This is a genomic window from Selenomonas sp. oral taxon 478 (genome assembly GCF_001189555.1).
GTDB lineage: Bacteria > Bacillota > Negativicutes > Selenomonadales > Selenomonadaceae > Centipeda > Centipeda felix.
Genome location: NZ_CP012071.1, coordinates 921,511 through 979,181 on the forward strand (window position 1 = coordinate 921,511; position 57,671 = coordinate 979,181).

Annotated in this window: 53 protein-coding genes, 1 tRNA gene and 1 riboswitch (2 of these 55 only partly in view); of the genes, 35 read left to right on the top strand and 19 right to left on the bottom strand. The window is 59.7% G+C overall.

Going from position 1 to position 57,671, the window contains the following annotated elements; translation table 11 throughout:
• From ADJ74_RS04325 to ADJ74_RS04340, 4 genes are all read left to right on the top strand, one after another.
• Nucleotides 1-116: the final stretch of an FAD-binding protein gene (locus ADJ74_RS04325; RefSeq protein ID WP_050342195.1), read on the top strand. It extends 1,522 nt beyond the left edge of the window; 116 of the gene's 1,638 nt are visible here — the last part of the coding sequence; the start codon falls outside the window, past its left edge; it ends in the stop codon at nt 114-116.
• A 238-nt stretch (nt 117-354) separates the two neighbouring features.
• Nucleotides 355-1,485, top strand: a complete 1,131-nt coding sequence (locus ADJ74_RS04330) for a cyclically-permuted mutarotase family protein (protein WP_050342197.1) — start codon at nt 355-357, stop codon at nt 1,483-1,485.
• Between the two features lie 146 nt (nt 1,486-1,631).
• Nucleotides 1,632-2,474: a MurR/RpiR family transcriptional regulator gene (locus ADJ74_RS04335; RefSeq protein WP_050342199.1), complete on the top strand. Its 843-nt coding sequence runs from the start codon at nt 1,632-1,634 to the stop codon at nt 2,472-2,474.
• 197 nt (nt 2,475-2,671) lie between these two features.
• Nucleotides 2,672-4,000, top strand: a complete 1,329-nt coding sequence (locus ADJ74_RS04340; RefSeq protein WP_050342201.1) for a D-serine ammonia-lyase — start codon at nt 2,672-2,674, stop codon at nt 3,998-4,000.
• A 63-nt stretch (nt 4,001-4,063) separates the two neighbouring features.
• Here the strand turns inward: ADJ74_RS04340 and gyrA are convergent, their stop codons facing one another.
• A complete protein-coding gene (gene gyrA, locus ADJ74_RS04345; RefSeq protein WP_050342203.1) occupies nt 4,064-6,511 on the bottom strand; it encodes a DNA gyrase subunit A in 2,448 nt (815 codons plus the stop codon).
• A gap of 202 nt (nt 6,512-6,713) precedes the next feature.
• Here gyrA and ADJ74_RS04350 point away from each other — a divergent pair, with 202 nt between their 5' ends.
• Both ADJ74_RS04350 and ADJ74_RS04355 read left to right on the top strand, forming a co-directional pair.
• Nucleotides 6,714-8,438: a tetratricopeptide repeat protein gene (locus tag ADJ74_RS04350; RefSeq protein WP_050342206.1), complete on the top strand. Its 1,725-nt coding sequence runs from the start codon at nt 6,714-6,716 to the stop codon at nt 8,436-8,438.
• Nucleotides 8,439-8,448: 10 nt separating this feature from the next.
• A complete protein-coding gene (locus tag ADJ74_RS04355; RefSeq protein WP_050342209.1) occupies nt 8,449-9,255 on the top strand; it encodes a hypothetical protein in 807 nt (268 codons plus the stop codon).
• Between the two features lie 46 nt (nt 9,256-9,301).
• Here the strand turns inward: ADJ74_RS04355 and ADJ74_RS04360 are convergent, their stop codons facing one another.
• The 3 genes from ADJ74_RS04360 to ADJ74_RS04370 form a co-directional block, all read right to left on the bottom strand.
• A complete protein-coding gene (locus ADJ74_RS04360; RefSeq protein ID WP_084708958.1) occupies nt 9,302-10,960 on the bottom strand; it encodes an RNA-binding domain-containing protein in 1,659 nt (552 codons plus the stop codon).
• 224 nt (nt 10,961-11,184) lie between these two features.
• On the bottom strand, nt 11,185-12,429 hold the full coding sequence (locus tag ADJ74_RS04365) for an NADP-dependent malic enzyme (protein ID WP_050342212.1): 1,245 nt from the start codon (nt 12,427-12,429) through the stop codon (nt 11,185-11,187).
• Between the two features lie 127 nt (nt 12,430-12,556).
• Nucleotides 12,557-13,867: an LCP family protein gene (locus tag ADJ74_RS04370; protein WP_050342214.1), complete on the bottom strand. Its 1,311-nt coding sequence runs from the start codon at nt 13,865-13,867 to the stop codon at nt 12,557-12,559.
• A 376-nt stretch (nt 13,868-14,243) separates the two neighbouring features.
• Between ADJ74_RS04370 and ADJ74_RS04375 the strand changes: the two genes are divergently transcribed.
• The 3 genes from ADJ74_RS04375 to ADJ74_RS04385 all read left to right on the top strand — a co-directional run bounded on the left by ADJ74_RS04375 (nt 14,244) and on the right by ADJ74_RS04385 (nt 16,468).
• Entirely contained in the window at nt 14,244-14,747 is a 504-nt protein-coding gene (locus ADJ74_RS04375) for a CYTH domain-containing protein (protein WP_009753435.1), read from the top strand.
• 255 nt (nt 14,748-15,002) lie between these two features.
• Nucleotides 15,003-15,686, top strand: a complete 684-nt coding sequence (locus ADJ74_RS04380) for an MgtC/SapB family protein (protein WP_050342216.1) — start codon at nt 15,003-15,005, stop codon at nt 15,684-15,686.
• Nucleotides 15,687-15,991: 305 nt separating this feature from the next.
• A complete protein-coding gene (locus tag ADJ74_RS04385; protein WP_050342218.1) occupies nt 15,992-16,468 on the top strand; it encodes a dCMP deaminase family protein in 477 nt (158 codons plus the stop codon).
• Nucleotides 16,469-16,529: 61 nt separating this feature from the next.
• Here the strand turns inward: ADJ74_RS04385 and ADJ74_RS04390 are convergent, their stop codons facing one another.
• Both ADJ74_RS04390 and ADJ74_RS04395 read right to left on the bottom strand, forming a co-directional pair.
• The gene (locus tag ADJ74_RS04390; RefSeq protein ID WP_050342220.1) at nt 16,530-17,039 is read right to left on the bottom strand and encodes a DUF3601 domain-containing protein; all 510 of its coding nucleotides are present in this window, start codon (nt 17,037-17,039) and stop codon (nt 16,530-16,532) included.
• 64 nt (nt 17,040-17,103) lie between these two features.
• A complete protein-coding gene (locus ADJ74_RS04395) occupies nt 17,104-18,651 on the bottom strand; it encodes a DASS family sodium-coupled anion symporter (protein ID WP_050342222.1) in 1,548 nt (515 codons plus the stop codon).
• A gap of 173 nt (nt 18,652-18,824) precedes the next feature.
• Here ADJ74_RS04395 and ADJ74_RS04400 point away from each other — a divergent pair, with 173 nt between their 5' ends.
• Nucleotides 18,825-20,009: an iron-containing alcohol dehydrogenase gene (locus tag ADJ74_RS04400; protein ID WP_050342224.1), complete on the top strand. Its 1,185-nt coding sequence runs from the start codon at nt 18,825-18,827 to the stop codon at nt 20,007-20,009.
• A gap of 371 nt (nt 20,010-20,380) precedes the next feature.
• Here ADJ74_RS04400 and ADJ74_RS04405 read toward each other — a convergent pair whose 3' ends face one another.
• The 3 genes from ADJ74_RS04405 to ADJ74_RS04415 all read right to left on the bottom strand — a co-directional run bounded on the left by ADJ74_RS04405 (nt 20,381) and on the right by ADJ74_RS04415 (nt 22,091).
• Nucleotides 20,381-20,827 carry a metal-dependent hydrolase gene (locus ADJ74_RS04405; protein ID WP_050342225.1) on the bottom strand — a complete coding sequence of 149 codons (447 nt, stop codon included), beginning with the start codon at nt 20,825-20,827 and terminating at the stop codon, nt 20,381-20,383.
• A gap of 84 nt (nt 20,828-20,911) precedes the next feature.
• Nucleotides 20,912-21,349, bottom strand: coding sequence for an Rrf2 family transcriptional regulator (locus ADJ74_RS04410; protein WP_172664508.1), 438 nt, complete (start codon nt 21,347-21,349; stop codon nt 20,912-20,914).
• A gap of 229 nt (nt 21,350-21,578) precedes the next feature.
• Complete coding sequence (locus ADJ74_RS04415) at nt 21,579-22,091, bottom strand: hypothetical protein (protein WP_050342228.1); 513 nt, start codon at nt 22,089-22,091, stop codon at nt 21,579-21,581.
• A 252-nt stretch (nt 22,092-22,343) separates the two neighbouring features.
• Here ADJ74_RS04415 and ADJ74_RS04420 point away from each other — a divergent pair, with 252 nt between their 5' ends.
• From ADJ74_RS04420 to ADJ74_RS04435, 4 genes are all read left to right on the top strand, one after another.
• Entirely contained in the window at nt 22,344-22,559 is a 216-nt protein-coding gene (locus ADJ74_RS04420; RefSeq protein WP_009753423.1) for a DUF1659 domain-containing protein, read from the top strand.
• 47 nt (nt 22,560-22,606) lie between these two features.
• The gene (locus ADJ74_RS04425; protein WP_009753422.1) at nt 22,607-22,825 is read left to right on the top strand and encodes a DUF2922 domain-containing protein; all 219 of its coding nucleotides are present in this window, start codon (nt 22,607-22,609) and stop codon (nt 22,823-22,825) included.
• A gap of 387 nt (nt 22,826-23,212) precedes the next feature.
• Nucleotides 23,213-23,289 (top strand) — tRNA-Arg (locus tag ADJ74_RS04430).
• Nucleotides 23,290-23,350: 61 nt separating this feature from the next.
• Nucleotides 23,351-24,163 carry an RsiV family protein gene (locus ADJ74_RS04435; RefSeq protein ID WP_050342230.1) on the top strand — a complete coding sequence of 271 codons (813 nt, stop codon included), beginning with the start codon at nt 23,351-23,353 and terminating at the stop codon, nt 24,161-24,163.
• 66 nt (nt 24,164-24,229) lie between these two features.
• Here ADJ74_RS04435 and ADJ74_RS04440 read toward each other — a convergent pair whose 3' ends face one another.
• The 6 genes from ADJ74_RS04440 to ADJ74_RS04465 form a co-directional block, all read right to left on the bottom strand.
• The gene (locus tag ADJ74_RS04440) at nt 24,230-24,493 is read right to left on the bottom strand and encodes a zinc ribbon domain-containing protein (RefSeq protein WP_170950741.1); all 264 of its coding nucleotides are present in this window, start codon (nt 24,491-24,493) and stop codon (nt 24,230-24,232) included.
• Nucleotides 24,474-25,628, bottom strand: coding sequence for a DUF805 domain-containing protein (locus tag ADJ74_RS04445; RefSeq protein ID WP_050342232.1), 1,155 nt, complete (start codon nt 25,626-25,628; stop codon nt 24,474-24,476). Before ADJ74_RS04445 ends, ADJ74_RS04440 begins: the two co-directional genes overlap by 20 nt.
• A 9-nt stretch (nt 25,629-25,637) precedes the next feature.
• Complete coding sequence (locus ADJ74_RS04450) at nt 25,638-26,144, bottom strand: DUF805 domain-containing protein (RefSeq protein WP_050342234.1); 507 nt, start codon at nt 26,142-26,144, stop codon at nt 25,638-25,640.
• A 432-nt stretch (nt 26,145-26,576) separates the two neighbouring features.
• Entirely contained in the window at nt 26,577-28,295 is a 1,719-nt protein-coding gene (locus tag ADJ74_RS04455; RefSeq protein ID WP_050342235.1) for a diguanylate cyclase, read from the bottom strand.
• Between the two features lie 287 nt (nt 28,296-28,582).
• Nucleotides 28,583-30,337 (bottom strand): GGDEF domain-containing protein, encoded by a 1,755-nt coding sequence (locus ADJ74_RS04460; protein ID WP_050342237.1) that lies wholly within the window; start codon nt 30,335-30,337, stop codon nt 28,583-28,585.
• Nucleotides 30,338-30,560: 223 nt separating this feature from the next.
• A complete protein-coding gene (locus ADJ74_RS04465) occupies nt 30,561-32,069 on the bottom strand; it encodes a phosphoglucomutase (RefSeq protein WP_050342239.1) in 1,509 nt (502 codons plus the stop codon).
• A 185-nt stretch (nt 32,070-32,254) separates the two neighbouring features.
• Here ADJ74_RS04465 and ADJ74_RS11525 point away from each other — a divergent pair, with 185 nt between their 5' ends.
• Complete coding sequence (locus tag ADJ74_RS11525) at nt 32,255-32,380, top strand: secretion protein HlyD (protein ID WP_071844294.1); 126 nt, start codon at nt 32,255-32,257, stop codon at nt 32,378-32,380.
• A 358-nt stretch (nt 32,381-32,738) separates the two neighbouring features.
• Here ADJ74_RS11525 and ADJ74_RS04470 read toward each other — a convergent pair whose 3' ends face one another.
• The 4 genes from ADJ74_RS04470 to ADJ74_RS04485 all read right to left on the bottom strand — a co-directional run bounded on the left by ADJ74_RS04470 (nt 32,739) and on the right by ADJ74_RS04485 (nt 35,472).
• Nucleotides 32,739-33,404, bottom strand: coding sequence for an SIS domain-containing protein (locus ADJ74_RS04470; RefSeq protein WP_050342240.1), 666 nt, complete (start codon nt 33,402-33,404; stop codon nt 32,739-32,741).
• Nucleotides 33,405-34,109: 705 nt separating this feature from the next.
• Nucleotides 34,110-34,814, bottom strand: coding sequence for a hypothetical protein (locus tag ADJ74_RS04475; protein ID WP_050342242.1), 705 nt, complete (start codon nt 34,812-34,814; stop codon nt 34,110-34,112).
• Between the two features lie 133 nt (nt 34,815-34,947).
• The gene (locus ADJ74_RS04480) at nt 34,948-35,223 is read right to left on the bottom strand and encodes a hypothetical protein (RefSeq protein WP_050342244.1); all 276 of its coding nucleotides are present in this window, start codon (nt 35,221-35,223) and stop codon (nt 34,948-34,950) included.
• A gap of 24 nt (nt 35,224-35,247) precedes the next feature.
• Entirely contained in the window at nt 35,248-35,472 is a 225-nt protein-coding gene (locus ADJ74_RS04485; RefSeq protein WP_050342246.1) for a hypothetical protein, read from the bottom strand.
• Nucleotides 35,473-35,766: 294 nt separating this feature from the next.
• Here ADJ74_RS04485 and ADJ74_RS04490 point away from each other — a divergent pair, with 294 nt between their 5' ends.
• The 20 genes from ADJ74_RS04490 to hypF all read left to right on the top strand — a co-directional run.
• Entirely contained in the window at nt 35,767-37,548 is a 1,782-nt protein-coding gene (locus ADJ74_RS04490) for a DNA mismatch repair protein MutS (protein WP_050342248.1), read from the top strand.
• Nucleotides 37,549-37,734: 186 nt separating this feature from the next.
• Nucleotides 37,735-38,691, top strand: a complete 957-nt coding sequence (locus ADJ74_RS04495; RefSeq protein ID WP_172664509.1) for a DUF2232 domain-containing protein — start codon at nt 37,735-37,737, stop codon at nt 38,689-38,691.
• 80 nt (nt 38,692-38,771) lie between these two features.
• Nucleotides 38,772-40,775 (top strand): DHH family phosphoesterase, encoded by a 2,004-nt coding sequence (locus ADJ74_RS04500; RefSeq protein WP_050342252.1) that lies wholly within the window; start codon nt 38,772-38,774, stop codon nt 40,773-40,775.
• On the top strand, nt 40,753-41,196 hold the full coding sequence (rplI, locus tag ADJ74_RS04505) for a 50S ribosomal protein L9 (RefSeq protein ID WP_009753407.1): 444 nt from the start codon (nt 40,753-40,755) through the stop codon (nt 41,194-41,196). Before ADJ74_RS04500 ends, rplI begins: the two co-directional genes overlap by 23 nt.
• Before the next feature lie 423 nt (nt 41,197-41,619).
• Nucleotides 41,620-43,776, top strand: coding sequence for a S16 family serine protease (locus tag ADJ74_RS04510; protein ID WP_050342254.1), 2,157 nt, complete (start codon nt 41,620-41,622; stop codon nt 43,774-43,776).
• A 42-nt stretch (nt 43,777-43,818) separates the two neighbouring features.
• Entirely contained in the window at nt 43,819-45,138 is a 1,320-nt protein-coding gene (gene dnaB / locus ADJ74_RS04515; RefSeq protein WP_009753405.1) for a replicative DNA helicase, read from the top strand.
• Nucleotides 45,139-45,280: 142 nt separating this feature from the next.
• Nucleotides 45,281-46,243: a 6-phosphofructokinase gene (gene pfkA / locus ADJ74_RS04520; protein ID WP_050342255.1), complete on the top strand. Its 963-nt coding sequence runs from the start codon at nt 45,281-45,283 to the stop codon at nt 46,241-46,243.
• 36 nt (nt 46,244-46,279) lie between these two features.
• Nucleotides 46,280-47,044, top strand: a complete 765-nt coding sequence (locus ADJ74_RS04525) for a ParA family protein (RefSeq protein WP_050342257.1) — start codon at nt 46,280-46,282, stop codon at nt 47,042-47,044.
• Entirely contained in the window at nt 47,031-48,029 is a 999-nt protein-coding gene (locus ADJ74_RS04530) for a ParB/RepB/Spo0J family partition protein (RefSeq protein WP_050342259.1), read from the top strand. The genes ADJ74_RS04525 and ADJ74_RS04530 overlap by 14 nt, the downstream gene beginning before the upstream one ends.
• A gap of 84 nt (nt 48,030-48,113) precedes the next feature.
• Nucleotides 48,114-48,635, top strand: coding sequence for a DUF4446 family protein (locus ADJ74_RS04535; RefSeq protein ID WP_039981205.1), 522 nt, complete (start codon nt 48,114-48,116; stop codon nt 48,633-48,635).
• A 121-nt stretch (nt 48,636-48,756) separates the two neighbouring features.
• Nucleotides 48,757-49,677, top strand: coding sequence for a M23 family metallopeptidase (locus tag ADJ74_RS04540; RefSeq protein ID WP_050342261.1), 921 nt, complete (start codon nt 48,757-48,759; stop codon nt 49,675-49,677).
• Nucleotides 49,678-49,691: 14 nt separating this feature from the next.
• A complete protein-coding gene (locus tag ADJ74_RS04545) occupies nt 49,692-50,687 on the top strand; it encodes a hypothetical protein (protein WP_050342262.1) in 996 nt (331 codons plus the stop codon).
• Between the two features lie 229 nt (nt 50,688-50,916).
• Nucleotides 50,917-51,059: riboswitch (molybdenum cofactor riboswitch) on the top strand.
• Nucleotides 51,060-51,388: 329 nt separating this feature from the next.
• Nucleotides 51,389-52,477, top strand: coding sequence for a hydrogenase small subunit (locus ADJ74_RS04550; RefSeq protein WP_050342263.1), 1,089 nt, complete (start codon nt 51,389-51,391; stop codon nt 52,475-52,477).
• Nucleotides 52,474-54,387, top strand: coding sequence for a nickel-dependent hydrogenase large subunit (locus ADJ74_RS04555; RefSeq protein WP_050342265.1), 1,914 nt, complete (start codon nt 52,474-52,476; stop codon nt 54,385-54,387). Before ADJ74_RS04550 ends, ADJ74_RS04555 begins: the two co-directional genes overlap by 4 nt.
• A 13-nt stretch (nt 54,388-54,400) precedes the next feature.
• Nucleotides 54,401-55,084: a Ni/Fe-hydrogenase, b-type cytochrome subunit gene (gene cybH / locus ADJ74_RS04560; RefSeq protein ID WP_050342267.1), complete on the top strand. Its 684-nt coding sequence runs from the start codon at nt 54,401-54,403 to the stop codon at nt 55,082-55,084.
• A 72-nt stretch (nt 55,085-55,156) separates the two neighbouring features.
• Nucleotides 55,157-55,399, top strand: a complete 243-nt coding sequence (locus ADJ74_RS04565; protein WP_050342269.1) for a heavy metal-associated domain-containing protein — start codon at nt 55,157-55,159, stop codon at nt 55,397-55,399.
• 1 nt (nt 55,400) lies between these two features.
• Nucleotides 55,401-55,739 carry a hydrogenase maturation nickel metallochaperone HypA gene (locus ADJ74_RS04570; RefSeq protein WP_050342273.1) on the top strand — a complete coding sequence of 113 codons (339 nt, stop codon included), beginning with the start codon at nt 55,401-55,403 and terminating at the stop codon, nt 55,737-55,739.
• A 4-nt stretch (nt 55,740-55,743) separates the two neighbouring features.
• On the top strand, nt 55,744-56,415 hold the full coding sequence (hypB, locus tag ADJ74_RS04575; RefSeq protein WP_050342275.1) for a hydrogenase nickel incorporation protein HypB: 672 nt from the start codon (nt 55,744-55,746) through the stop codon (nt 56,413-56,415).
• Entirely contained in the window at nt 56,415-56,933 is a 519-nt protein-coding gene (locus ADJ74_RS04580; RefSeq protein WP_050342276.1) for a HyaD/HybD family hydrogenase maturation endopeptidase, read from the top strand. Before hypB ends, ADJ74_RS04580 begins: the two co-directional genes overlap by 1 nt.
• A gap of 1 nt (nt 56,934) precedes the next feature.
• On the top strand, nt 56,935-57,671 hold the 5' end (the start) of the coding sequence (gene hypF / locus ADJ74_RS04585) for a carbamoyltransferase HypF (RefSeq protein WP_050344205.1). 1,591 nt of this gene lie beyond the right edge of the window; 737 of the gene's 2,328 nt are visible here — the first part of the coding sequence; its start codon is at nt 56,935-56,937; its stop codon lies beyond the right edge, outside the window.

Here is a 57,671-nt window from a genome sequence, read left to right on the forward strand (position 1 = left end):
ACCCTGACACACTGAAATCGGAGGAAAAGAGGATCATCGTTACCGAAACGAACGGCGCGATCACGGCGCGGTACGAAAGTTCCGAAGAACGCATGAACGATATGAAAAATATTTGAATTTTATCATCAAATATGCTATCACTTCCTTATGAAAATAGAAAATATTTTTAGGAATCACTGATAAAATGAAGTCCGTCAGATTGGCGTTGATCTTCCTGTCAGAGAGATCGGTCGGGCGCATCGTCGAAGCTATGGGGAGGATCGAGAGCACAGTGCGGGTGAAAATATGCGCCAAGATGATGGGGACTGCGTGTATCCGCGCTTCCTATGCCCCGATACAAAAGGAGGAAATGATATGACACACTCATTCCGTCATACCGCACTCGCGGCACTCATCGCCCTTGCCCCGCTCACGGCTGCAGCCGCGCCCGCCGAGGTCGGCACACCGGCGATCGCGTGGCAGTCGGTCGGCACACTCTCACCCGCCGCAGGATACGCGGAGAACATCGGCGTCGCAGGTCTCGTACAAGGGACGTTCGGCGACTACATCATCGTTGGTGGCGGCGCGAATTTTCCCGCGGGCGGACCGCTCACGGGCGGGGCAAAGGTGACCTATCCCGACGTCTACGTCCTGCGCGCCACGCCAGCAGGGCTCACCGAGACAGATCACGCGCAGATGCCGTACCCTGTCGGATACGGCGTATCCGTGACGACACCGGACGGCGTGCTCTACTTCGGCGGCAGTACCGACGAGACGGGGGCGCGTGCAGTGACACGCCTCACCGCGCCGAACGGGAAACTCCATACAGAGACACTGCCCGCCCTGCCCTTTGCCCTCCAGAACGGTGTCGCCGCCTATGACAAGGATACTGTGTACCTCGGCGGAGGCAAGCAGGACGGCGTGCTCAGCAAGAAGTTCTACACCTACGATATCAAGACAGGAACGCTTACCTCACTGCCTGATTTCCCCGGCGAGGCACGCGAGCAGTCCGTTGCGGAGTTCCTCGGCGGGCGGTTCTGCGTATTCAGCGGCGGTGCAAACGTGGCGTACACGGATGGCTATGCCTACGATCCAAAGGCGCAGACATGGACGAGTGTCGCCGCGCCGAACGTGAACGGTACGCCCGTATCGCTTCTCGGTGCGCGTGCCGTGCGTCTCAATGCGGACGAGATGCTCGTTGTCGGCGGCTTCAACCGCGAGATCTACGACTGGGCAGTATCGAATCTGAACACCCTGCAAGGGGAGGAAAAGGACGCATTCCGCGCACATTACTTCACCATGTCGCCCGAGGACTACCACTGGAACCGGGAAATCCTCGTCTACAATGCAAAGGCCGACGCATGGCGCAGTGTCGGACAGCTGCCGTTCCCTGCCCCATGCGGCGAGGCACTCGTCATCGCACGCGGCGCACTCTTTTCCATCAGCGGTGAGGTGAAGCCCGGCGTACGCAGCCCGCGCCTCTATCGCGGACTGTTTGTGAAGTGACGAACGCCGCTCTTTGCCCTGCCGCATCCTTCGGACAGCCCGACGAAGGGACTGCCCACAGGAAAAACGCCGCTCTGCGTGGACGGCGTTTTCTTTTTCAAAAAAATCTGCTATGATGAAAGACAAGAATTGCATGAGGTGATCCAATGAAGATACTCAGCCGGCTTGATGATCTGCCGTTTCGCGTCTCGAAGGGCGACCGCAAGATTATCGCCTGCATCCGTGCTCATCTCACGGAAATCCCGCGCATGACCATCCGTGAGATCGCCCATGCGAGCGGCACGGCAGAGGCGACCTGCACACGCTTCGTGCGGAAGATGGGCTTTGCGGGACTCAGCGATTTCAAGGCGGCACTTGCCGCGGAGGGAGCAGAGCTGGGACGCTATCTCGACCGCGGGAATATCCAAAATGGGGAGACACCGCGTGAGACGGCGCGCAAGCTGCTCTCCGCGAACGTGATCGCCCTCGAAAAGACGCAGGACATCATCGCGGATGAAACGATTGACCGCTGTGCCCGTCTTCTCATCGGCGCACAGCGGATCGCGTTCATCGGACTGGGCTATTCGGGGATCATTGCGCAGGACTCCTGTTTCAAGTTTCTGCGCATTGGCATGAACTGCCTCGCGCCGCGCGATAATCACACGATGCGGATGATCGCCGCCATCATGGAGCCGGACGATGTCATTGTCGCCATTTCGCACTCGGGTGAGACGGCGGACATCCTTGCAACGGTCGATATCGCCCGCACACGCGGCCTGCGAATCATCTCCCTGACGGAGCATCATCCCTCGCGGCTCCGCAGCGCCTCCGATGTGAGTCTTACCTACATCGCGGCGGAAACCCCTCTCGAGACGGGCTCCATCGCCTCCAAGACGGCGCAGTTCTTCCTCGTTGACCTCGTCTACACCGAGGTGATGAAGATCCTCCCGCCAAGTGCCATGGAAAAGCGCATCCGAACAACGGCGGCCGTGCGGGAGACAAAGGAGTAGAAACGGTCAATTTGGGTATAGAAAAGCTCCTCCTCCCCTGCGTATCCTTTGCCGCGGCGGAACCCGCACCGATCATGACGCCGCTGCCAATCCATCGTTTAGGCAGGGTAAAAGGGGATTGTTATTTCTTTTCGCGGTCATTCGTTCATGATATAATCACCATAAGATAAGCCTTTCATTTATCATAGGAGAATGATATGAATACAGATGCTTTTATCGCAGGGGATCATGGACTTGCTGCTGTCCGCAGCGCAGAGGAGACGGTATGGATCAATCCGCGTCTCTTGCCCTTTGATGTGGTGGACGGATTGTCGCAGCTCGTCGTCTCGGATGACGATATTGCGGATGCGGCGGCGCGGCTCCGTCGGTTTGCGCCCTTGGTCCGCCGTGTCTTTCCGGAGACGGAGGAGACGGATGGTCTCATCGAGTCGCCGCTCCGTGCCGTCCCTGCGATGCAGAAACGGCTTTCCGATGGATACGGGGCACAGATCCCGGGGCGTCTTTTGCTGAAGATGGACAGCCATCTCGCGATTGCGGGCTCGGTGAAGGCGCGCGGCGGGATCTATGAGGTGCTGAAGCATGCGGAGCGGCTGGCGATGGATGCGGGTCTGCTGGCGCATGATGATGACTATGCGAAGATCGCCGATCTGCGTGACTTCTTTGCGCGCTATACCGTGCAGGTCGGCTCGACGGGCAATCTCGGCATGTCCATCGGCATCATGAGTGCGGCGATCGGGTTTCATGTGCGTGTCCACATGTCGGCCGACGCGAAGCAGTGGAAGAAGGATCTCCTGCGCGCTCATGGGGCAGAGGTGATTGAGTATGCGGATGACTACTCGCGGGCGGTGGCGGAGGGACGGCGTGCCTCGGATGCGGATCCCATGAGTCACTTTGTCGATGATGAGAAGTCCGTCGATCTCTTCCTCGGCTATGCTGTCGCGGCAGAGCGTCTTGCGGCGCAGCTGACGGCGCAGGAGATCACGGTGGACCGCGAGCATCCGCTGATCGTCTATATCCCTGCCGGGGTCGGCGGAGCGCCGGGCGGTGTGTCCTATGGCCTGCGGCGTCTCTATCATGATGATGTGCACTGTTTTTTCGTGGAGCCGGCACAGTGTCCCTCGGTTCTCCTCGGGGTCGCGACGCAGCGATTTGAGCGTGCCAATGTTCATGATTTCGGCATCACGGGAAAGACGGATGCGGACGGGCTTGCCTGTGCCAGTCCGTCGAGTCTCGTGACGCGCATCATGACAAATCACATGGCAGGGGTCTTTACCGTCTCCGAGGCACATCTCTATGACTATCTGCGCGATCTCGATGCGAGCGAGGGCATCCGCATCGAGCCGTCGAGCTGTGCGGCATTCGCGGGTCCTGTGGGGCTTCTGCGCTGCCCTGCGGCGCGTGACTACTGTGCGGCGCACGGTCTGACGGAGGAACGTCTCCATCGTGCGGCGCATATCGCATGGGCGACGGGCGGGCGGCTCGTGCCGGCAGAGGTTTGGGAGGAGTATTTAGGGACATATCGGTGATTCTGCAAAAAAAGCATCGCTTTCTGTGAAAAGAAGCGATGCTTTTTGATATGTAGTTTTTACTCACTCACCTGCGCTGTCGACGATGCGGTTCATGGTTGCCATGGAGGCGACGCGGTCGCTTTCGGCGATGGTCATGAGTTTGACGCCCTGGGTGTTGCGGCTGATGAGGGAGATCTCGTCGACGCTGGTGCGGATGACGATTCCCTCGGTGGTGATGAGCATGAGTTCTTGGTTCTCACGCACGACGCGGATGCCGACGACGGGGCCGGTTTTTTCGGTGACCTTCATGTTGATGAGTCCCTTGCCGCCGCGCGTCTGGGTGCGGTACTCGGAGGCGGTAGTGCGCTTGCCGTAGCCGCCCTCGGTGACGGTGAGCACCTCGGAGTCGCTGCGCAGGACGTCCATTGCGACGACTTCATCGCCGTCGGCGAGGGTGATGCCGCGCACGCCGCGCGCAACGCGCCCCATGGAGCGTACGCCGTCCTCGGGGAAGGTGATCGCCTTGCCGCCGCGCGTGCCGAGCATGATGCGGTTCTCTCCGTCGGTGAATTTGACGCCGATGAGCTCGTCGTCTTCGTCGAGGTTGACCGCCCGCAGGCCGTTCTTGCGGATGTTGCCGAACTCGGAGAGCGGTGTTTTCTTGACGACGCCGTGCTTGGTGCCGAGGAAGAGGTAGCGGTCGGCGCGGAATTCCTTGACCTGGATGACGGCGGTGATGCGCTCGTCGGTTTCGACGGCGAGGAGGTTGATGATCGCCGTGCCCTTCGCCTGCCGTCCGCTTTCGGGGATTTCGTAGGATTTCAGGACGAAGGCGCGCCCGCGGTTCGTAAAGAAGAGGATGTCGTGGTGCGTGGTGGTGATGAGGAGGTCGCTGACGATGTCGGTTTCCTTGGTCCCCATGCCGCGCACGCCGACGCCGCCGCGCCGCTGGCGGCGATAGGTGTCGAGCGGGATGCGCTTGATGTAGTTGTTCAGGGTGAGGGTGACGACGACGTCTTCTTCGGCGATGAGGTCTTTGACGTCCATTTCGCTCGCGTCGAAGGTGATCTCCGTACGGCGTTCGTCGCCGTATTTGTCGCGCACTTCGATGAGCTCGTTTTTGATGATGGCGAGGACTTTCGTGCGGTCGGCGAGGATGCCCTTGAGCTCCTCGATCAGTTTCAGTACCTCTTGGTACTCCTCTTCGATTTTCTCGCGCTCGAGGCCGGTGAGGCGCTGGAGGCGGAGGTCGAGGATGGCCTGTGCCTGTTTCTCGGTGAGTTTGAAGCCGTCCATGAGTGCCGTGCGTGCGATGTCTGCCGTGCGGCTTTCGCGTATCGTTGTAATGACAGCGTCCAGATGGTCGAGTGCTATTGTCAGTCCTTCGAGGATGTGGGCGCGAGCCTCTGCCTTCGTCAGTTCGTACTGTGTGCGCCGCGTGATGACCATTTCCTGATGGTCGATGTAGTGCTCAAGGACGTGCTTGAGGTTCATGATGACGGGCTGTCCGTCGACGAGCGCGAGCATGATGACGCCGAAGCTGTCCTGCAGCTGGGTGTGTTTGTAGAGCTGGTTGAGGATGACGTTCGGCGCGCTGTCACGGCGCAGTTCGATGACGATGCGCATGCCGCTGCGGTCGGATTCGTCACGCAGGTCGGTGATGCCGTCGATCTGCTTGTCGCGGACGAGCTCGGCGATCTTCTCGATGAGGCGTGCCTTGTTGACCTGATACGGGAGTTCGGTGACGATGATGCGCGGTTTGCCATTGCTCATCGTTTCGATGTGGGCGCGTGCGCGCATTTTGATGACGCCGCGTCCGGTGGTGTATGCCTTGCGGATTTCCTCGGTACCGAGGATGAGCCCCGCGGTCGGGAAGTCGGGTCCCTTGATGACGCCCATGAGTTCGTCGATGGTGGTGTCGGGGTTGTCGATGAGCATGAGGGTGCCGCCTATGACCTCGACCATGTTGTGCGGCGGGATGTTGGTCGCCATGCCGACGGCGATGCCCGCGGTGCCGTTGACGAGGAGCTGCGGGAATTTCGCGGGGAGGACGGTCGGTTCTTTCTCCGAGCCGTCGTAGTTGTCCGTAAAGTCAACGGTTTCCTTGTCGATGTCGCGCAGCATGAGCTCGGCGATTTTCGACATGCGCACTTCGGTGTAGCGCATGGCGGCGGCAGAGTCGCCGTCGACGGAGCCGAAGTTGCCGTGGCCGTCCGCGAGCATGTAGCGCATGGAGAAGTCCTGCGCCATGCGGACGATGGCGTCGTAGACGGAGCTGTCGCCGTGCGGGTGATATTTACCGAGCACTTCACCGACGATGCGCGCCGATTTTTTGTACGGCTTGCTGCTGGTCATGCCCGAGCCCTGCATCGCATAGAGGATGCGGCGGTGTACGGGTTTTAGGCCGTCGCGTACGTCAGGAAGGGCGCGCGCGACGATGACGCTCATCGCATAGTCGATGTAGGAGTTTTTCATCTCGTGTTCGAGGTTGACGGGGACGATGCGCCCCTGTCCAAAGTCCAGATCCAAAATGTCACCTCTCCGTGTTCGTTCCATAAAAATACATACTAAGTATAGCATTTTCGCGGGGAAAAGTCTATGTTTGGGGCTGCGCACCGCATCGTCTCACGATATTTTGTCAAAAGTCAGGGGCTCTTTGCTGAGAGCGGGGAGAAAAGGGATTCTTCTTCTTCCCGTCGAATAGAGGTTATATTGCGAAAGGCGGGATGGTATGGACGATGTGCAGGCACTGCGGCAGGAGATTCTCCTGCGTGCCAATGATCTCTATGAAAAGAGGGAGTATGCGCGTGCGGCGGAGGTCGCGCAGGAGCTGCTGACGGTTCTGCCCGAGGATGCGGAGATGCGCTATATTCTCGCCGCCGCGCTGACGCAGACGGGGGCGTACGATGCGGCGCGGGCGGAGGTCGCACGCATCCGCGCCGTGTGTCCCGACCATGCGGGCGCCGCGCGGCAGGAGGTCTATATCGACCGCGCGGAGGGGAGGCTCGCGACGGAGATCGCACATCTGCGCGCGCTGATCGATATGCTGAAACGGCGCATGGCAGAGGAGGAGGAGCGCCGTGCGCACGATGCGGTATTTCTTGCGAGTGCGTACAGTCTCCTCGGTTCGGCATTGACGGAGGCGGGGGAGGCGCAGGAGGCGGTCGCGGCGTTCCTCGCGTCCGCACAGTTGGAGACGGGGCGCGCCCAGCGGGCGGTGGAGTACAGCAACGCGCTCTTTGCCGTGAACTATCTGCCGACGTATCTGCGCCCGCTCTATGCGGGGCTCGCGTACGGCTACGATGCGCTCTTTGCCGATGTCCTGCCGTGGGCGGAGGCGGCGGACGCCGTGCGTGGGCATGCACGCATCCACATTGGCTATATCTCGCCCGATCTCTGTGTGCATCCCGTCGGGCGGCTCGTGCGCCCGCTCCTCACGCAGTATGACCGCACCCAATTTGCCGTCCATTGCTACGCGCGCTGCGCAGAGGATGTGCTCTCGGCGGAGATGCGCGCCGCGGTGGATGTGTGGCATAATGTCCGCGGCTGCTCTGCGGCGGAGACGGCGGCGCTCATCCGCCGTGACGAGGTGGATATTCTCGTCGATCTCGCGGGGCATACGAAGGGGAACGTCCTGCCCGTTCTCGCGCTCCGCCCAGCGCCCGTGCAGATGACGGGGATCGGCTATTTTAATACGACGGGGTTGTCTGCGGTGGACTATGTGCTCTCGGATGTGTATGTCGATCCGCCGGGGGCGGGAGACGATGCGATGACGGAGGAGATCCTCCGCCTGCCGCACAGTCATTTCTGCTATTCACTGCCCGATGATCTGCCCCCTGTCATGCCGCCGCCGATGGAGCAGCGGGGATATGTGACGTTCGGCTCATTCAATAATTTCAATAAGGTGACGGATGAGGTGCTGTGCCTCTGGCGGCAGGTGCTGGATGCGGTGCCGGGGGCGCGTCTCCTCGTCAAGAGCAGGATCTTTGACCATGCGGAGAGTCGAACGATGGTCGCGGAGCGTCTCGTGCGCTGTGGGATTCCCGCCGCGCGTGTCGAGATGCGCGGGTTCAGCCGTGACTATCTGGCGGAGTACGGGGATGTGGATATCGCGCTCGATCCCTTTCCCTATACGGGCGGCATAACGACCTGTGAGGCACTCTCGATGGGCGTACCCGTGGTGACGCTTGCAGGGACGAGCCACGGTGCACGGTTCGGTGCGAGCCTCCTCACGAATGCACATCTCCCCGAGCTCGTTGCGCAGACGCCTCTGGACTATGTGCGGATCGCGGCGGGGCTTGCCTCCGATCCTGCGACCCTGCGTGCTCTGCGGATGAATCTGCGCACGATGCTGCGGCACGCACCGCTGACGGATGCCGCAGGCTATGTGCATGATGTGGAGGACGCGTATCGGTCGATCTGGGCGAGATTTGTGCGCGCGGCGGGCACTACGTGAGAGGTGTGATATGAAGCGTCGTTTCTGTCTTTCGGTGCTCGCTCTGTTCTGCTCCGTGCTGTCGGGCTGCGATTTTTTCGTCACGGAAAACAGCGATCCCGCTACGGCGGATGAGGTCGCTGCGATGGTGAATGGAAAATTTCATGCCTATGGGGCGCAGGTCGTGCCGGAGGGTGAGGAGACGCTGCGGGAAAAGCCGTTCCAGAGGAATCGTTATGCGCTCTATGATGCGGGGAACGGGATCCACTTTACCGCTGTGGCGGAGATTCGGCGCGCACAGTTCCCCTATCCCTTCCTTTACCGCGATACGGATGCCGCTGTGGCGTACGCGGAAGGCTATTTCGCTCATCTCTATCCTGCGGTGCATGCTGTCGCGGCTGATGTTCATCTCAGGGCGGCGTCCCCCGAGGAGGCGGCAGCGCTGCGCGAGAGTCATGTGATGCACGAGGGAGCGCCGCTTTTTGATCAGGGCGATTTTATCTTTCTTCATGAGGCACGCGGAGCGGATGCTATGGATCTGTGCCGTGCGCTGCACGCGCTCTATCGCCCGCAGGGCGACGATACACTCCTCACGGAGGCACATGGGCGCAGGATAACATTCTGCTGTTTGCCGGAGGGCACGGAGGAGCAGGCGCGCGCGGTGCCGATCATGACGTTCTATCTGCGGGCGGGAGAGGACTGGGCGCGGACGCTATACGAGAATCCGGGGCACGCGTCGGGGGAGAAGGATGCCGTACTCCTGGAGGAGCGGCTGGCAGAGTATTTTGAGGTGCGGCTGAAGGCGGCGAAGGCACACGTGAGAGAACATCAGAAATAAAATAAGGGACTGCTGTACGAAATTTTCAGCTTCGTGCAGCAGTCCCTTAAAGTATGGGCGGAGTGCGTACCCATTCGCCCTTTTGCGTGGAACCGATATGAATGAGAAGGCCTTTTTCTTTGAGCCGTCGTATGCGGTATTTGATCGTATTGGTATTCTGATTGAGGCGATTGGCGATCTCTCTCTGCGATAGGGACGGTTCGCTCGCGACGAGTTCCAAGATACTGCGCTCGATGGGATGCGGAATCTCTTGGGTGGGATTTTCCTGATCTTGGGTGGGATTTTCCTGATCTTGGGTGGGATTTTCCCGACCTTGGGTGGGATTTTCCCGACCTTGGGTGGGATTTTCCCGACCTTGGGTGGGATTTTCCTGATCTTGGGTGGGATTTTCCTGATCTTGGGTGGGATTTTCCCGACCTTGGGTGGGATTTTCCCGACCTTGGGTGGGATTTTCCCGACCTTGGGTGGGATTTTCCCGACCTTGGGTGGGATTTCCCTGATCTTTGGTGGGATGTTCCATGGCGTCAACCAGTGCTACATCTAAAGGAACCGTAATCCGAAAGATGTCATCCTCTCTCAGTTCCGGTGTCTCCCCGCTGTAGAACTTTGAGTAGTGATAGAGATTGCGCACACCCGAGCCGAGCTGATCGGCATAGCCGATGTTGCGGAAAAACGCTGCGATGATAGGATTCTTTGGATTCGGCTCCAAATTCATGGGGGTGAGAACACCGAGCTGCGCACAACGGTTTGCATTTTCGACATACATACGGCTGCGTTCAATGACGAATTTTGCCTGATAGCTGCTCGTATACTCGCGGTGAATGAGCGTATTTGCGATGATCTCCCGGGTGATGATGGTGCGCAGGCTTTTCCTCTGGTCATCTTCAAGATAGAATTTATCGGGCAGATATTTCTGAGCAAATGCCATGAGGCGCTCGTAGCTCTCGATCAGGTTGGTGCGGATGATCTCGCGGTCATCGTAGCGTTTCGTGTCAATGCGGCGCAGCAATGCGTCCGTGAGATATGCAGGCACCACGTCCGGTATCACATCATCCCGTCCGAGCAGCATAACAGCGGCGAGATTGTAGCCCTCCGCGCCGGTCACACGATCCTTTCCATAGAGACGGGCGCTCTTTAGAAGTTCCTCGTCGGTCATCGCCGTCCACGGGTGCTGACCGCCGCCGCTGTTGACCGCCATCGTCCGTAGTTTCGGCAGGAGGTCAAGGCGCAGATCCTCGATACTGACATAGGGATAGATTTTGCGCTCGGTAAAGATTTCCTGTTTTCGTATATACATCTGCGCGATTTGTGCCGTCGCTGTTACCTTGACATCGGCATCCTGTATGCGGTCGTAGATCACGCGCTTGTAGCTGTGTACCTCGGCGCTGGGCAGAATATGGATGTGGATGAGGGTCTTTCCCTCATGCATGATGATCTTCGGCATGAGGCATACCGTCGGAGAGAGAATGTCCGGATTGCTGATTTGGCTGATGAAATTCCGCACCATATCTGGGGCAGCTTTTTCCGCAACGCCCGCCACTGTACCATCGTCCAGAACGCCGAGGAAAATATCGCCGCCATAGCGGTTTAGAAAGGAGCAGACGGTTTCATAGACATCGCTCTCAATGCCGTTGCCGCAGCGTTTGAACTCCACGGCGATAGTTTCGCCGATCCGAAACACGGAGGTCAGTTCATTTGCATCCATTGATTGCTATACCCCTTTCCTTCCTATACTGATACTAGGTGAAATGGAAAAACTTGTCAAGTATACGAAAACCGCCGTCGAAGGATGAATGTCCTTCGATGGCGGTTTGTTATTGCAATCAGCAGCTGAATCGTACACCCTCATCCGCGCGTCAATCGTTTTTGACTGTTGCACCGATATCCTTTGTGTGAGTGCAGCAGTCCCTTATTTTTTCTATATATCGCTCAGCCGAGGGTGTGTCCGAGCAGCTCACGCGTGTGGGCGGCGACGGCGGACGGGGTGATGTCGGTGCGGCGTGCGACGCCCGTGTTGAGTGCCGCCTCGGCGACAGCAGCAGCGACGGTCGGTGCGACGCGCGGGTCGAGCGGGCTGGCGATGATGTTGGTCTCGTTCAGCTCGGACTCGTGGATGAGGGAGGCAATCGCGCCAGCGGCGGCGATTTTCATCTCCTCGTTGATTTCCTTTGCACGGACGTCCAGTGCACCGCGGAAGATGCCCGGGAAGGCGAGGAGGTTGTTGACCTGATTCGGGAAGTCAGAGCGTCCCGTGCAGACGATGCGTGCGCCTGCCGCCTTTGCCTCGTCGGGCAGGATCTCGGGGACGGGGTTCGCCATCGCCATGACGACGGGGTCCTTGCTCATGCTCTTGATCATCTCGGGGGTGAGGCTGCCGGGGGCGGAGACGCCGATGAAGATGTCCTTGCCCTTGATGACCTCGGCGAGCGTGCCCTGCTCTTTCTGATGGTTGGAGACTTTGGCGAGGCTCTCCTTGTACGGGTTCATGTTCTTTTCGCGGCCCTCGTAGATCGCGCCCGTCGTGTCGCAGAGGACGACGGTCTTGATGCCGTAGGCAAAGAGGAGGCGCGCGATCGCCTGTCCTGCCGCACCTGCACCGTTGATGACGATGTTCGCCGCCTTGAGGTCGCGCCCGAGGTACTTGTACGCGTTGAGGAGGGCGGAGACGACGACGATCGCCGTGCCGTGCTGGTCATCGTGGAAAACGGGGATGTCAAGGGTCTTTTTGAGCTCGTTCTCGATGTCAAAGCACTGCGGTGCCTTGATGTCCTCGAGGTTGATGCCGCCGTAGGTGGGGGCGATGAGCTGGCAGACTTTGACGACGTCCTCGACTTTTTCGCTGTTCACGCATACGGGAACGGAGTCGACACCCGCAAAGCCCTTGAAGAGAATCGCCTTGCCCTCCATGACGGGGAGGCCTGCGCCTGCGCCGATGTTGCCGAGACCGAGGACGGCGGTGCCGTTCGTGACGACGGCGACCATGTTGCCCTTGCTCGTGTAGTCGTAGATCTTCTCGGGTTCTGCCTTGATCGCGAGGCACGGTGCGGCGACGCCGGGCGTGTAGGCGCGGCTGAGGTCGTCGCGGGTCTTCAGCGGGACGGTCGGCGTGACGCCGAGCTTGCCGTGATGGCTCTTATGAAGGTCGAGTGATTCTGCATCAAATTTACTTCCCATAGTGCATTTTCCTTTCCTTGGGGATGTCCTCTCTATATGTCCTCTGCCGCCGTTTCTAGGGTGCCCCTTCCCCATCGGGGAGGCAAGAGGGCGTTATGCTTTGTGATTGGATCGGTGCAGCGATTTCTTAGTTTTCCTTGCCGGGGCTGCCGCCGCTGCGCTGCGGTACTGCGGTGTCGCCGCCGCTGTCGGCACTGCTGCTCTGGCGCGTGCTCGCGTGGCGGCTGTTGCTCCCGTTTCCACTTCCAGTGTCGGTGTCGGCCGATTTTTTCGGCGGGGATGTGTCGGTGCTCTGGGTTTTGCCGCTCTTGTCGCTGCTCTTCTGGTCGGTGGATTTACGCTCGGTCTTGCTGCTGTCCTCGGAGGAGGAGTGTTTGCGGCTCCGTGTGTCGAGTGCCTCGTCTCCGCTGACGCGGCGGCCGATGCTGTTGTCGCCCTCAGGCACCTCGGTGGCGCCGGCGGGGATGGAGTTCTCGTAGTCGCGGATGGCGCGCTGCATGCGGCTGCGCTCGTCCGCGTTCAGGCTGAGGCCGAGGGTGTTGACCATGTTGCGGCGCAGCTGCTCCATGTCGGGGATCCAGTAGCTGATGCCCTCGATGTAGAGCGGGCGTCCCGGCACCATGTCGGTGCGCAGGCCCTTTGCCTGTGCCTGTTTCAGTGTGCCGATGAACTCCAGCATCTGGCGGACGCTGAGGTCGGTCTTGACGCTGTCGATGACGCTCGAGATGATGCCCGGCAGGCGCGGCAGGATGGCGGGGGTGGTTACAGCGTCAACGCACGCGCGCATGAATTTCTGCTGGCGTTTGACGCGGCCGATGTCGCCCTCCTCGTCGCGGTAGCGGACGTAGGTGACGGCGGTCTTGCCGTCCATGTGCTGGCGTCCCGGGCGCAGGTCGATGACGAGGCCGCCGTCGTCGTCCCACGGATCCTCGTAGTACATGCGCTTTTCGACATCGATGTCGATGCCGCCGATGGCGTCGATGATCTTTTGGAAGGCGTGGGTGTTGATGATGACGTAGTGATCCATGCGGATGCCGAGGAAGTCCTCGACGGTGCGCTGGGTGAGTTTTTCGCCGCCGTAGGCGTATGCCGCGTTGATTTTGTCGTAGCCGTTTTTCGGGATGGCGACGCGCGTGTCACGCGGGATGGAGAGGAGCGAGGCCTCGTTCTTCTGCGGGTCGATGGTCGCGACCATGAGGGTGTCGCTGCGTCCGACGTCGTCGGAGCGCTCATCGATGCCCATGATCATGATGGTTGCCTTGTCCTTGGCGGTGAGCAGCTCGTCCTTCGGCGTCTCCTTGGCGCGGTCGAGCAGGCTGCTCTGGGCAAAGAAGACGCCTGCGAGCGCCGCAAGGACGAAGATGAGGATCGTGCCGAGCACGATGTAGGGCCATCGTTTCTTTTTCGCCGTTGGTCTCTTCGGTGGTAGTGTCGTCAATGCAGAATCTGTCCTTTCCTCCCCCATCGCAGGAGGGCGCGTGTATTCCGCGCCGTGCGGTTGCGCTTCGCGTGCGTGTGGATTATACTGTAGAAATCACAGGGATGGTACATATCTACTCAGTATCACATAATATATAGCAAACGCGGCGAATATGCAAGGGATTGTTCCTTGGAAAATGGCGGAAATCTGCTGTTTTTGCCGGCGCTAGGCGGCAGGATGGGGCTGTATTCATTGTTCCATTCGGTTTAATCGCAAAAAACATGCAGCCTGCGCTACTTTTTCCATGGTCGGATGAAATGCCGATTCGTGCCGAGAAAATTATTTTGCCGCATCATTTTTGAAAGAAAATCTACTATAATGTAGGAGGGAAAATATGGGCGTTGAGATCGAGCGCAAGTTTACGGTGCGGGTGGACTTCTGCCCACAGGGTGCGGGGACGGAGATGGCGCAGGGCTATCTCTCGCGCGATCCGCAGCGGACGGTGCGCGTGCGTCTTGCCGGCGGGCGCGGCTATCTGACGGTCAAGGGGGAGACGCGCGGGATGGTGCGCGCGGAGTATGAGTATGAGATCCCCCCGACGGATGCGCGGGCGATGCTCGCGCTCTGCGATCCGCCGCTCGTGGAGAAGACGCGCTATGTCGTGGATGTCGCAGGGCGCCGATGGGAGGTCGATGTCTTTCATGGGGCGAACGATGGTCTCGTCGTCGCCGAGGTGGAGCTGCCGTCGGAGACGGCGGAGGTCACGCTGCCTGCGTGGGTGAAACGCGAGGTGACGGGGGAAAAACGCTACTACAATTCGTCACTGATTGTGCACCCTTATCACTCTTGGACGGCGGAGGAGAAGTCCGGATATCCACGTGTCCCTGTGGAAAAGTAGCTCCGATTCTGCTACAAAATATGGAAAATGTCAGCCGATCAACTCCCATATATGGGGTTATCCACTGATTTATCCACGTTATCCACAGAAATCGGAGGATCGTTCGTAAAAATTATGCACATTGTGTAAAGATGTGTGGATAAAGGCAGTTGGGGGCTTTTGAACAATTTTATCCACAGAGTTTTACACAGTTGGGGATAACTTATGGAAAAGGTCGTATACGATATATTCTGTTTATTTTAGGAGGAAGATTTGATGGCGGAGTGGGAGGTATGTCTGCGGCTCGTGCTTTCGTGTGTGATGGGCGGGATCATCGGCTATGAGCGGCAGATGCGGAACAAGTCGGCGGGGCTGCGGACGAATATGCTCGTTGCGCTCGGCTCATGCCTCATCATGATTATGTCGCAGGCGCTCTATGACAATGTGGAGGGCAAGACGAATGCCGACCCCGCGCGTCTCGCGGCGCAGGTGGTCTCAGGTATCGGTTTTCTCGGTGCGGGCGCGATCATGAAGGAGGGGCTGACGGTCACAGGACTGACGACGGCGGCGACGCTCTGGGTGGTCGCGGGGGTCGGGCTTGCGGTCGGCGCGGGGTTTTACCTCGGCGCGAGCGTGACGACCGCGATTGTGTTCCTCATCCTCGGGAATCTCTCACGGCTCGATGCATGGGTCGATCATGAACGTCTGCTCTCTCTCTCCATCCACACGATTGATCGTCCCGGGCAGATCATGCGCGTCAGTGCCTGCATTGAGGATCTCCATCTGCGCTCACGCGGGATGAAGGTCAGGACGGACGAGGACGAGGCGGAGACAGAGACGGGCGGAGAGCGGCGCATCTACCTGACCTTTGAGGTCTACAACCGTGAGAACATCAAGCCGTCCTTCATCGCCGATGCCCTGCGGCAGGTGGACGGCGTGCTGCGCGTCGACGTCGTGTGAGCCTCGTGCTTGACGAAATTGGCGAATTGAAGTAGAATAGACATAGAAAAGGGCACTGCCGCTCAGCGGTTGCCCCCTTATACATGCGAGATACCCCGCCTGTTGTTTGGAGACGCAAGGCGGGGCTTTCTCATTTATCGTTTAACGGATAAAACTAATACGGTGAACACAACGAGAAACGTTAAGAACTCGTAGGTCTCCATATCAATCCCCCCTTTCGGGGGCTGAGTTACCACTGCGCCTATCAGTGCCTGCTGTGATTATAGCAAACAAATGTATGCCATGCAATACAGGGAGGAATCGTCATGATCATCTCGTGGGATGAGTATTTTATGGGCGTGGCGCTCTTTTCCGCCTATCGCAGCAAGGACCCGCATACGCAGGTCGGCGCCTGCATCGTCAACGAGGACAAGCATATCGTCGGCGTCGGCTACAACGGGATGCCGAACGGCTGCGACGACCATGAGTATCCATGGGGACGGACGGGGGAGTTCGCCGAGCAAAAGTACCCCTATGTCGTGCACGCAGAGCTGAATGCCATTCTCAACGCAAGCACGTCATTGAAAGGCTGTCGTATCTACACATCACTGTTCCCGTGCAACGAATGCTGCAAGGCGATCATCCAGAGCGGTATCCGTGAGGTCATCTACCTCTCGGACAAGTACGCCGGGACGGACAGCACGAAGGCCTCAAAGCGGATGCTCGCCTCGGCGAACGTCACCTGCCGCCGCATGGAGACGGAGCTGACGGAGGTGCCGGTTCGCTTTACGCCGGAGGAGTAAGTCGTTCCCTTGTACAAAAAGAGCCGCATGGCGGCTCTTTTTGTATGCGGCGCTGCGGCGGTCATTCTCTCGGGAGAAGCAGCTCAAAATATTCCTCCGTATGACAGCAGATGTCCTCTTCGGCAGGGAGCTCTTCATGTGTGAGTTCTCCTTTGCGGTCAGAGACGGAGATTTTGATGCTCGCGTAGGGGATATGGAGATACATGCGGGTGATCTCTTTGCCGTCACTTGTGAGAAAGAGGGTATAGACGCCTTCATAGGGGAGGAAGAAGGCTGATGCGAAATCATACGTCTCTCCCGCATGAAACGTCTGCCCGCCGTGGTCGACGAAGTCCCGTCGGATACGAAAACGGTCTCCTGCCTGTATGTGTCCGAAGGAAAATATCTGATTGTCGGCACTCTGCACCGTACGGTAGAACGCATAGGGGGACAGTTCTTCCTTCTTCTGCCGGAGATATGCAGCATGCGCCTCCTGTTTGTGCCGTTGTCTTACACTGTAGAGATAGGCGGCAAGAAAGAACGAGCCGAAGAGGATGGCGGCGATGATGGAAAAGAAGAGAAAGGGGGTCATGTTTCCTCACATGCATGGAAAAGGAGCTGCACAGCAGCTCCTTTTTTGTTCCGTTGTATCGATGTTACCCGACGAGCCATACCACGAAGTAGAGCACGAGCGGGATGGTCACGCAGAAGATGCCGATAAAGTCGATGTAGACACCGGTCTTGATCATCTTTGTGATGGGGATATAGCCCGACGCATAGACAATCGCGTTCGGCGGTGTGGACACCGGCAGCATGAAGCCGAGTGACGAGGAGAGGGCGATACCGATCGCAACGTGGATCGGGCTGAACCCTGCCGACATCGCCGCCGTAATGGCGAGCGGGCCGATCATGTTCGTCGCTGCCGTGTGGCTGGTGAGCTCGGAGAGGAGCAGTGCCATCACACAGAAGATCGCGACGAGGGCGAACTCGGACGGCTCGCCGCCGAGCATCCCGACAATGCGGTCGCCGACCCACTGAGAGAGGCCCGTCTTATACATCATGCCGCCCATCGCGAGGCCGCCGCCGAAGAGGATGAGCGTGCCCCACTCGATGCCCTGCACGGCCGATTTCCACTCGAGTGTGAACTTGCGCTCCTTGAAGTTGATCGGCAGGAGGAAGAGGAGCAGCGCGCCTGCCATTGCCGCGACCGCCTCAGGGAAGAGGTGGTTGTACATCTTGAGGAGGGGGGAGGTGCTGCCGAGCGTCATCGAGAGAATACCCGGGAACACCCAGAGGAAGACGGCGACGAGGAAGCAGAAGAGCGTGTTCTTCTGGGCGCGCGTCCAGCTGCCGAGCTCCGCGACACGCGCGCGGATGAACTCCTCTGCGCCGTCGATGCGCTCGACATCGGGCGGGAACATACGGATGAGAACCACATAAGCGATGATGAAGTACGCCACCATCGCAATGACGCCCCATGTCATCCATTCAAAGAAGGAGATGTGGATATTTGCCATCTGATCGAGGAAGCCGAGCATGATGATGTTCGGCGGGGTGCCGATCGGTGTCAGAACGCCGCCGATCGAGCAGGCATACGCGGTCATGAGCATCAGCCCGGTCGCGTACTTGTAGTCATGCAGGTCGATTACCTTGCCGTTCGCGGCCATCATCTCCTTGACGGCGGCGAGCAGGCCGAGGGCGATCGGGAACATCATCGCGGCCGTCGCCGTGTTGCTCACCCAGCCGGAGCAGAGCGCTGCGGCAAGACCGATCGCGAGAAAGATGCGGCGTGGATTCGAGCCGACCCACGAGCGCGAGAGCAGCCAGTAGGCAAATCGCTTGTCGAGCCCGTGATCCATCATCGCCTTTGCGAGGATGAATCCACCCATGAAGAGGAAGATCATCGGATTGGCGAACGCCGCATAGGCATCCTTTGCCGGGACCACACCTGTCACGACGGCGAGCGTCGGTCCGATGAGGGACGTGACGGGGATGGGCACGGGCTCCGTGATCCACCAGAGTGCCACCAGAACCATGATGGCGAGCAGCTTGTGGGATGCGAGCGTGAGTCCGTCGATCGGCGTCAGGAGCACCAGAATCGCGAGGATTGGCGCGCCAAACAAGCCGACGAGACGACGCGTGCGATCAAATTTCTGCTCAGCCTCATGTATCTGTTGGGCTTCTTTGCTTTGATCTCCACTCATTTTTTCAGCCTCCTTACCGGAAGTAATGATAATTTCTATGTGTATTTTATTATACGAAATTTTGAAGTCTTTTTGCAACACTTTTCTTCACACCTATATGATTTTTTCCTGATTATTCTGCTATAATAAAGAAGGATACGGTATGTTTCGTTCCAAATTAAAGGAGGAGTTTCATGCAGAGCTTTACCTATCATTGTCCGACGGAGATCATCTTCGGGCGGGGGGCGGAGGATGCCGTTCCCGCAAAATTGCGTGCGGCGGGGGCGCGCCGCGTGCTCATTCTCCACGGCGGCGGCAGTGCGGAGCGCTCGGGGCTGCTCTCGCGCATCGAGATGAATCTGACCTCGGCGGGGCTGGCGTTCCTCGTTATGGGCGGCGTACAGCCGAACCCGCGTGTTTCGTTCGTTCGTGAGGCGATCCGCGAGGGGCTCACAGCGGATGTGAACTTCATCCTTGCCATCGGCGGCGGGAGCGTGATCGACTCGGCGAAGGCAGTCGCCCACGGCATCGCAAATCCTGATGTGGACATCTGGGATATCTGGACGAAAAAGGCAGAGCTGACGCGCACGATGCCCGTCGCGTCTGTGCTCACCATCCCAGCTGCGGGCAGTGAGACGAGTGACTCCGCCGTGCTGACGAATGAGGATACGGGGCAGAAAGTAGGGCTGAATTCGCCGCTCAACCGCCCCGTCTTTGCCTTCATGAACCCGACGCTCGCCTTTACCCTGCCGCGTGAGCAGATCGCCGCGGGGGCATCGGATATCATGATGCACACGATGGAGCGGTTCTTTACGGATGTCAAGGAGCCGAACGTCTTCACCGACCGCGTGGCGATTGATCTCCTGCGCACCGTGATGGAGTCCGTGCGCCGCCTCCTCGTCTCGCGCAAAGACTATGATGCGATGAGTGAGCTCATGTACTGCGGCAGCGTATCGCACAGTGACCTGACAGGGCTTGGACGTGGTAAGGATTTCTCCGTACACAAGCTGAGCCATCCGCTTTCTGCACACTACGATGCAACGCATGGCCGTGCGCTCACCGCGCTCTGGGGATCGTGGGCGCGGTTTGCCTATCCCTACGACCCGGCGCGCTTTGCCCAGTTCGCCGCCGATCTCTTTGGTATTGATGCGGGCACGGATGAGGAGCGGGCGCGCGCGGGCATCCGTCACATGGAGGAGTTCTTCACCTCCATCGGGATGCCGACGAGCATCGGCGGGCTGGGGATAGGCACCCTCTCGGCGGGGACGATCGAGCAGCTCGCAGACGATGCAACGCAGGAGGACCACATCCGCATCGGCGTATTCCATCCGCTCACACGCGCCGACGCCATCGCCATCTACACGGCGGCGAATCACTAAGCCATCAGCAAAAGACCTGTCCGACGAAGCGATTCGGCTTCATCGGACAGGTATTTTTGGAAGATATGTTTGCTATCTTTGCTTATATATGTTATATTGAGAATGAAACGTCCTTGGGCGGGAGAAATCCCGTGGCGGTGTCTTTCCCCCCGAAAGGGGGTGAGTGAGATGTCTGAGATCGGTGCGATTCTTTTCTTAGTCGTTGCCACAGGCTACATACTCGCGATAACCCAAAAGAAATAACCGCCCATTCTGACCAGTGAACGGTTATTTGAAAAATAATTAGTGAACTTGGAAAGATGCCGTCAAAGGACGTTTCTTTCTATGGTCATTATAGCAAATCCATCCATGTTTTGCAACACCTCGTTTTATCAGCGATTCCCTAGAAAACAACTTCCTGCATAGACAATGGCAATACATAGAGCTGTGAATAGATATTCCCGCAGCGAGCCGACGGTAAAGAGGCGTATCCCGATTTTCTGCGTCGGGAGGACGGCGGGCACCTTGCCGCAGACCGCGTCCTCCGCGATGTGGAGGAGTGCACCGAGGAATACCCATAGGAGTACTGTGAGGAACATCCTGCTCCCGATGTACGTCTCGCTGTGGAGGAGCGCACCGATGAGGGCGAGATAGAGCATCGGCCAATGCGACCAGCCGCGGTGACGGCTGCGCCATGTACGCCATCCGACACTGCCGGGGGTGCCCTCCACCTTGTCCGGCAGGACGGCGCCGACGCATGCCGCCGCCGCCGCGAGCGGATCGGCACTCACCGCGTAGGCAATCGTGCCCGTGAGTGCAACATGCGATACCCATGTCATGTGGCGTACTTCCTCCTCTGAAGATGGGGACGGCCATCCATATTTATAATAGCGGATATTATATATACAATGACCAATAAATAACTATATATTTGCCTTTTCCCGTGCCTCTTTGACAACGTCGGCGAGGGTAATCTCCTCCATTTCCTTCTCCATGGCGTCTTGGATGTCCATGAGACGGTGGTCGAGTACATCGTGGATGTGGCTGCCGACGGGGCAGGCGGGGTTTGGGTTCTCATGGAAGCTGAAGAGGGACTGACCGCTGATGCTCTCTACGGCACGGAAGATGTCGGCGAGCGTGATGTCCGTGAGTTCCTTGGCGATGTGTGCGCCGCCCTCGCGTCCGCGTGCGACGGTGATGAGCCCCGCGCGGCGGAGCTGACCGAGGATGCGACGGATGACGACGGGATGTACGCCGATGCTCCCCGCGAGCGATTCGCTCGTCGCGGGCTCGTGTTTGCCGAAGAGATCGACACAGATGAGGATGTGGACGGCGATGGTGAAGCGGCTTGAAATCTGCATATTGTACCCTCCGTTGTTCGATATTCGTATCATACAATGGATGGAGGGGAAATGCAAGGAGCTTTCTAGGGAATCACTGATGAAATGAAGCCCGTCAGATTGGCGTAGTTTTTTCGTCCGAACAAGGTGGAAAACCGGACGCAGAGTGGTGCTCTGTGGAGGATTTTCCGCCGAAGTACGGGCAAAAAAGATGCGTCAAGATGATGGTGCTGAATTTATCAGTGATTCCCTAAGCCAAGTCCTCGGCAAAGCGGAGCTGGCGCCGCACGTCGTTGAGCAGTTTGAAGTGGACGGCACGCCCCTCGTGTACGAGCCGCTCGACGGTGGGCGAGGTCCACAGGCTGTGGATGATGTCGCCGTTCTGCAGGGCGATGTCGCTCCCCATGCCGCGCCGCCGCAGGACGAGGGCGGCGTATGCCGTGTTGACGTAGCCGATGCCGCCGCGCCGCATGTTGTACATCTTGACGGGGGTGAGGACGCAGCCATGCAGGATGGGGAGGATGATGTTGCGCCGCCGTGCCATGAGACGGGCGGCGTTGCGTCGGATGAGGCGGAGTGCCTTGTCCTCGCGCTCGGCGAGACAGGCGAGCACGTGCTCCGGTGTGGCGCCGAGCATCAGGCTGCTCCCGTGCGCGCAGATCACGGCAGTGCGCGTCGCGTCCTCCTGTGCCGGAATGAGGGCGAGGATGTCCGCCGGAGCGGGCAGGCGCTGCATCAGGCATTCTCTTTTCGTACGATTCATAGTGGATCTCCTTTGTTTGGGGGAATCACGGCAAAATGCTGTGACTCCATGACTCCTGCCTGCCGCTGGCGGGGCGCACAGGCACGGGACACGATTCTGGATCTCCTGTTCCTTTCTGAATGCTATTATAGAGAAAATATGTTCGTATGTAAAGAAAATTTTGCGTGGAGGCTCTTCTTTTTTTTCGCCGCAGCAGGTATTTGGGTGTAAGCAGCTTACAGCGGACGAACAAAACGGAAAGGAGTGACATCTATGGCACGCAAAGAAGCAGCGAGCAAGCTCACGCTGAAGGTGATTACGGGGGTCGGCGCAGACGGCAAGAACCTCTATAAGAACCGCACGATCGCAGGGCTTGCGCCTGTGCTCACGGATGCGGATGCGCTCGCGGTCGGACGCGGGTTCGCGAATCTGCAGAAGCACGGGCTCGATCAGGTGATGCGCACGGATACGGCTGTCCTGACGGACTGAGCCCCCGCGCGGCAGATGATGTGAGGACATAGAAAGGAGGTACGACCATGTCGACGAAGAAACAGCTTCGCATGACGCTGGCACTCTCGACGGGCAAGAACCACACGGTCAGTCTGATGGATCCGAAGGATGATCTGACGAAGGCGGCGGTGGAGACCTGCCTGCAGGATGTCATCGCAAAGAAGGCGATCATGCTCGGTGAGGCATACCCTGTCTCCATTAAGGACATCAGTGTACAGACGGTAGACAGCGCTCAGCTTGCCTGAGTACTGCATCTGCAGGACATGATGAGGGACACTGGACGAAGCGAAATGTTTCGTCCAGTGTCCCTTTTTGTGCTCTGTCGCCACTTCCCCCGCACGGCGGGGGAAGCTAATGTACTGTAGTCACAAGTCTCCCCCGTGCGGCACGGGGAGCGGTCAACGTCAGCCAATCACACATCGCTGTCGCTCGTGTTCTTGGGACGTTTTCCCATACGACCTGTTACCCAATCAGCTTCGTCCTGTGGACTTGCTTCTTGGACAGGTCAGCAAGGGGGGCCGCGAAGCGGGGGTGGGGGCTCCTGCTGCGAGATATGTGACGCTTTGGTAAAGAACTGAGACGTGGAACGGCTTGCACTTTTCGCGTGTTTTTGGTAAACTCTAGTAGTTCCTGCGGTTGTAGCTCAGATGGATAGAGCATCTGCCTCCTAAGCAGAGGGTCGCGCGTTCGACTCGCGCCAATCGCACCATGAAAGCAGACAAGACTTCTCATCGTGAGGAGTCTTTTCTATACATAAGGAGTGATATGCGATGAAAAAGACTATGATGGCGGCACTGGCGGCGATGTTCGTACTCGGCGGTGTCTCGGCTGTTCAGGCAGCGGATACGGAGACGGTGACGGAGGCAGAGCTGCAGGAGATTGCCAAGATGGATGTGGAGAGCGCGGAGCCGAAACTTTTTCCATGGCTGCGTGTGGAGGATCATCGCAGAGCACTGCGTATGAATGGCCGCGTCATTGCGTGGACGAGCTATCCTGAGATCGTCGTTATTGGAGATGACTATCCCGTGCTGCAGCACGCGCTGCGGGACTGGAGTGATGAGCAGAAGCGCCGCAGTGAGGATGAAACTGAAAATATGGAGAATGCAGTGCGCGCATTTGTACCCTCCGAACCGTTCTATGATTCGGTTGTGGTGGATCACTGGGGGCGGGTTGATGAGCAGGTCGTCAGCTTTGCGCTCTCCAGCGGCACCTATGACGGCGGTGCCCACCCTCAGCATGGGATCACGGGAGTGACGCTGAGTACGGAGACGGGGGAGCCGGTTTCCATTGATGCGGTGATTACGAGCCGTGATGTGCTTCTGCTTGCATTGGCGGATGCCTTCTGCAAGCAGTATCCGGGACGTGAGCAGGATCTCTTTTCACATGATATTGACGAGACACTGAATGACTATCATGATGGCGGTGACTGGCAGAAGTATATCGACTGGATGCTCGATGCGAACAATGATCTCCATGTGTTCTACAATCCGTATGATATTGCCCCGTACTCTGCGGGCGGGTTTGAGCTGACGCTGCGGCATGATGTGTATCCTGAGGTGTATCGCCGTGATCTGACAGAGTAGAGCCCGTATCATCCAATAGACAAGCCCCTCGGCTGCATGCCGAGGGGCTTTCTGTATGTGGCCTTGTTACTTCTTCCCGAATCCGAAGAGCGACTTTAGCTTGCTGCCGATGCCCTCTGTGGGCGGTGCATCCGTGTCGGGCACGTCGTCGTAGAGGTCGGAGTTCACGACCTTCGCCGGGGGCGCGTCGTTGCGGCTCTCTGTGTCATCGTCGCCGAGGGAGAAGCCCGCGCCGTAGTTCGGCGAGAATCCCGAGATGATGGGGATGCCGCAGTGCGGGCAGGCAGTGGCGGTGGAGGGGACGAATTTTTCACATTTTGGGCAGTACATCATGGACCTCGCTTTCGTCGGATGATTCCCTTCTATAGGATATATCGTCATTTGCGAGCAGTCGGATAATACCGATGAACGAGAGGATGCCGCAGAGTGTCCAGAGGAGGATGCTCGGCACGCCGATCATGCTGTCCACTGCCGACTGGAGCGCGCCGTCCGTGACAGTGCTGCCCTCCATCAGAACCTCGTAGGAGAAAAGTCGGGCAAACGGCAGCGGTGTGATGAGGGGTGGGAGCAGTACGGCGAAGGGGAGGAACGCCTCATAGGGGGAATGTCCCAGCGTGCGCAGGCGCTGCCGTACGAGCGGCAGGAGGGGGAGCGGAAAGAGTACGAAGGGGAGGACAAAGAGAATGATGATGACCGTGGCAAGGATCCGCGCTGCCTCCGGAATCGCCGCGACAAGGATCATGAACACGCCGGCCATGGACTGCAGGATGAGCTGTGCCGCCGGCGGGAGGACAAGCCCCAGCACGAGGAGGAGGAGGAGGCTGCGGCGGATGAACGCCGTGCGCGTCACCGTCCCCGCACAGGAGAAATACGCTGCGCGCGTGGGCGGCAGTACCTCCTCGACGGGTGGATCGCCCCAGCGGTTCGCCTCGGGTTTTCCCTTTTTGAGGAAGAGCCAGCCGAGCCAGCAGGCGAGCGGGAGAAAGAGGAGGAAGAAGAGGAGCAGAGCGATGCCCATGCTCGCGGCGACGGCGGAGGCGAATGCCTCCGTTGTTCCGTTCCAGAGGGGAAAAGACGGCCCTATCATCTCGTTGAGGATGCCGATGAAGATGCATACGGGCAGGAGCATGAGGAGGAGGACGGGGACGCAGAGGAGGAGCATGGGCGCCGCCCAGCCGCCGCCGTGTCCCAGATCGTGCAGACGCCGTACGACGGCGGGGATGGCGAGCGGCGGGATGAGTGCGTAGAGGAGGAGGTTGAGCCCGAGAAACGCCGCGATGTAGACGGTGAAGAAGACCTCTGTCGAATCACGGAAAAAGCCCACCGCAGCGGATGCGGTGAGCGGGAAGAGGAGATAGCAGAGCGCGAGCATGGCAAAGAAGACGCCGCCGCTGATGACGCCGAGCGTCAGAGCGAAGTCGCGCCGCGTGAGCCTGCCCGTGCGAGAAAAGAGTGCGTGATTCATACGCAGTCCTCAGCTGCGCGATACGCCGCTGTCATGCGATGTATCACTGCCTGTCTGTGCAGTATCTATTCCTGTGCTGTTCGTCGTATGGGCGACAGGCGCCGTGAATACGGGGATCTCATCCCCCGTGCCGAGCGGATCCGGGCCGTAGGCGTTCGGTCCCTCTGTGCCCTTCTTGAAGATGAGGTAGAGCGCGAAGAAGAAGCTGACGACGGGGACAAAGCTCAGCAGGATGAAGAATGCCGAGAGGTCGAGGTCGTGCAGACGGCGGATCGCGAGGAGGTAGCCCGAGATGATGAAGGGCAGGTAGAGGATATAGGTCGCACTGAATGCGCCCATCGTGGGGATGCCATTCCCGACCTGTGCCGCCGCCGTGGTAAAGGCGATCACCATCAGCAGGATGTAGACCGCCGTCAGGATGAGACCGAGGGCGAGGCAGCGCAGGATGTAGGGCTTGCGGTTGAGACGCCCCTCCCACGAGAAGAACATTTCCCGAATGTTGTCGATTTGGAACATGATGATTCTCCTTTTCGTTGATGAGGGAATCACTGTCTAAGGAAGCACTGATAAATTCGGTACAACCATCTTGACGCATCTTTTTTGCCCGCACTTCGGCGGAAAATCCTCCACAGAGCACCACTCTGCGTCCGGTTTTCCACCTCGTTCGGACGAAAAAATCTACGCCAATCTGGCAGACCTCATTTTATCAGTGATTCCCTAATGGAAAACGATTCCCAAGTATATGGAAATTGTAGCATAGTTGCCTGTGATTCACAAGAAAAATATATGACCTAGTATTAAAAGAGAAAGAGAGAGAAAAAAAGGAGGGGAAGGGGGACCGCGCAAGCGGTGGAAGGGGCACAAAGAAGGGGCTGTTGCACGAAGTTTGCAGCTTCGTGCAACAGCCCCCTTGTCGGCAGCATTTGACTTGGCGGCGAACGCATACCCCTAAGCCGCATCGATCTCGCTCTCGTCGGAGACGGCGTTGCGCCCCTTTTCCTTGGAGCGGTAGAGGGCGCGGTCGGCGCGCGCGATGAGCCCGGGGAGGGAGTCGCATCCCCCGTGCCATGTGGAGATGCCAAAGCTGAGCGTGACGCCGCCCATGCGCTCCTCAAGGATGGCGCGCAGTCTCTCGCAGAACGCGGTCATCGCCTCGAGGTCGTAGTGCAGGCCGAGGAGGATGAACTCGTCGCCGCCGTAGCGGATGAAGATGTGGCGGCGGTCGATCTCATCGTGGATGATGGCGGCGATGTCTCTGAGCACCTGATCGCCTGCGAGGTGCCCGTGCGTGTCGTTGACCTGTTTGAAATGGTCAATGTCAAAGAGGGCAAGGGAGAACCTAAACCCGCGCTCGTGCGCGAGGGTAGAGAATTGCGCAAAGCCCACGTCAAGCTGATGGCGGTTGTAGCAGCCCGTAAGGAAGTCGCGCTTGGCGGCGTCTTGCGAGGCGGCGAGCTCCTGTGAGAGGCGCTCGTTCTGGCGCTCGAGTGTCGCCTCCTCCATCATCTGGATGCGGATGAGGTGGAGGATGAGCGGAACCATGGCGTAGACAGAGAACACGGCCATGGAGAGAATCCCCGTGAAGAGATGGTGCTCCCAGTGCAGTACGTCAAAGATGGAGAGCGCGACGAAGGCGATCAGCCCAAAGGCGGCGTAGCGGCACGCGGGGTGGTATGCCCAGTGGGAGCGGACGAGTGCATGGATGAGGATGAGGTCTGACGAAAAGATCAGGACATTGTAGAACGGAAGCATGCTGCTGTATGCGTTTCGTCCGATGAGTTCGGCGAGGGTGGCCGCTGCGAAGATGCCGACGAAGATGTGCAGGATGTTCTTTACGCGCGCGTGGTACTGCGGAGCGACGATCTCGCGCACGACGAGTGCCCAGCAGACCGGCAGCGCATAGATCATCGCGAGATGGAGCTCCCACCAGAGTGCGGGCATCCCGAAGAGACGCGGGAAGAGAGAGGTGTTGCCCGTCGTCCACAGGGCGAATGCAGCGAGGAAGGCGATGAGGTAGATGAGTGCGCGGCGATGGATGTCCTGCAGGGCGCGCCACGAGAGGTTGAGGCTAAGGAACGCGATCATCGCGAGGGCGATGGAGAGCGCCGAGATGTAGATCGCGTCGGCAAAGGAGATGTTCTTCATGAACTGCGGTGTCGTGTCGATCTCAAAGTCGTCGATGCTCCCACGCCGCTCCATATCCGTCGTGTGCAGGAGGATCGTGAGCCGCCGTCCTGCCGCATTGTTGTCGAGTGGTACATAGTGGATCGTGCGGCCGCGCGTCTCCGTGCGCCCCGACCAGTCACCGTAGCGGTAGAGGAGGTCGTCGTCGAGGTAGACAGCGATATCCTGATTCGTCGTGGTAAAGAGCAGGTTGCAGTTCATGAATCGCGAGGAATACGGGATCTCCCACGAAAGATAGACCGCCGATGCATCCGTTGGCAGCGGCGGCGGGACGGGGTAGTCATAGGACTGCCAGTCGAGCGCGTCAGCGCGAAAGTCGCGGAGCACCGGAGAGGTCGTGTCCGCGAGGGCGTACGTGGGAGAGAGCTGACGGTCGGGGTGCGCTGCGAGGAGACGCCATGAAAATATGCAAATGGCGGCGAGCGCTACCGTGCAGAGGAGAGCAGCGGCATTGTCCTGCAGGAATGTGCGGAGTTTCATCATGGGGAGCACCTTCCTTCTGGGGGAGAGAAGGACTTTCGTAGGAATTTGTGTGGATTTTCTAACATTATAGCATATTTAGGTGCGATAAAACAATAGAAAAGACGATTCCCGCAGCATCAGTGATCTAAGTATACAGTGGAAGGGATACAAAAAAGGCGCTGCGCGAAGTTTTGCGCTTCGCACAGCAGTCCTCTGATGCGCTGGTATCATCGGCGTTCGCCGCGTTCGGACAAATCTGCGTCAATCCGGCAGACCTTATTTTATCAGCGCTGCCTTTATATTACTCGTCAGCGATGGTGCTCCGTATTCGCGTTCGCACAGATATCGGAGCACGCTGCCTCGCTCTCGGTGGAGACGCTGTTGCGTCCCTTTTCCTTGGAGCAGTAGAGCGCACGGTCGGCACGCTCCATGAGGCTGTGCATCGAGTCATCTGCACCGTGCCATGTGGAGACGCCGAAGCTCATCGTGATGCCGTCCATGGTCTCTGCGATGGCACAGCGCAGGGATTCGCAGAACTCTGCCATCTGTGTGAGGTCGTGATGGAGGGCGAGGAGGATGAACTCGTCGCCGCCGTAGCGGATGAAAATGTGGCGGCGGTCGATCTTCTCCTGTACGATCTCGGCGACGCCGCGCAGCGCATGGTCGCCGCCGAGGTGGCCGCGCGTGTCGTTGACCTCCTTGAAGTGGTCGATGTCGAAGATGGCGTAGGAGAAGGAGAAGCCCCTCTCGTGTGCGAGTGAGGCGAACTGCTCATAACTTGGCTCGAGTTGGAAGCGGTTGTAGCAGCCCGTGAGAAAGTCGTGCTTTGCCTCGTCCTGTGTCTCCTGCAGCTCCTGCACGAGGGCGTTGTTTTCTCGGACGAGCTCCGCTTCCTGCATCATCTGCTCGCGGATGAGGTAGAAGACGAATGGGATGATGGCATAGATCGAGAAAACGGTTGCTGAGAGTGTCGAGGTGAAGAGATGATACTCGAAATGGAGGGCATCGATCGCGACAAAGATCATCAGCGAGACCGCTGCGATCACTCCGTAGCGGCAGGCGGGATGCTTTGCCCATGAGGTGCCCAGGAGAACGAAGATGGGGTAGAGGAAGGTGACGGCGAGGATGGGGTAGAAGGCAAAGAGCATATTCATATAGCCGTTCAGCCCGAGTGCCTCCGCCGCCGTTGCGACGGCGAAGAGTGCGCCGTAGAGACCAAAGATGCCGGTCAGAGAATGCTTGTAGTTCGGCGGACTGATGTGTTTGATGATCTTGACGAAAAGCATCGGCATGAGGTAGAGCATGATGAAGTGGAGCTCCGCCCAGACCTGCGTCGTGCCGAAGAGTCGGGGGAAGAGTGAGGAGGTGCCCGTCGCCCAAAAGATGATGCTCAGGAGGAAGGCAATGAGGTAAAGCTGCAGATGCCGTCGTCGGATATAACCGCGCCAGATGATATCCATGACGAGGAAGGCGATGAGTGCAGCGGCGATGGCAAGGCTCGCCGTGTAGATGGCATCGCTGATGCTGATTTTCTGGAAGAGGGTCAGCTCGCTGCCAATGAAGAAATAGTCTACGCTGCCAAGCCACCGGGCATAGTCCGTATGCAGGAGGAAAGTGATGCGTTTCCCCGCGAGGGACTGCTTCGCGTCGATGAAGTGCAGGGTGCGCCCATAGGGGTTGTGGAAACCGTCCCATTGACCGGTGGTGTAGATCAGACGGTCATCGAGGTAGACGCAGAGGTTCTGATTCGTCGTCGCCGCGAGGATGTGATCAATGGAGAGAGGTATATCCTGCGGGATCTCCCACGAGAGATAGACCGCCTTCACATCGTCGGCAAGGGGTGGCACGGGAGACGTATAGGACTGCCAGTCATGCTCCGCCGCGTGGAAACCAAGGATGTCGTTATGTGTGAGATCCTTGCCGACGAGGGCGTACGAGCGAGCCAGATCAGTATACGGCATGGTATTGAGCAGCTGCCAGGCAAAGGCCATGGACCCGATGATTGCGGCGAACGCAGCCAGTCCAATGGCATTCTTCAGCGCGTGCTGTACGGCTTCCTTCATAGGGGTTCATTTCTCCTGCGTTGTTCTCCAATAAGGGATAAATGAAATAAATATCAATATACCACTGCATTATATCATAAAATACGGGTGCGTGTGGGAAAAAATGAGAAAAGAGCAGGTCGTACGTTTACCAAGAGAAAAGAGACTGCGATATGAAGGGGTCCACCTCGTACGACAGTCTCTTGTGCCTTTCCCTCACGTGGGCGGCTGACATGGATGTGTTCTATGCGTGAAAGCCGGAGAGGTTGAGCGCGTCGAATCCCGCGAGGAGCTCCCTGACCTCGTGCTCGATCCTGTCCGCGCCGCCCGCTGCGTCCGCCTCGATGTTGAGCGGCATGTTCGGATCGTGCAGCGACATGCGCAGCAGCGCCCAGCCGCTCGGGAAGATGAGGCGCACGCCCTCATAGGAGGGAGCGGCGATCCTGAGCCCCTTGTCTTTGGCGCGCTGCTCGAATGCGGCGAGGACGTCCTTTCCGTATGCCTTGACGTCGCCCATGCCCGTGATCTTGATGCGGATCTCGCGTGCCTCGGCGGGATGGCGCAGATCCTTGATGAGGTCGCTGAGGGTTTTGCCCTCGGCGTGTGCCTTTGCCGCTGCGATGAGAAGCTTTACCGCGAGGTAGGCACCGTCGTCGAGGTAGTAGTTCTCGCTGAGCGCGCCATGCCCTGAGGTCTCGATGGCGAGCGGGGAGATTTCGCCTGCCTCGTTGCGGCGGATGCACTCGTTGATGACGTTCTTGTAGCCGCGCATGTAGCGCAGGTGCTTCAGATGGAGGTGATCCTCGAGGAAGTCGTGCAGCCCGTCGGAGGTGACGGAGTCGGTGATGATGGTGGAGCCGGGGTAGTCGGGCGCGAGGATGGCGGCCATCATGGCAATGAGGGCGTTGCGGCTCACGTCCGTGCCGTCGGCGAGGACGGCGCTCATGCGGTCTACGTCGGTGTCGAAGATGAGTCCAAGGTCGGCATGGTTCTTCACCACGGCGTCCTTGATGGCGCACATAGCGTCAGCATTCTCGGGGTTCGGAATGTGGTTCGGGAAGTGCCCGTCCGGGTCGAGAAACTGGCTGCCCGTCGTGTCCGCGCCGAGCGGGGTGAGAATGCGTCCCGCGAAGAAGCCGCCCGCGCCGTTGCCCGCATCGACGACGATGTGCATCCCCTCGAGCGGACGTTCTGCGCCGCCGAACGCGTCGCGGATTTTCTTCGTGAGGTGTTCGCTGTAGCGCCCGATGAGGTCGAACTTCAGGACGTGCTCGAGGGTACCGTGCGCCTCGGGTGCCTCGGCGGCATAGGTGAGGATCTTCTCTATGTCCGCCTTGTCTGCGCCGCCCGCGGCGGTGAAGAATTTCAGTCCGTTGCGGTTGTATGGGAGGTGGCTCGCGGTAATCATGATCGAGCCGTCCGCCGCCGTGTCCTCGAAGATGGTCGCCATGAACATGGCGGGGGTGGAGGCGAGGACGCAGTCGATGCCGTGCGCGCCCGTGTAGGTGAGTCCCGTGAGGACGCTGTCCTTGATGGCGAGCGCGGAGATGCGCGAGTCGTGACCGACGGCGATCTGCAGCTCTGCGGGGCTCTTGCCCGTCTTTTCGCTGAGGAAACGGACGAAGCCGGCAGCGATGCGGTTTGCTGCCTCGGGGGTGAGGGTGACAGGTTCATCGGGCACGCCGGGGACGGCGACGCCGCGGATGTCGCTGCCGTTCGCGAGTTTTTTGAAGTCGTCCTGGGTCAGGGGCATGGGGATTCCTCCTTTGTGTATGATTGTGTGTTTGCGGTGATGTGTTTATGTGTGTATGCGTTATGCGTGTAATGGTTTAAATGCAGGATTCTTGTATGCCGCCTCCCAAACACCTCGCTTGCAAGCGTTCGTGTGCTTGTACGCTTAAGGAATCGCTGATAAAACAGTCTCTCAGATTGGCGTAGATTTTTTGTCCGAACAAGGTGGAAAACCGGACGCATAGCAAAGGCTATGTGGGGGATTTTCCGCCGAAGTGCGGGCGAAAAAGATGCGTCAAGATGGTAGTGCTGAATTTATCAGTGCTTCCTTAAATACCGACGAATTCCGAAACGCGCTGCGCTTGAACGACGAAATTCGTCGGGGCGTACCGCACACTTTCCACGCTTGCGCCGCTAAGGTTTGGTTCGGCGGCGCATATCATCCTATGGCGGAGGATACAGGTCATCCGAAACGCGCTGCGCTTGAACGACGAAATTCGCAGGGGGCAGAACGTGCGCTTATCTTCACTTGTTCCACTAAGGTTTGCTTTGGGGATACTACTACGCCACGAGTGCCCCGAGCCTTCCCCGCCGGTGCGGGGGAGGTGCTGCGACAGCGGCGGTGGGGGCGCCATGAGCGGCTACACCTTTTTATCCATAGACATCAGCCTGCACCGCGAGCGACACATCCTCACTCCGCGCCAAAGAATTCCTCCTCGACGGCGATGCAGAGGGTGTGGTAGATGGGGAGGTGGTACTCTTGGATCTTGTGCGTTTCCTCCTCGGGGGCTTTGATGACGATGTCGGCGAAGCCCGACGCGCATTTGCCGCCCGATGCGCCCGTGAGGGCGATGGAGGTCATGCCGAGTGCCTTTGCCATGCGGAAGGCGTAGAGGACGTTCTTCGAGTTGCCCGAGGTGGTGATGCCGAGGAGGACGTCGCCCGCGCGCCCGAGTCCGAGTACCTGCTGGGCAAAGGTGAGATCGGGTGCCTGATCGTTCGCGAACGCTGTGCTGATCGCGAGCTGGGACGGGAGGGAGATGGCGGGGAGTGCACCCTGCAGGTGCCGCATGAAATAGTCGACGGTCAAGGGGTCAGCGGCGTCGCACGCTTCGTGGAGTTTTGCGAGGATGTCCTCGTCGAGGTGACGCGGCAGGAGAAAGCCCTTCATCAGCTCACCGACGATGTGCTCGGCATCTGCCGCAGAGCCGCCGTTGCCGCAGACAATGAGCTTGCCGCCTGCGTGGTAGGATGTGCAGAGTGCCTTGATGGCGGCGCGGATGTCTGTACCGCAGGCCTCGAGTGCGGGATAGCGTGCGATGAGCGTGTCAACGGCGGCAAGGGTAGATGATTTCATAGTTGTTGCTCCTTTGTGATTTCGTTACGGTTGATGCAGGGCTCACGCGAACAGTTAGGGAAGCACTGATAAATTCGGCACAACCAGCTTAACGCATCTTTTTTGCCCGCACTTCGGCGGAAAATCCTCCACAGAGCACCACTCTGCGTCCGGTTTTCCACCTCGTTCGGACGAAAAAATCTACGCCAATCTGGCAGACCTCATTTTATCAGTGATTCCCTAGCTGCGCGCGAGGGGTGAAGAAATGTACCGTGTACATTGTATTCGCAGGGCAGATAAAGAAAACGCTGCTTCCTTTATGCTCCGTTCCCTTCTATTATGGACGAAAATGCTGCCTTTTTCAAGGGAAAGGGGAGGGAAATGCGGCAGGTTGTCCGATGCGGGAGGCTTTGTCGTCGTGCTGGGGCGTTCAGCGTATAAAAATCGCTGTGAGGAAGGAATGACGCGGGGTTAGAGGGATTTTCCCATACGCATTCCTGCCTTTTGAGGTGTAAAATACTCCATTTTGAAGTTATTGATCTTAATTTATAGTTATTTATCGATATTTTATGGAATTTATCTATATTGTTTTACTGATTTGCTTTTGTGTTTTTACAGGGTGGGAAATCTCTCTGATGGGATTCTTCAGTAAGTGTATGGGCATAAGAAAAGGGACACTGTACGAAGCCGGAGCTTCGTGCAGTGTCCCACGTTTCTCTGTGTATCTCAGCGGCTGCGATAGCGGTCGGCGATGGCACGCGGGCTGTCGCCGGCATCGAGTGCCGAGGTCGGCGGCGTGACGTCCATCGGCGCGGCGTTTTGCGGTGCGCTGCCCTGCGGACGGATGTCCGTGATGGGCGGCTGCGGTGCGGCCGCGCGCGGCTGCTCTGCACGCTGGTAGACGTTCTCCTCCTCCTTGCGGGAGCGGAAGCGGTTCCAGAGCCAGCGCAGCACCATGAAGGCGACGACGGCGATGGCGACGTTCACAAGGACGCCGAGGATGTCGGCGAGGAGGCCGCTGCCCATGCCGCCGAGGAGGCTCGCGAGGAGCCCGCCGAGCATCATGCCGCCCGCGAGGAGGCCGATGTTGCGCAGGGTATTCCCCCAGCCTGTGCTGCTCTTAGCGGGGGTCGCGGCGTTTGCTGCATTCGCCTTGCTGTTTGCCGTGGGGGCATTCTTTTCCAGCTGGTTCGCGTTCTTCGAGGGGGCGTAGCTGTTGCCGTTCCCCGAGACGGATTTGCCGCTGCTGCTCTGTCCCTCGGATGCCTTCGGTGCGGCCTTGGGCGTCGCCTTCGGTGAGATGCGCGCGCCGCCCTTGGCGGCCTCTGCCTGTGCACCGAGCGTACTCTGCACGGCGTTCGGGACGATGATGGGTGCGGTAAAGGCCAGCGAGCCGACCATTGCCGCAGCGATGAGTTTCTTTAGTTTCATTCCATATTCTCCTTCATATATCATTCGATACGGGGATAGCCCCGGTATTCGTAACCGGATTGAAGAACGCAGATTTATACCTTGACGACCGCTTGCGTAACGAGGTGTTCTGCGAGGAGCACACGAAGATGCCTTACTCCTGATAGGACTTGATGTCCTCGGGGAAGGCGTAGATCTCGCCGACGGTGTCGAGCTCGCCTGAGAGGTAGCGGTCGATGTCGTCCACGTCGATGTAGAGCTTGCAGTCGATGTCGAGGTAGCCCTGCTCGCGCCCGTCGGAGAGGTCGCGGATCGCCATGAGCTTTTCGCGGAGCTTCAGGAGGTCGCTGCGCGTCGCGTGTACGTCGAGACGCAGCTGGGGGACGCCGTATTCTTTGAGGACTTCGTCCATGGTCATACGCTGTGACATAGTATTTTCCTTTCTCTGCTTTGACTATTTGCCTTTTATCCTATCCGATGATGCTGAATTTTGGCTGAATGCTGCATCTGCACCGCTTTCCCTCTGTTTGCGCAGGGCATGGAGGGCAGTTTCGAGGGCGCGTTTTTCGCAGCGGCAGGTTTCGTAGTCGAGGTCACCCGATGCGCGGAGCATCCGTGCGTCGAGGGTGCGGATGTCCGCCTCGATGCGCCGTATGGCGTCCGATGGGTCCTGTACCATGCACATCCCTCCTTTGATAAGTATTCTAACAGTTTTGGCAGAAACTGTCTACATTCCTATTATCGTTATGATATAATATGACTGTTAAGGAAGCACTGATAAATTCGGTACAACCATCTTGACGCATCTTTTTTGCCCGCACTTCGGCGGAAAATCCTCCACAGAGCACCACTCTGCGTCCGGTTTTCCACCTCGTTCGGACGAAAAAATCTACGCCAATCTGGCAGACCTCATTTTATCAGTGTTTCCTTATGAATGTTGCCCAGAATTGTGGATTCCCTTAAGGAGTTCCTTATGAAGAAGGACTTTTATGAAAATGTACGCGAGCATGCTCTCGCCCATGCGCATACGCAGGATACGTGGCGGACGCGGTTCATTCTCGCGCGCACGGCGGTGTTTCCGCTGATGCTTGTCGCCCTCGTTCACGGCTATGACCGCGGCTCGGTGGAGGAGCTGATGCTCGGCGGGTTTTTCCTGCTGCTCTTTGCGGTGCTCGTGCTGCGGCATCGGCGGCTTGAGCGGCGCCGCATCTTTACGCAGGCGTATCTCGGCGTGGTGGGGGAGTATCTCGCGCGCTTTGATGGGAGCTGGAAGAAGTCGCCCGTGGACGGCGCTGCCTATCTGCGCGAGAAATGTCCGCCCGATCGGGATCTGCACATTTTCGGCGCGGCGTCGCTCTATCAGTATCTCTGCGCAGCGCATACGCGCATGGGGCGTGACCGTCTCGCCGCTGCGCTCTCGGCGACGCCGCAGGATCTCACGCGGACGCGGCGGCGGCAGGCGGCGGTGACGGAGCTGCTCGCCCATCCGCTCCTCGCTCTGGAGCTGGAGGCGCGCGGTGCACTCCTGCCCGATGCGCATGATACGCGTGTGCTTGCCAAGGAGCTCGCGCAGCCGCTCAAGGGGTCGCTGAAGCTCATTTCCTGCATCGGCATCGTTCTTGCCAATGCCTGCGTCTGGTCGCTGTTTTGGGCGATTTTCTTTGGCGGCAGCTGGGCGATTCCGATTGCGCTCTTTACGTTCAATCTCACGATGGCGATGGCGTTTTTCTCGCGGACGCAGCGCGAGCTCGCACCGCTCGGCCACATGGCGAGTGCGCTGCGGCTCTATGGGCGGATCTTTCGTGCGCTCGAGCGCGCCCCGCTGCGCAGTGCTGCGTTCCACGCGATTCTGTCGCCGCTCTTTGCGCCCGTGCGCGCGACCATCGGGCTGAGCCGCCTGACGATTCTCGCCGACTGCGCGGCGATGCGGCGCAATTTCTTTTTCTTTATTCTGGCAAATGGGATTCTGCTCTGGGATTTTCACTGCATGGCGTATTTTTCCCACTGGCGCAAGGGCTACGGTGCGGCGGCTGCCGACTGGCTGAAGGTGTGGGCGGAGACGGAGGTGCTGCTCTCGCTCGCACGCGTCGGGCATACGCGCGAGGTGCACGCGTTTCCGCGCTTTGCGGAGGAGGGCGCGCCGCAGCTCATGGCGGAGGACGCGACGCTGCTGCTCCTGACGGAGGAGACGGCGACGCCGAACGACGCGCAGCTCACGGCGGGGACGCTCGTCATCACGGGGTCGAATATGTCCGGCAAGACGACCTATATGCGCTGCCTCGGCGCGAATGCTGTCCTCGCGTATGCGGGTGCGCCGGTATGTGCGCGCTCCTTTACGCTCACGCCGATGGCGGTCTATACGTCGATTCAGATCAGCGACGATCTCGCGGGCGGGATTTCGACGTTCTATGCGGAGCTGCTGCGCATCAAGAAGATGATGGTCTACAGCAAGCGCGGCAAGCCGATGCTGATCTTGATTGATGAGATTTTCCGCGGGACGAACTCTGCCGACCGCATTGTCGGTGCGCGCGAGGCGATCCGTCGCCTGACGCTGCCGCACGCGATTACGGTGGTGACGACGCACGACTTTGAGCTCTGCGATCTCGGGCGCGAGGGCATCCCCGTGACGAATGCGCATTTTGAGGAGCACTACGAGGGGGATAAGATCCTCTTTGACTTCAAAATGCGCGCGGGGCGCTGCCACACGACGAACGCGCAGTATCTCCTGCGCATGGCGGGCATTATGGGGGAGTGAGGCGAAGATTTCCCTTGGCTTTGCGGACACGGTGACAGCGCGGCGGAAATCTGTTATAATGGGGAATACTTTCCTGCGATAAGAGAATAAAGGAATCGCTGATAAAACAGCCCTCGGATTGGCGCTGCATTTATCCGTGCTTCCTGAATGGCAGTGCGGGGGATCCCTCCGCTGAAAGGATACAGAATGAACGAGCATGCTGCACGCCCCACTGCCACGGCAGGGGTCATGACTGCCGCCGCCGTGGTCTATGCGCTCGCGGCGATCTATCTGCCCATGTTGACCATGATGATGGGAATGCTCTGGCCCGTGTTTATCGCGCTCGTGACGGTGCGCGCGGGGGGGCGGTTCGGCGCGCTCGCGGCCGTGGCGGCACTCCTCCTCACGATGCTCTTTGCCACCCCCGTGGCGGGGGCGACGTTTGTCCTCTCCTTTGCGCCGACGGGGCTTGCCCTCGGGCTGCTCCTGCGCCGTCAGGGCGGCACCCTGCGTGCACTCGTGGGCGGCACGCTCGCCTCGCTCCTCGGAAAGGCGGCGGCAGGCCTGCTCATCCTCCTGCTCTTCGGCATCAATCCGTTTGCGATGGATCCTGCCGTCATGCAGCAGGCGATGGATGAGACGCTCGGGATCTACCGCTCGCTCGGCATGACCGAGGTACAGATCGAGGAGACGCGCGCGGCGGCGAGCGAGGTGCTGGAGCTCTTTCTCCTGATGCTGCCTGCGCTCTTCGTGGGCAGTGCGCTGATCGAGGTGGGCGTCTGCTATTCTGTCATGCGCAAGGTGCTGCGCCGCATGGGTGTCGCCGTCACGGCGCTTCCGCCGTTTGCCGCGTGGCATCTGCCCGTCGTTTTCCCCTATCTCTTTGCCTTCTCTCTGATCGGTATCTACTGGGGCTCGACGCGCGAGAACGTGCTGCTCTATCAGGTGGCGCTCAACGGCTATGTGATTGCGTTTCTCGCAGGGCTCGTGCAGGGCCTTGCACTCCTGCATTTCTTGCTCCTGCGCTTCCGCGTCTCGCCCTTTGTGCGCGCTCTCATCTACGTGTTCATTCTCGTCAACGGCGTGATGACACAGATCATCTCGTGGACGGGGCTTTTCGATATGGTCTACGACTATCGCCGACGCATTTGTGAACGGCAATAATGCTAATGGCTTATATATACTGTATATGCGATGAAAATACATATTCGATATAGATAAAATAACGTAAAGAAGGTGATACTATGCCGCGGAACTTATCCGCGTGGGTCGATCTGACGATCCATCTGATCGTCATGCTTGCGCTTGCGCTCGTGACGTTCTGCTACAGCACGTTTGTCGGTGCGGCGGCCCTCCTCCTATGGGCGGTGCTGGCTGCGTTTGCGTGGGAACGGTGTCGTGACAGGGAGCGGCGATTTGAACGCTACTGTATGGGCATCATCCGTAATGTGAACGACGTTATGAACTACGCCGTGGATCGTCTCCCGCAGGCGATCCTCCTCGTCAATCAGGAGGGGCATCTGGAGTGGTGCAATCACCAGCTCGGCGATGCGCTTGGCGAGATGCCCGAGCCCGGTACGGCGGTCGCGGATTTCTGGCCGCATTTTAACCTTGAGTCCATCTGGGGGACGGAGGGAGAGCACCGCTTCTCCCACGCGGGACACTCCTATCGCGTCTATCACCGCATGGTCGCGGAATCGTACCATAGTGAGCCGCTGATTGCGCTCTACGTCGAGGACGAGACGGAGTATGCGGCGCTCGAGAAGCGCTACTACGGGAGCCGTACCGCCCTCCTCTACATCCAGATCGACAACTATGATGAGATCATGCAGGGACAGAGCGAGACGGAAAAGTCCATGCTCCTCCTCGCCGTCCGCGAAAAGATCGATGGCTGGGTCGGCGGGCTCGGTGGCTTCCTGCGCAGCATCTCCGACGGTGAGTACGTGGCGCTGCTGGACCGCAGGTCACTCGACCACGCCATCGCGGAGAAGTTCGACATCCTCGATCAGGTACGCAAGATCATCAACACGAAGGGCATGCCTGTGACGCTCTCCATCGGCCTTTCCCTCGCCGCCGAGCAGACCCTGCGCGAGCTCGGTGAGGAAGCGGAGGCAAAGCTCGACCTTGCCCTCGGGCGTGGCGGCGATCAGGTGGCGCTCGACATCAGCGGCAAGACGCAGTTCTTCGGCGGCAAGGCAAAGGCAGTCGAGAAGCACACGCGCGTCAAGGCACGCGTCGTGGCGCACGCACTGCGCGATATTATGGAGAACTCGGACGAGGTGTACGTCATGGGACACCACAACGAGGACTACGATGCGTTCGGTGCGGCGATGGGCGTCGCGTGCATGGCACGCTCTCTCGGGAAGAAGGTACACATCGTCCTCAGCGAGATGAATGAGGGCATTGACCGCATCGTGGATCTCGTGCGCAAGGATGAGGCCTACGAGGGACTCTTCCTCCGTCCCGGCGATATCACGGAGACGCCGTCACTGTCCTCCCTGCTCGTCGTGGTGGACGCGCATATCCCGCACATCCTCGCCGACCCTGCCCTGCTCGAACGCATTCCGAAGGTCGTCGTCATCGACCATCACCGCCGCAGCGAGCATTTCGTCAAGAACCCGCTGCTCGTCTACATCGAGACGGCGTCCAGCTCGGCGAGCGAGCTCGTGACGGAGCTGCTCATGTACTTCGGCGACAACGTCCGCCCGACGCGCCTCGATGCAACGGCGCTCTACTCGGGTGTCGTGGTGGATACGAAGAATTTCAACGTCGGTGCGGGCGTGCGCACCTTTGATGCGGCGGCATACCTGCGCCGCGCCGGCGCGGATCCCGTACTCGTCCGCACGCTCTTCCAGAGCGACTACGAGACGACGGTATCGCTCGCACGGGCGAAGGCAAACGCCGTCTACTACCCGGGCGGGCTGATCGTGGGGAGCCTCCCCGATCTCCTGCCAAACGGGCAGATCATCGCCGCACAGGCGGCGGACGGCATGCTCCGCGTCGATGGCGTGCGCATGAGCATCTATGTGTTTCCGCTCGCGAGCGACGTGGTGGGCATCAGTGCACGCTCGTCGGGAGAGATGAATGTGCAGGTCATCATGGAGGCGTTCGGCGGCGGCGGACACGCCAATGTCGCAGGCGCACAGGTCAAGGGCGTCCCGCTGGATGAGGTGCGCGCACAGGTGGTAGAAAAAGCAAAGGCATATATAGAGGAGAGTGACCAACGTGAAAGTCATACTGCAGGCTGATGTAAAGAATATCGGAAAAAAGGGCGAGATCGTGGAGGTGGCGGACGGCTACGGCCGTAATTTCCTCCTGCCGAGGAAGCTCGCGCTGCCCGCAAACACGTCGAACGTGAACGTGGCAAAGGCACAGGCGGGTGCAAAGGCACGCAAGAACGCAATGGAGGTCGATGAGGCAAAGCTCATGGCCGCACAGCTCGAAAAGGTTACGGTGGAGATCCCCGTACGCATCGGCGAGAACGGACGGCTCTTTGGTGCGGTGACGGGCAAGGATGTCGCGGAGGCGCTGAAGAAGCAGAACATCGACGTGGATCGCCGCAAGATCTCGATCAATGGAGAGGTGACGGGCGAGGGCATCTATGAGGCCGTCGTCAAGGTGCATCCGAACATTGCCACCACGATCAAAATTCACGTGCGCAAAGAGTAATCGCTGCGTGCTCTGCGCAAACACCTCGCTTTGCAAATGATCGTGTGCTCGTTCGCCTAAATACCGACACACTTCTGAAACGCGCTTCGCTTGAACGGCAGAAGTGTGTCGGGGGCGAGTCGCACGCTTTACTCACTTGCTCCGCTAAGGTTTGCTTAGATGCACGCAAGCCTCCTATGGTGTAGATTTGCATGATTTTAGCTATGCTCGAATCCTTTTCTACAGGATGGGCAGCGATGGATAGCGCAGATGTCCGGCTTGCCGCCCACAAAGCCTCCCCTGCCGCGGCGGGGGAGGTGCCGCGCAGCGGCGGAGGGGGCGCCTTGGACGGCACATGAATTTTTCTCATATTGATATCCTGATCATAATGTAATACAGCGGGCTGATGAGCATGTCTCATCAGCCCTTCTCAAAAGGAGGACTATGTCTTTTTTTAAGGATTTATTCGGCGGCAAGGACGCGGGGAAGGAGCATCCGAAGCTCTCACGGGACGCGCAGATCGACGAGGAGATCGCGACGATCTTTCGCATGCTCGCCGATACGATGGGAACGGAGCGCCTAGTCATCCAAGCGGGCAAGATGAATGCAATGGCACTCATGCGCTCGGAGGATCGCCGTGAGCGCGTCCTCGCACTCATGCGCATCCTTGAGGAGGATCCGCTGCTCTCTCCCCCGCCCGCGGAGGCAGAGCTGCCCGAGATCCTCTCGCGCATGACGGAGCAGGTCGCGGGCATCCTCGCACGGCGCGATCTGGAGGATCGCATCGAGCGCAAGGTGAATGAAAAGCTCGAAAAGGATCACGAGGAGTATGTGGACGACATCCGCCGTCAGGTAATCTCGGAGGAGAGCCCCGGCGCAGAGTCTCCGCATGACAAGAAAAAGCGTGAGGCGCTTGAGGCGCTGGAAAAGGTGCATCTCACACAGTCGGTGATGGAGCTCCTGCGCCCAAAGACGTTCGATGAGATCGTCGGGCAGGAGCGTGCCGTGCGCTCCCTTATGGCAAAGCTCTCCTCACCCTACCCCCAGCATCTCCTGCTCTACGGACCGCCCGGCGTCGGCAAGACGACAGCGGCACGCCTTGTTCTCGAGGCGGCGAAGAAACGTGCGGTATCGCCTTTTGCAGAGACTGCGCCCTTTGTTGAGACAGACGGCACAACGCTGCGTTGGGACCCGCGCGACATGACGAATCCTCTGCTCGGCTCGGTGCATGACCCCATCTACCAGGGCGCGCAGAAGAACCTTGCCGACAGTGGCGTTCCCGAGCCAAAACCAGGGCTGGTGACCGATGCACACGGTGGTATCCTCTTTATCGACGAGATCGGTGAGATGGATGAGATGCTTCAGAACAAGCTGCTCAAGGTACTCGAGGACAAACGCGCCTACTTTGAATCGGCGTACTACGACCCCGATGACAAGCGTGTCCCTCCGTACATCCGCAAACTTTTTGAGGAGGGCGCGCCGGCAGACTTCGTACTTATTGGGGCGACGACACGCAAGCCGAATCACATCAACCCTGCCTTGCGCTCGCGCTGCGCGGAGATCTACTTTGAGCCGCTGACACCGGCGCATATCCGCACGATTGTGGAAAATGCGGCACAGCGCCTCCATGTCGCGCTTGCCCCTGGCACAGCAGAGCTCATCAGCACATACACGATTGAGGGGCGCAAGGCGATTAACATCCTCGCCGATGCCTATAGCCTCGCACTGAACCGCATGGATGATGCAGAGGTGGAGCGCATTGTTTCACGTGAAACAATCGAGCCAATATCCTCTGTGGAACAACATGAGACGCAAGAAGATGCGAATGTAGATGTTTCACGTGAAACATTCATCGCGGAAGAAAAAGAACTCCTCAGCATGGAGCCTTCCTCCACACAAGTCGATGGGAAGAAAGTGGAAAATGTTTCACGTGAAACAGAGCCTCCGTGTATCCCTGTGACAAAGGAGGATATCTACGAGGTCGTTCAGGTGAGCCGCCTCTATCCCTTTGGGAAAAAGAAGGCCTCGGATACACCTGCCGTGGGTAGGGTATTCGGCCTTGGCGTGGCGGGCTTCCTCGGCTCGATCATCGAGATTGAGGCCGTCGCTTTCCCTGCGGCAGAAAAGGGGAAAGGAACTGTGCGCTTCAACGAGACAGCAGGCAGCATGGCAAAGGACTCTGTGTTCAATGCGGCGTCAGTCATGCGCCGCCTGACGGGACGTGACCTACATGACTATGACCTCCACGTCAACATCATTGGCGGCGGCAACATCGACGGTCCGAGTGCGGGCACGGCCATCCTGACGGCGATTGTCAGTGCTGTGACCGGTGCGGCAGTCTGGCAGAATGTGGCAGTCACGGGGGAAATCTCTCTGCAGGGGGAGATCCGCCCGGTGGGCGGCGTCTTTGAAAAGGCATACGGCGCACGACAGGCGGGGATCTCAACTCTCATCATCCCATGGGAGAACAAGAAGGACATCCCCGAGGATCATCTGGGGCTGAAGATCTACCGCCTCAAGAGTGCTGAGGAGGCCTTTGGCGTGCTGTTCGCCGATGAGAAGTGGAAAGAGAATGCAGAGCATGACGGAGGGGCGCGTTGAATCCCTTTCTCATGTGGATGATGATACGAAAAGGAGTATGATATGCCGGAAGGACGTGTGCCGCCGCAGAGCATCGAGGCGGAACTTTCGGTGCTCGGCTCGATGATGCTGAAACCTGCGGCGGTGTCGCAGGCTGTGGAGCTGCTCCATGCAGAGGACTTCTATCGTCAGGCACATCGTGCCGTCTTTGAGGCGATGGAGCTGCTTCTGCGCAACGGTGAGCCTGTAGATATCGTGACCGTGACCGAGTCGCTGAAAAAGTCGGGACTGCTCGAACAGGTGGGAGGAATCTCGTTCCTCGCCAATCTGACGAACACCGTGCCGAGCACGGCGAACCTCGCACACTATGCAAAGATCGTCAAGGAGAAGGCTGTCCTGCGCGCACTGATTGATGCGAGCACGGAGATTGCGGGGGCAGCGTATGAGGCGAGCGAGGATATCGCCGAGCAGCTCGACGATGCAGAGCGCAAGATCCTTGCGATCGCAGGAGGACAGACGACGGGGGCGTTTATCTCTGCGAAGGAGGTCGTCTTTGACGCCGTGGATCGCGTAAGTGAACTCGCCAAGGCAAAGGGGGGTATCACGGGGCTCTCGACGGGGCTCGCAACACTCGACAGTGTGACGCGCGGTCTCCAGCCCTCAGATCTCATCATCGTTGCGGCACGCCCTGCCATGGGTAAGACGGCGTTCGTCCTGAATGTCGCCACGCACGTCGCCCTGCAGGGTGGGACCGTCGCTTTCTTCTCTCTGGAGATGCCGCGCGAGCAGCTGATGCATCGTATCTTCTGCGCTGAGGGGCAGATCGACGCGACGCGCCTTGCCCGCGGCGAGCTCGATGATGAGGAGTGGGAGCGGCTCGTCAAGGTCGCTGACCGCATCATGAAGACAAAACTCTACTTCGATGATACGAGCAGTACGACAGTGCTCGATATCCGCACGCGTGCCCGCCGCCTCAAGGCGGAACATGGACTCGATCTCATCGCCATCGACTACCTCCAGCTCATCCAGGCGCCGGGGCGCGCGGAGAACCGCACCCTCGCTGTGGCAGAGATGACGCGCTCACTGAAGGTGCTTGCCCGTGAGTTGAACGTCCCCATCATCGTTCTCTCGCAGCTCTCCCGCGCGACCGAGGGGCGTTCGGACAAACGCCCCATGCTCTCCGATCTGCGCGAGTCTGGCTCGATTGAGCAGGATGCGGACATTGTCATGTTCCTGTATCGCGAGGATTATTACAATCAGGATACAGAGAATGCAAACATCACGGAACTGAGCATTGCCAAGCACCGCAACGGAGCGACGGATACCGTGCGCATGTATTTTCAGAAGGAATACACGCGCTTCCGCGATCTCGCGCATGAGTAGATTGTTTCACGTGAAACATTTTCCTCATTCCCCTCAAAAAAAGAGGGGATTTTTTTTGCCGTTTGTGCTATGATAAAAGGGTAGAAAAAGCTAAGACCGCGCACTGAGCGTATGGAAATGATGGGCAGGGGGAGGATGCGTTGTGTTAAAGAGTATTGCAGTCATGACGAGCGGGGGAGACAGCCCCGGAATGAACGCGGCGGCGCGTGCCGTTGCGCGCACAGCCCTCTATGAAGGCGTCCGTGTGTGGGGCATCAACGATGGCTATCAGGGACTCCTCGATGAGGATATGTGGGAGCTTGAGTCCAAGGATGTGGGCGACATCATCCAGCGCGGCGGCACCTTCCTCGGGACGGCGCGCTGCAAGGAGTGGACGACGCCCGAGGGACGCCGCCGCGGACATGAGAACCTCATCGAGCGCGGCATCGAGGGGCTCTGCGTGATCGGCGGCGACGGCTCGCTGCGCGGCGCACAGCTGCTCGCCGAGGAGTTCGGCTTCCCCATCGTCGGCCTGCCGGGCACGATTGACAACGATGTCTGGGGCATGGACTATACGATCGGCTGCGACACGGCGGCGAATACGATCATCGACGCGATCAACAAGCTGCGCGACACAGCATCGGCGCATCGGCGCATCATCGTGCTCGAGGTCATGGGGCGTGGCTCCGGCTGGCTCGCTCTCGTCTCGGGCATCTCGGGCGGTGCGGAGTACATCCTCGTCCCCGAGGAGAAATTTGACCTCGCGGAGATCGTCAACGACCTCACCAACGCATACGAGCACGGCAAACGCTACATCCTCATCGTCGTCGCCGAGGGCGCGGCCAAGGGGCAGGACGTCTGCGACTACATCGCAAAGCATACGGACATCGAGACGCGCGTCTCGGTGCTCGGCCATATCCAGCGCGGCGGCTCACCGACGGTCATCGACCGCGTACGCGCCAGCCAGCTCGGCGAACAGGCGGCACTCGCACTCATCTCGGGGCTCTCGGGCATTGTGTTCGGCTACCACAAGGGCCACGTCGTCTCCGTCAACCTCTACGACGCCGTCAACAACAAGAAAGCACTCGATCCCGAGTACCTGCACCTCGCAAAGGTACTTTTCTAGAACATCCACCACAGCACCCGTAGAAAGGATGATCCCGTGGCAAAGATCATTGCGGTTGCCAGTCAAAAGGGCGGCGTCGGCAAAACGACGACGGCGGTCAATCTCGCCGCCGCCGTCGCGCGTGCGAAACGGCGTGTTCTGCTCATCGACATCGACCCGCAGGGAAATGCGACCAGTGCCTTTGGCATCGACAAGAGCACCCTCCCCGCGACGACCTATCGCGTCCTGATCGACGGAAGGCACATGCGCGAGGTCATCATCGAGTCGGACTACCTCGTCGACGTCGTTCCCGCCAATGTGGAGCTTGCGGGCGCCGAGGTGGAACTGGCATCGCTGGAACATCGTGAGACACGCCTGCGCAAGGCGATCGCCGAGGTGCTGACCGACTACGACTACATCTTTATCGACTGCCCGCCCTCCCTCGGCTTTCTGACACTGAATGCACTGACGGCGGCACACGCCGTCCTCATCCCCATCCAGTGTGAGTTCTTTGCCCTCGAGGGCGTGGCGCAGCTGATGAAAACCATCAGCCTTGTCAAGGAGCGCGCCAATCCGAAACTGCGTGTCCAGGGCGTCGTGATGACGATGTACGACTCGCGGACGCGCATCGCGGGGCAGGTCGTCGACGAGGTGCGCGGCGTCTTTGGCGACGCGCTCTATCAGACGATGATTCCACGCAATGTCCGACTCTCGGAGGCCCCCTCCTTCGGGCAGCCGATCACCTCGTACGACATCACATCGCGCGGGGCGGAGATGTATATTGCACTCGCAAGGGAGGTCATACGGCGTGAAGAAGGCTAAAACAGGCGGCCTCGGGCGTGGGCTCGGCGCACTCGGACTCGGAAAAGACGCGCTCACCCTGCCGACCGACCCGCCGCCGGAGGAAAAGACAGAAACCGCTGCAGCCCCCGCGGGCGTCCCGGCGCAGCTCTCCATTGACGTGATCCAGCCCAACCGCTTTCAGCCGCGCCGCGAGTTCGACGAGGCGGCACTCGAGGAGCTGCGCGAGTCCATTGCACAGCACGGCATCCTCCAGCCCGTCACCGTCCGCGACATCGGCGCGGGCAAGTACGAGCTCATCGCGGGCGAGCGGCGTCTGCGCGCCGCCAAGATGGCAGGGCTCACGACCGTTCCTGCATTTTTCCGCACGGCGAACGACGCGGAAATGGCAGAGATGGCACTCATCGAGAACCTCCAGCGTGAGGATCTCAACCCAATCGAGGAGGCACACGCCTATCAGCGGCTCCTCACCGAGTTCAAACTCTCACAGGAACAGCTCGCGCGCCGCGTCGCACGCAGCCGCTCGGCAATCGCGAACAGCGTCCGCCTCCTGCGCCTCGCGAAAGAGGTGCAGGCATTCATCGCGAACGGCGTTCTCACCATGGGGCAGGCACGTCCGCTCCTCGCGCTCGAGACCGCCGCGCTGCAGCGTGAGGCGGCAGAGTACATCCAGGAGCACGAGCTCTCGGCGCGCGGCGTCGAGGCGCTCGTCAAACGCCTGGCGAAGGATCCGAACGCACTGAAAAAATCAGCGCCGCCAAAGCCAGAGAAAAAGCCAGACCTCTTCGTCCGTGAGGCAGAGGAGCGCCTGACGCGCAGCCTCGGCACGAAGGTACGCATCCAGACGGGACGCGAGGAGGGGAAGGGGCGGCTCGAAATCAGCTACTTCTCCGCCGAGGATCTGGAGCGACTGCTGTCGCTCCTGACCGTATCGGCAGATGGCGCGGCAAAAGAGGACAAGCGTGCGGCACTGCGCGCATTCTCCAAGCAGAAATTCACCGTATAGGATGTGCGGCGTGCCGTCTGCCGCCCTCTGGGGCACATCCGCCTCCGCCCCATGGGGGACGGAGGAAAGAAGGGAAGAGAGAACTTGTTTTTTAGTAATCTAGTGAAGTCGATCGAAGCACATGATGCAGCCCTCCTGCTCACTGCGCTGCTCCTGATCTTCGTCCTGCTCATCCTCGTCATCTACGTCATGGTACGGCTCTCGACGATGAGCAGCCGCTACCGCGCGATGATGCGCGGCTCGAGCAAGGACGATCTCGAGGGGATGCTGATCCAGCACGTGCGCACGGTGGAGGAGGTCGCGGCAACGAACGCACGCATCCTCGAGGAGAACGAACTAATCCGACAGTTCATCCGCCAGTCGCTCGTGCGCGTCGCCTCCGTGCGGTTCCGCGCCTTTGAGGACATGGGGGGCGACCTCAGCTATGCCGTCGCCCTGCTCGATGCGAACAACGACGGCGTGATCTTCTCCAGCATCTTTGCCCGCGAGGACTCGCGCAGCTACATCAAACCGATCAAAAACGGATCGTCGGACTACCCGCTGAGCGACGAGGAAAAGGACGTACTGAAGGAAGCCATGGCAAAACCGCTGCCCATCCAGTACTGAGAAGATATCAACGGACAAAAACCTGCTGTGTCACAGCAGGTTTTCATATTCTTTGGATAGGATAGGGAAATAGGGAAATAGGGATCGGACAGGAACATCTCGATGGGAAGAGGGGGACGCGTTGAGCGAAGAACAATCACGCTATAAACTGCAGCTGGTGGATCGGGAAACGGACACGACGCACACCGTGCGCCTCTCGCTGCGCGCCCTGCGCCTGCTCGCCGTGGGCGTGGGCGCGGGGGCGGCACTCGTCGCTGTCGGCTCGATTTTCTCCATCTACACCCTCACGCATGCCTACCTCCACGAGGAGGAGACGGCACAGCTGCGCGAGGCGAACCGCATCCAGCAGGAGCAGATCCTCCAGATCGCCAAAAAGACCTCCGCGCTCGGGCAGGAGGTCGATGCTCTCCAGCGCACGGAGGACGGACTGCGCGCACTCGTCGGCGCACCGCCGGCAGAGGCGGACAGCGCAGCACCGACAGGGGAGGCCGCGCCGGCACCGACGGGCGGCGCACCGCACGCACTCACCACCGATGAGGTCGGTGAGGCACTCACGATGCTAGAGGAACGCATCGCAGCACGCCGCAGCTCCCTTGGACAGCTCGCCGTCACGATGCAGAAGGACGTGCCGGGGGCATCCTCCTTCCTGGGTGACGATACACCCGTCACCACCCCGACAGGCTGGCCGACGGACGGCTTCATCAGCTCGGGCTACGGACTGCGCTGGAACGGCGCAGAGTTCCATCAGGGCATCGACATCGCCGCCGAGATGGGCACGCCCATCGTTGCGACGGCGGACGGCGTCGTGACCCTCGCGGGCTGGAACGCGGGCGGCTATGGCAACATGGTCGACATCGATCACGGGAGCGGCGTTTCGACACGCTACGGACACGCCTCGGCGGTCGTGGTGACCCCGGGACAGCGCGTGCGGCGCGGACAGATCATCGCCTACGTCGGCTCGACGGGGCACTCTACGGGGCCGCATCTGCACTACGAGGTGCGCCTCAGCGGACAGCCCGTCAACCCGACCTCGTATTTGTAAGCAAAGGAGACACTATGAAATCCATCACCTGCCTGCTCGCCGCAGGAATCCTCCTCCTCCCCGTCAGCGGGACGGCCGCCGAGAAGGAGACGGAGATCCATGCCGTCATGGCGGCAGAGGAGTCGCATGGAGACGCTGCCGCGTCAGAACAGCGCACCGCATCTGCCGCAAAGGATGCGCAGGAGACAGTGGATACGGAAAAGACGACAGACAGGGCGCAGACCACGGCGGAGCCCGCGGCAAAGGACCGTGCGGCATCGGAACAGCGCACGCAGGAAGATGCCTTCGATGCGGAGATGGATGAGCTCGGCACAGAGAACCCTCCAGCAGAGCAGACACCGCAGACCAATGCCGCCTCGGCGAGAGATGCGGAGGCAAAAACGAAGACGAAGACGGCAGAAGAAACGGCTGATGGGGAAGGGACGGCCGAAGCCGTTCTTGTCAAAGAACCTGCGAAGGAAAAGGAGCCAGCCGCCGCAGCGACGGACGGCGCAGGCCATTCCGCCGTGTCCGCAGAGCCTGCAAAGAAGGCAGATGCCGCGGATAAGAAAGCTGAGAAAAAGCATGCCGCTGCCGCTGCCGCAGCGGCAAAGCGCGAGGCATACGGCAAAGAGACGGCGATCGAGCCCATCACGCTGAAGGACGGCGACTGGGTCTTCATCGAGGGCGACGAGCGGCGTGGCTGGTTCTTTGACCGCAGCCACATGAAGCGCAACGCCGACGGCTCCGTCTCCTACTGGCAGCTCATCCTCTACAACAACCTCGGTCGGGCGCAGTTCGCCGAGGCGATGAAGAATGCGGACTACGAGCACCTCGGCTACACCATGCAGCGGCGCGTGCTCAGCCCGAAAAAGGACGCCATCAGCACCTACGAGATCCTCGCCTACGACGGGGATAACGCACTCATCACAGAGAGCAGCCGCGAGGGGCACCGCGCCGTGATCCGCGCGAACACCATGACGGAGAAAGAGCGCGACGCCGTACGGCAGGAACTGCGCCGAAAGAAATAACCGCAAGGGACGCATCTCCCCATGTGCATCATCACCGATATTGGGGGAGTGCGCCCTTTTTTCATCACATCAACCGCAGATACAGCATTCATCAACTACGAATAAATAAGCAATAACTATAATAAATCAATATAATTCCGATATATGCTGAGAATAGTTTTCGTATATTGACAGGTTGTTTTCACTCTGTTAAACTGTTATTAATTACATAGGTATAGAGGTACATTGTACCTCTCGGTTTCCGAGCAAAAGCATCTAAGGGCGATGCCTATGATGCTGCGCCTGCGCCGCAGGGAGTGATCCCTGCCGTGCACAGGGTTTCGGCAGAAATGCCGGAGCCTCCCTTCCGAACGCGGTTTCCTGCAGAAAACCACGCTCCCTTGAAAAGGAAACGACAACATTGCCGCGCAAAGGCGAGGAGGGGATATTTTGATGCAAAATATCCCTTGGATTCGTCTGCTACGAGGGACTGTTTGTCGTGCCCTCGGGTGCGTCGGACGGTTCCTCTTTTATTATTTCGTATAGAGGAATCTAGGCTTTCACGGGATTGGCTTTATATATCTGATGTGCGGGAAGTATTGACGCAAGTTTCTGAACCGCCCCGCCGTTCTGCGCGAAAAGGTATCTGTGTGCCGATTGCAGCGGGATGGATGCGGGTGTTTGGCATGGCGGCAGTCTTCCATGGAGACAGGAGGCATAATGTGAACAAAAGGGAGAGCTTGTGGGAGGCATATCTCGCAAAAGGCTTCAGCCGGCGGAATTTCCTCAAGGGCTGCGTGACACTCACGTCGCTCATGGGGCTGAGCACGGACAACCTCACGAGGGTCGTCGAGGCCGCCGAGGCGAAGCCGCTGCCGGTTGTGATCTGGCTGCATGGGCATGAGTGCACGGGCTGCGATGAGTCGTTCATCCGCTCGGGCGCACCGCTCGCATCGGATCTCGTGCTGAACGAGATTGCGCTCGAGTACAGCCATCTCCTCTGCGCCGGCGAGGGTGAGGCCTTCGAGGCACATCTCGAGGAGACGATCAAGAAGTATCACGGCGAGTACATTCTCGCCGTCGAGGGCGCAGTTCCCATCGGGGAGCACGCCTACACCTGCATGTCGGGCGGTCACTCGTTCGAGCACACGCTGAAGCACGCCGCGGAGGGGGCAAAGGCGGTCATCGCCTACGGCACGTGTGCGACGGCGGGCGGCATCCAGGCCGCTGCGCCGAACCCGACAGAGTCCAAGGGCATCCGCTCGCTGATCGGATCGAAACCCTATATCGCTGTGCCCGGCTGCCCGCCGATCCCCGAGGTCATGACGGGCGTCGTCATGCACGTCGCGCTTTTCGGCACGCTGCCGCCGCTCGACGGTGAGGGACGTCCGCGCCAGTTCTACGGCAACCGCATCCACGACACCTGCTACCGCCGTCCGTTCTTCGACGCGGGCATGTTTGCCGAGCGTTTCGACGACGCGGGCGCCAAGGGTGGCTGGTGCCTCTATAAGCTCGGCTGCCGCGGCCCCGAGACGTACAACTCCTGCGGTAATATGCGCTGGTATCAGGGACTCTCGTACCCGATCCAGTCGGGCGCGCCCTGCATTGGCTGCAGCAACGCGAACTTCTGGGATCAGGCGCCGTTCTCGAAGCGTCTGCCCGAGTACAACGGCATCGACGTCGATATGGTCGGTGCCGGACTTGCCGTCGCGACGGCGGTCGGTGTCGCGGCGCACGCGGGCGCGAGCCTCGTCCAGAAGAGATACCATGAGAAGCAGCTCGAAAAAGAGGGAAAGCAGGTGCATGAATGAAACACGTTGTTGTAGACCCAATCACCCGTATTGAGGGACATCTGCGCGTTGAGCTGCAGGTGGACGAGGCATCGGGCAAGGTCACCGATGCCATCTCCTCCGGCACGGCATGGCGCGGCCTCGAGCTCGTCATGAACGACCGCGATCCGCGCGATGCATGGGCATACATTCAGCGGATCTGCGGCGTCTGCACATCCTCTCATGCGCTCGGCTGTCTGCGTGCCGTCGAGGACGCATTCGGCATCACGATTCCGAAGAACGCGCACTACATCCGCAACATCATCGCGGCGTGCCTCGGACATCAGGATCACATCATCCATTTCTACCACCTCCATGCGCTCGACTGGGTCAGCCCGCTCGAGGCGCTGAAGGCGGATCCGGCGGCGACGGCGGCGCTCCAGAACACAGTGCTCCAGACCTATCGCCTGCCGTTCCGTGGGCCGGCGGCATTCGACACGGATGCCTACCCGCACGACTTCCCGATCGCATCGCCGGACTACTACGCCGCGATCAAGGCAAAGGTGCAGAAGATCGTCGACAGCGGTCAGCTCGGTATCTTCTCCGCGCAGTGGTGGGATCATCCGGACTATCAGCTCCTCCCGCCCGAGGTGCATCTCATGGCGATCTCGCACTACCTCGAGATGCTCGACAAGCAGAAGGATCTCGTCGTCCCGCACGTCGTCTTCGGCGGAAAGAACCCGCATCCGCACTATGTGCTCGGCGGCATGCCATGCTCCATCTCGATGGAGGACGGCAACGCGCCGATCAATGCGGCGCGCCTCGCGATCGTCGACCACTCGATCAATCAGGCACGCCACATGATGAACGACTACTATCTCCCCGACGTGCTCGCCATCGGACATCTCTACGTCCAGAAGGGCTACACCTCGGGCGGAGGCCTCGCGAAAAAGCGCGTGCTCGCCTTCGGCATGTTCTCCGAGGAGCCGTTCTCGGGTGCAACGAACGGCGACTTCTTCAAGAACCTCCTCGTGCGCTGCAACGGCGTCGTCGAGGACTTCGCTTCGGGCGTAATGAATGCGAAGGTCTATGACTTTACGGAGAAGGATCTGACGGATGCCGACGGCGTCGCAGAGAGCGTCGAGCACGGCTGGTACGAGTACAAGGGCGGCGACGACAAGGCACTCCATCCGTGGGAGGGCGAGACGACCCCGCACTACACGGAGCCGAAGGAAGGCACGAAGACCGAGTGGAAGGCGCTCAACGAGCAGGGCAAGTACTCCTGGCTCAAGACGCCGAAATGGCGCGGCAAGCTCTGCGAGGTCGGTCCGCTGGCACGCTACATCGTCCTCTACACGAAGGCAAAGCAGGGGCTCCTCGGCGACCTGACGTGGGCAGAGCAGATGATCGTCGATCAGATCGATGCCGTGACGAAGGTGCTGAACGTCCCCGTCGAGGCATGGCTGCCCTCCACGGTCGGACGCACGGCGGCGCGTGCGCTCGATGCACAGCTGCAGGCGGAGATCAGCAAGTATTTCTTCGATAAGCTCGTCGCAAACATCAAGAGCGGAGATACGCGCGTAGTGAACAACGACAAGTGGGATCCCTCGACCTGGCCGAAGGAGGCAAAAGGCGTCGGCCTTTACGAGGCACCGCGCGGCGCGCTCAGCCACTGGGCGGTCATCAAGGACGGCAAGATCGCGAACTATCAGGCGGTCGTCCCAACGACGTGGAACGCCTGCCCGCGCGACGATGCCGAGGGACACGGCGCATACGAGCTCGCGATGATGGATACGCCCGTCAAGGTCGCAGACAAGCCGCTCGAGATCGTCAAGGCGGTCCGCTCGTTTGACCCGTGCATGGCGTGCTCGACCCACCTCTTCAACGCGAAGGGGGAGAAGATCCGCGTTGTGACGACCGATCCATACGCGGGCGTCAGCGTCGATAAATAAGGGGGCGAACCGCATGAAACAAGAAGTACGCAAGGAGTACTATCTCTTTAGTCCCTTTCTGCGCATCTTCCATTGGCTGATGGTCATTGCGATCATCGTGCTCTTCATCACGGGCTTCCTCATCACGAAGCCGCCTGCGATGCTCTATGCGGAGCCGGATGCGTCGCCGCTCCTGATGAATGTGACGCGCAACGTCCACTTCATCGCGGCGTTTGCCTTCTGCGCGGGCTTCATCGGCCGCGTCTACGGCTTTATCATCAACCGCGGCGACCGCCTTTTCCCGCATTTCTGGGAGAAGCAGTACTACACGGACACGATGGAAGTGGCGCAGCACTATATGCTGATCAAGGCGACGCACAAGCCGTTTCTGCGCAACCCGCTCGCACGCGGATCATACGCAGGGCTCTACGTGCTCGTGGCGATCGAGGTGCTGACGGGCTTTGCCATGTACTACATGACGGAGCCGTCCGCGATCGGCGGGACGCTCTTCGGCTGGGTGAACACTGTGCTCGGCGGCGAGATGATCTCGCACTATGTCCATCACTATGCGGCATGGTCGATCATTCTCTTTGCCATTGGCCATTTCTACATGGTTATCCGCGCCGAGTTCATGGAGGGCGAGGCAGAGGTCTCGAGCATGTTCGCAGGCTCGAAGCTCCTGCGCCATACCCCGGCAGATGCCGCCGACGTGGAGTAGGTTTGGGATAGGATAACGGCGGCAGGGGCGCAGAAGACGTTCCTGCTCCCGTTTGCAGAAAAGGAGTTTTCTATGTGTAAAGAATGCGGCTGTGGGCTCGCAGAGAGCACGACGCATCTGCAGTTTTTTGTGAAGGGCTACACCGAGGAGAATGCCGCCGCTGTGGAGAAGGCGCTCCTGGGGCTGCCTGGCGTCCTCTACGTGCACATCCACACGCACGACGGGGAGACGACCGTGGACTATGACCCGGCAAAGACGAAGATGACAGAGCTCATCAGTATCTTTGCCGCGCATGGGCTTTCGGCGGAGCTCTAAGATGCACGAAATGGCGATTGCCGAGGGCATTTTGGATATTGCCTTGGACTACGCACAGAAAAATGGAGCAGCGCGCATCGAGCGCATCGGCCTCCTGCTCGGTGAACTGTCGGGTGTGGAGACCGATGCGCTTTCGCTGTGTTTTTCCTCCCTTACGGCGGATACGATCGCGGCAGACGCCGTGCTCACGTGGGAGCGCGTCCCCCTCACGGGACGCTGTCACGACTGCGGCAGGGAGCAGCACATCCGACCGCAGGACTACCTCTGCCCCCATTGCGGCGGCGGAATGGAGATCATCGGCGGCCGCGAGATGCGCGTGGATTTTATAGAGATGGAATAGAGCGATGAAAGTAGTTGTAAAAGCAGACATTCTAGGGCGCAACGATGCGGCGGCGGCGGAGAACGCGGCGCTCTTTGCGCAGCATGGGATCTATGCGCTGAACCTGCTCGGCTCGCCGGGCGCGGGCAAGACGTCGCTGCTCGAGCAGACGCTGCAGGAGCTCGCGGGTGATCTGCGCGTGGCGGTCGTGGAGGGGGATCTCTTTACGACGAAGGATGCGGCACGCATCGAGCGCTGCGGCGCGCCTGTCGTGCAGATCAATACGAGCGGCGGCTGTCATCTCGATGCGGCGATGGTCGCAGCGGCACTCGAGCGCCTCGATCTCGACGCGCTCGATCTCCTCGTGATCGAGAACGTCGGCAATCTCGTCTGCCCTGCTGAGTTCGCGCTCGGCGAGGATGAGAAGACGGTCGTTCTGAGCATCACGGAGGGCGACGACAAGCCGCTGAAGTACCCCCTGATCTTTAAGGAGTCGGCGGCGGCTGTACTCAGTAAGGTGGATATTCTCCCGTATACGAATTTCGATATGGCGTCGGCGCGTGCGGACATCACGGCTCTGCACCCCGGGATCGCGCTCTTTCCTGTCTCCTGTCAGACGGGCGAGGGCCTCGCGGACTGGTACGCGTGGCTGCGTGCGCAGGTGGCGGCAAAGAAGGCGGGGAAGGAGGTGCGCTGATGGAGGAGTCGATTGTGCCCGTTGCGCCTGTGACGGTGCTCGGCATCGGCAATATCATTCTGCGCGACGAGGGGTTCGGCGTGCGTGCGATGGAGTATCTGGAGCAGCACTGGGAGTTCTCCGAGGATGAGGTGCGCCTGCTTGATGGCGGGACGCTCGGTCCTGAGCTGCTGCACTTCGTCACGGGGACGCAGCATCTGCTGATCCTCGACGCGGTCTCGGGTGACGGTGCGCCGGGGACGGCCTACCGCTTTGAGGATGATGCGATTATGGCGCATTTTCAGGAAAAGGTCTCGTCGCATGAGATCGGCATACAGGATGTGCTCGCGTGGCTGACGGTGACGGATCGGGCGATCCCGAACGTGGTCGTGCTCGGGATGCAGCCCTACGATCTGTCGGCGGGGCTGACGCTGAGCCCTGCGATGGAGGCGGCGCTGCCCGCGTTCGCCCAGCGTGCGGCAGAGGAGCTGCGTGCGTGGGGCGTTCGGCTCGTGCCGCGTGCCGTACCCAGTGCCTGAGATGGCGGACGCGGCACATTCCGCAGTACATACGGAGGGGGGCGCCGCCGAGCGGCGCGCCTTTCGTGTCTCAGGGATTGTGCAGGGGGTGGGCTACCGTCCCTTCGTCTATCGTCTCGCCGAGGCGTACGCGCTCGGCGGCTGGGTGCTGAACGACAGCGCGGGGGTCGGCATCGAGGCGGAGGGGACGGCTGCCGCACTCGACGCCTTTGCTGCGGCGCTCAGAGACGATGCCCCGCGTGCGGCGCTGGTGACGGCGGTGACGTGGCAGGCGATCACGCCCTGCGGGGAGCGGACGTTCCGCATCCTGCCAAGCCCCGCGGGGACGCGGGCGGCGACGCTCGTCTCGCCCGATCTCGGCGTCTGTGCGGACTGCCGGCGCGAGATCCTGTCGGCAGGGGATCGGCGGTACGGCTATGCCTTTACGAACTGTACGAACTGCGGCCCGCGTTACTCGATCATCCGCGGCGTTCCGTACGACCGCCCGCTGACCTCGATGGCGGTGTTCCCGATGTGTCCCGCCTGTCAGCGCGAGTACGACGATCCGCGCGACCGTCGCTTTCACGCGCAGCCAAATGCGTGCGCCGTGTGCGGCCCCGCCTATCGCCTCCTCGTCAACGGCGGGGTGCAGGCGGGCGATCCGCTCGCGGCGGCGCGGCGGGTGGTGGCGGAGGGCGGTATCCTCGCTGTCAAGGGCATCGGCGGCTATCATCTCGCCTGTGATGCACGCAGTGAGGC

Coding starts and splice junctions, on each gene's coding strand:
- ADJ74_RS04330 (WP_050342197.1), top strand. CDS start 355: ATGACACACTCATTCCGTCATACCGCACTCGCGGCACTCATCGCCCTT.
- ADJ74_RS04335 (WP_050342199.1), top strand. CDS start 1,632: ATGAAGATACTCAGCCGGCTTGATGATCTGCCGTTTCGCGTCTCGAAG.
- ADJ74_RS04340 (WP_050342201.1), top strand. CDS start 2,672: ATGAATACAGATGCTTTTATCGCAGGGGATCATGGACTTGCTGCTGTC.
- ADJ74_RS04350 (WP_050342206.1), top strand. CDS start 6,714: ATGGACGATGTGCAGGCACTGCGGCAGGAGATTCTCCTGCGTGCCAAT.
- ADJ74_RS04355 (WP_050342209.1), top strand. CDS start 8,449: ATGAAGCGTCGTTTCTGTCTTTCGGTGCTCGCTCTGTTCTGCTCCGTG.
- ADJ74_RS04360 (WP_084708958.1), bottom strand. CDS start 10,960: ATGGATGCAAATGAACTGACCTCCGTGTTTCGGATCGGCGAAACTATC.
- ADJ74_RS04365 (WP_050342212.1), bottom strand. CDS start 12,429: ATGGGAAGTAAATTTGATGCAGAATCACTCGACCTTCATAAGAGCCAT.
- ADJ74_RS04375 (WP_009753435.1), top strand. CDS start 14,244: ATGGGCGTTGAGATCGAGCGCAAGTTTACGGTGCGGGTGGACTTCTGC.
- ADJ74_RS04380 (WP_050342216.1), top strand. CDS start 15,003: ATGGCGGAGTGGGAGGTATGTCTGCGGCTCGTGCTTTCGTGTGTGATG.
- ADJ74_RS04385 (WP_050342218.1), top strand. CDS start 15,992: ATGATCATCTCGTGGGATGAGTATTTTATGGGCGTGGCGCTCTTTTCC.
- ADJ74_RS04390 (WP_050342220.1), bottom strand. CDS start 17,039: ATGACCCCCTTTCTCTTCTTTTCCATCATCGCCGCCATCCTCTTCGGC.
- ADJ74_RS04395 (WP_050342222.1), bottom strand. CDS start 18,651: ATGAGTGGAGATCAAAGCAAAGAAGCCCAACAGATACATGAGGCTGAG.
- ADJ74_RS04400 (WP_050342224.1), top strand. CDS start 18,825: ATGCAGAGCTTTACCTATCATTGTCCGACGGAGATCATCTTCGGGCGG.
- ADJ74_RS04405 (WP_050342225.1), bottom strand. CDS start 20,827: ATGACATGGGTATCGCATGTTGCACTCACGGGCACGATTGCCTACGCG.
- ADJ74_RS04410 (WP_172664508.1), bottom strand. CDS start 21,349: ATGCAGATTTCAAGCCGCTTCACCATCGCCGTCCACATCCTCATCTGT.
- ADJ74_RS04415 (WP_050342228.1), bottom strand. CDS start 22,091: ATGAATCGTACGAAAAGAGAATGCCTGATGCAGCGCCTGCCCGCTCCG.
- ADJ74_RS04420 (WP_009753423.1), top strand. CDS start 22,344: ATGGCACGCAAAGAAGCAGCGAGCAAGCTCACGCTGAAGGTGATTACG.
- ADJ74_RS04425 (WP_009753422.1), top strand. CDS start 22,607: ATGTCGACGAAGAAACAGCTTCGCATGACGCTGGCACTCTCGACGGGC.
- ADJ74_RS04435 (WP_050342230.1), top strand. CDS start 23,351: ATGAAAAAGACTATGATGGCGGCACTGGCGGCGATGTTCGTACTCGGC.
- ADJ74_RS04440 (WP_170950741.1), bottom strand. CDS start 24,493: ATGTACTGCCCAAAATGTGAAAAATTCGTCCCCTCCACCGCCACTGCC.
- ADJ74_RS04445 (WP_050342232.1), bottom strand. CDS start 25,628: ATGAATCACGCACTCTTTTCTCGCACGGGCAGGCTCACGCGGCGCGAC.
- ADJ74_RS04450 (WP_050342234.1), bottom strand. CDS start 26,144: ATGTTCCAAATCGACAACATTCGGGAAATGTTCTTCTCGTGGGAGGGG.
- ADJ74_RS04455 (WP_050342235.1), bottom strand. CDS start 28,295: ATGATGAAACTCCGCACATTCCTGCAGGACAATGCCGCTGCTCTCCTC.
- ADJ74_RS04460 (WP_050342237.1), bottom strand. CDS start 30,337: ATGAAGGAAGCCGTACAGCACGCGCTGAAGAATGCCATTGGACTGGCT.
- ADJ74_RS04465 (WP_050342239.1), bottom strand. CDS start 32,069: ATGCCCCTGACCCAGGACGACTTCAAAAAACTCGCGAACGGCAGCGAC.
- ADJ74_RS04470 (WP_050342240.1), bottom strand. CDS start 33,404: ATGAAATCATCTACCCTTGCCGCCGTTGACACGCTCATCGCACGCTAT.
- ADJ74_RS04475 (WP_050342242.1), bottom strand. CDS start 34,814: ATGAAACTAAAGAAACTCATCGCTGCGGCAATGGTCGGCTCGCTGGCC.
- ADJ74_RS04480 (WP_050342244.1), bottom strand. CDS start 35,223: ATGTCACAGCGTATGACCATGGACGAAGTCCTCAAAGAATACGGCGTC.
- ADJ74_RS04485 (WP_050342246.1), bottom strand. CDS start 35,472: ATGGTACAGGACCCATCGGACGCCATACGGCGCATCGAGGCGGACATC.
- ADJ74_RS04490 (WP_050342248.1), top strand. CDS start 35,767: ATGAAGAAGGACTTTTATGAAAATGTACGCGAGCATGCTCTCGCCCAT.
- ADJ74_RS04495 (WP_172664509.1), top strand. CDS start 37,735: ATGAACGAGCATGCTGCACGCCCCACTGCCACGGCAGGGGTCATGACT.
- ADJ74_RS04500 (WP_050342252.1), top strand. CDS start 38,772: ATGCCGCGGAACTTATCCGCGTGGGTCGATCTGACGATCCATCTGATC.
- ADJ74_RS04510 (WP_050342254.1), top strand. CDS start 41,620: ATGTCTTTTTTTAAGGATTTATTCGGCGGCAAGGACGCGGGGAAGGAG.
- dnaB (WP_009753405.1), top strand. CDS start 43,819: ATGCCGGAAGGACGTGTGCCGCCGCAGAGCATCGAGGCGGAACTTTCG.
- ADJ74_RS04545 (WP_050342262.1), top strand. CDS start 49,692: ATGAAATCCATCACCTGCCTGCTCGCCGCAGGAATCCTCCTCCTCCCC.
- ADJ74_RS04555 (WP_050342265.1), top strand. CDS start 52,474: ATGAAACACGTTGTTGTAGACCCAATCACCCGTATTGAGGGACATCTG.
- cybH (WP_050342267.1), top strand. CDS start 54,401: ATGAAACAAGAAGTACGCAAGGAGTACTATCTCTTTAGTCCCTTTCTG.
- ADJ74_RS04565 (WP_050342269.1), top strand. CDS start 55,157: ATGTGTAAAGAATGCGGCTGTGGGCTCGCAGAGAGCACGACGCATCTG.
- ADJ74_RS04570 (WP_050342273.1), top strand. CDS start 55,401: ATGCACGAAATGGCGATTGCCGAGGGCATTTTGGATATTGCCTTGGAC.
- hypB (WP_050342275.1), top strand. CDS start 55,744: ATGAAAGTAGTTGTAAAAGCAGACATTCTAGGGCGCAACGATGCGGCG.
- ADJ74_RS04580 (WP_050342276.1), top strand. CDS start 56,415: ATGGAGGAGTCGATTGTGCCCGTTGCGCCTGTGACGGTGCTCGGCATC.